This is a genomic window from Stenotrophomonas bentonitica, assembly GCF_013185915.1.
In the GTDB taxonomy this organism is placed as follows: Bacteria; Pseudomonadota; Gammaproteobacteria; order Xanthomonadales; family Xanthomonadaceae; genus Stenotrophomonas; species Stenotrophomonas bentonitica.
The window spans coordinates 504,822-561,656 of sequence record NZ_JAAZUH010000002.1; the positions used below are offsets into that span (position 1 = coordinate 504,822).

Below are 56,835 nucleotides of genomic sequence, written 5' to 3' on the forward strand. Positions count from 1 at the left end.
GAGGGCGCGTCGTTGGCCTACGAGCACGAGGTTGACGTGAAGCTGGATGCCGCGCAGATCGGTCCGCGCGTGAAGCAGATCAGCGAGGCGTGCCAGGCCAGCCGCTTCGGCGACTGCGCGGTGCTGCAGGTGGGCCAGCAGGGCGGGGAGTATCCGAGCGGATCGATCCGGGTGCGGATCGCGCCGAAGGGCGTTGAACCGCTGATCGGGTTGGCCGGGGCGGGGGGCGATGTTGCGTCGCGCAACACCCAGGCCGAGGACCTCGCCCAGCAGGTGGCGGACACGGCACTGACCCAGGCGCGACTGCGCAAGGAACACGAACGCCTGCTGGCGTACCAGGACGACAAGGGGATCAAGGTCGCCGATCTGCTGGTGATCACCCAACGCCTTTCGGAAATCGAGGCCGGGCTGGAGCAGGCCAACAAGGAGGCGGCCAACCATCGGCGACGGATCGATACGCAGCTGTTGACGGTGCGCTTCGAGGCGCCGTCCGGCCAGCGCAGCCGCAGCGAGATAGGCGAGGCGTTCAGCGAATTCGGGGCGACCCTGACCAGTAGCGTGGCGTTCGTGATCCGGGCGGTGGCGGCGCTGCTGCCGGTAACGCTGGTGCTTTGGCTGGTGGGCTGGGTTGCACTCAAGCTGTGGCGGCGTCGTCGCCGGAACATCGCCACGCACTAACGTGGCTTCAGCCAGCGCACCTCCGCGTGGAGGTGCGCGCTGCCATCGTCAGCCTTCGTCTTCCTCGTACTCCACGAACACATCCAGCTCGCGGGCGAGCACTTCCACGGCATCGCGTACGCGCTGGGTGGTGTACTCGTTGCCGACCTCTACTTCGAGCTCGTGGGTGCCGGGTCCGATGTCGTCGGACAGGCCGGCGGAGCTGGAATCGTCGTCGTCCATGTGCGGCATCAGGTCATCGGTTTCTTCGACATGCTCGATGCCGTCGATGCTCTGCAGCAGGTCGGCGATGGCGCGGGCATCGTCTTCGGTGCCGGTGATCCGGATACGCAGCATGGCCATGGGGGACGTCTCTGGGAAGGGAATTCCAGCCTAGCCAGCGGGTGGACAAGGGCAGGTGAGGAACGACCTGCCGCAGGTGCTTCTGTTCAGTCGCGCGCAATCCCCATCAATTCTTCAGGCAGCGCGGGTATCGGCGTGCGGTCGTCCTGCGCTTCGCGTTTGAGCCAGTCCATGAACGCGACGGCGGTGGGACTGAGCGGGCGGTGCTCGGGATGCACGATGTAATAGGCGTAGCGCGCTTTCAGCGCGGGCCCTGGCAGTCGCACCAGTTCGTAACGTTGCAGGTAGGGCTGGGCGATGTGCTTGCGCGCGAGGACGGCGCCGATGCCGTAGACGGCGGCGCGCATGGCGTCGGTGCTGTCGCTGAAGGTGTGCTGGGCGGGCAGGTCGAGGCCACGCACGCCGGCGGCGCGGAACCAGTCGCGCCAGCCCTGCGGTGACATGTCGCTGACCAGCGGGAGGCTGGCGATCTCAGCGGGCTCGCGCAGGGCGGAGACGCCGGGCAGGGCAGGTGAGGCGACGGGGCAGAGTTCGTCGTCCATGAGGTGGTGGGCGGTGAGCCCGGGCCATTGGCCAAGGCCGTAGCGGATGCCGAGTTCCGGGCCGTTCTCGTCGAAGCGCAGCAGTTCGCTGCTGGTCTGCAGTTGGATGCGCATGCGCGGGTGGAGGCGGGTGAAGCGCGGCAGGCGGGGCACCAGCCAGCAGTAGGAGAGGGAGCGGAGGGTGGTGATGCGCAGGGGAACGATGTCGGCCTGGGGGTGCAGGTTGCCGGCGACGGCATTGAGGTCGCTGAGCGCGGCGGCGGCGGCGTCGGCGAGCTGGCGGCCTTCGGCGGTGAGGCGTACGCCACGCGCCTGGCGCTGGAACAGGACGGTGCCTAGGAGGGATTCGAGGCGGCGCACGTGGTGGCTGACGGCGCTGGCGGTGAGGTGCAGTTCTTCGGCGGCGTGGGCGAAGTTCTGGTGGCGGGCGGCGACGGCGAACACGCCGAGGGCGGGCAGCAGGGCGGGGCGCAGGATCATCGGCAAGACCCAAATCTGATTTGTGGCTGGCACCGATACTACGCGCTTGCGAGGCTTGGGGCGCAGGCGGATGCTGTAGATCTTCCCCCGGAGCCTTCGCCATGTTGCTGCCCGTCGTATTGCCGTGTGTTGGTGGTGTTGTTTCGAGCGGGGGCCGCCCGTGAGCGCGGATCTGGCCGGTACGGCTGCCCGCGACTGGCGGACGCCGCTGGAGCTGACCCTGCTGGGGGCGATCTGGGGCTGTTCCTTCCTGTTCATGCGGGTGGCGGTGCCGTCGTTCGGGCCGTACGCGCTGGTGGAGGTGCGGCTGCTGCTGGGGGCGCTGGTGCTTCTGCCATTCCTGTGGAAGGCGCGTGCGCAGTTCCCGGCGCGTCGCTGGCGCTGGCTGGTGCCGATCGGTCTGATCAATTCGGCGATCCCATTCGTGCTGTTCGCGTGGGCGGCGCAGCGTGCGCCGGCGGCGATCGGGGCGATCTGCAATGCGATGACGGTGTTGTTCGCGGCGTTGATCGCGTTCCTGTTCTTCGGTGAAAAGATCGGCATGCGCCGTGCGATCGCGCTGCTGGTGGGCTTCACCGGGGTGGTGGTGCTGGCGACGGCCAAGGTGTCAGGACTGAGCATCGGCGCGGCGGTGATCGCCGGTTCGCTGGCGGCGTTGCTGTACGGGCTGGGGGTGAACCTGGTGAAGCGCCACATGACGGGTTTGCCGCCGGCGGCATCGGCGGGTGCAACGCTGGGCAGCGCGGCGCTGGTGATGCTGCCGCTGGCGCTGACGCACTGGCCGGAGGCACCCATTCCTGTGGTTTCGTGGGCGTGCGCGATCGCGCTGGGCGTAGTCTGCACCGGCTTCGCCTTCCTGATGTTCTACCGCCTGATCGCCCGCATCGGCCCGGCGCGCGCTTCCACCGTCACCTATCTCGTGCCGATGTTCGGTGCGCTGTTCGCCTGGATGTTCCTGGGCGAGCCGGTGACGCTGGCGATGCTGATCGCAGGCGCGTTGATCCTGGGCAGCGTCGCGGTCTCACAGCGTTCGCGGTAGAGCCGTAGAGCTGGGCTATGCCCAGCTGCTCTTGATTGCACGGCGTCGCCTGGCGCCGGGCTGCGCCCGGCTTCATGCATCTGGACGAACAGCCCAGGGCTGCCTGGTATCCCTGGTCAGGGCCGTCGGGTGCGGGTTTGTGGGGGACGCTGCAAGTACGTCCATGTAAGCTCATCGCCGCTTGCACGTGTGCGCTGTCCTGCGCACACGGCAAGACCGGGGTTGGGCTCCTGCCCACCCCGTCGGGCGCATGCGCCCGACCCATGCGGCTCGTGCCCGCTCAAACCCACCCCCGCCGACCCTTCGACAGGTTGTCGCGGGTCACGGGAAAAGCCGGTGTGTCGACCGATGGTCGACACGAATGCGGGCGTCGTTGGTCTGCAGCTGACACGCATGGCGTGTCACTACGAGTCGGGCATGCTCCGGTAGGGTTGGTTCCCAAACAACCGCCGTGAAATCATCCGCGCCCGATAACGCATGGAGATGATCGGCATCGCAACGTCGGCCAACGGGCGACCCCCCGCGTTTCCCGTGGCCACCGGCCCACTGTCGAAGGGTCGCCCGGGGTCGGTTTGCGGGGGAATCGGCGCCATGGATGGCGTCCGCTTAGCCTACACGGACGTACTTGCGGCGACCCCGCAAACCGGCACCGGGCGGCCCAAGCCAGGGAACGCCTTGCACCTGCGGCTGTTCGCCTGAATCCAACAGCAGCCGGGCAGAGCCGCGCCGCAGCCGCAATGACGCGTCCAACCGATGAACGCGTCGCCACGCGCCATTGCAACGAATGACCCGGCGCTACGGCCCTTACCGCACCGGCACCGGAATGTTGCACAGATCGATATGCCCCGCTGCACGCTTGTAGAAATCGTCCACGCGGTTGCGGCGCGCTTCCACCGTGTCGGTGAACGTCTTTGAATCGGTGCGCAGCACCTGCAGCGTCGGTCGCTGCGCTTCGGGCAGGTCGCTCACGCGCTGGATCGAAGTGATCGGCGTGCGCTGCGCAGCGTCCGCGTAGAAACCCATCGGCGCCGGCCCGCGCGGCAGCGCGCTGAGCAGTTCCATGCCCTTGAGCACGCGCCCCACCACCGTGATGTTGCGGTCCAGCTGGCGCGGCGACTGCCCGGTGACCACGTACAGCTCCGCACCGATGCTGCTGTCTTCCTCGTTGTTGCGGCCCGCGCCCAGCGCACCGTAACAATGCGCCAGCCACGTCTTCCCGTCCGCCTTGTCCTGGCCCACCGCGAACCCGTCCACGAAACCGGTCTGGTCCGCCCAGCCGTCGCGGTCCGGCAACACCGTGACCTTCAGACCCTTGCTGTCGCGCTGGAACTCTGCCGGCAGCTTGCGCTTGGCACTGCCCAGCGGCTTCGCCTTCGCTGCATCGTCCGCGTCCGCGTCGCCGAACTGCACCACGAAATTGTCCTGCGCCCGGTAGATGCTCTCGCCGTCCCAGAAGTGCTCGTGCGCCAGCGTCTGGATGTTCGCCACGTGCTGCGGCGCGAACGCCGGCGCCAGCTCGATCACCACCTGGCCCGCCGCCAGGTTCATCACCAGCAGGTTGGCCGGGTCCGGCGTGCGCCAGTCGCTGTCCGGCGACGCCTCCAGGATCTGCTGGGCACTGCGGTAGGGCGTGGCGGCCGTAGCGAGGGTCGGCAGGAAGCAGGCGAGAGCGAGGGCGAGCAGCGCAGGACGGCGTGGCGACATGGCAGGGCCTTTCTGGAAGTAGCCCCGATTCTGGCTCAGAAGCTCCGCCGCCAGGTAGTGCCGGCCGCCGGCCGGCTCCTCAGAACGCGTCCGGCAGCCCGTGGAGCCGGCCGCTGGCCGGCACTACGGGTTCCCCCCACCCACCCGGCAGGGTGACTAACGGCACGTTCGCTATAGCTGACTTCACACTAGTGTTGACTCCACGCTAGCTGGAGATCGCCATGAGCGACCACGAGGTCCACCTCAAGAAGTTCCAGAAAGAGCTCAGCGCCGGCACCGTTTCGCTGGCGTTGCTGGCGGTGCTCGCTCGTACCGGCGAGCCCCTGTATGGCTACCTGATTGCCAAGGAGCTCGAGCGCGTCGGCGAAGGCGTGCTCAGCGGCAAGCAGAGCGCGCTGTACCCGGTGCTGCGCAACCTGGAAGGCGCCGGCCTGCTCGAGAGCCAGATCGAACCGTCGGTGGCCGGGCCACCGCGACGTTACTACCGCATCAACGAACGCGGCCGGCAGGTCCTGGAGCAGTGGACCCAGGCCTGGCGTGCCACCCGAGATTCCGTCGATTCCGTGCTGGAAGGGGTACTGCAATGAACGAACAGAGCATGGCGGGCGTGGGCCTGCCCACCACCATCGGGCAGTACCTGGCGCAGCTGCGCGCTGCCCTGCACGACGCCGACCCGGCGATGGTGCAGGACGCGCTGTATGACGCCGAGGAATACCTGCGCTCGGAGCTGGCCGCCCAGCCCGGCCGCAGCGAAGCCGAGGTCATCGCCGACGTCGCCGGCAGCTATGGCGCGCCGGAAGAGGTGGCCGAGATCTACCGCGAAACCGAAATCACCGTGAACCGCGCGCTGCGCACTCCCAGTGCCAGCATCCGTCCGATCGCGCGGGTGGTTCCCGCCCAGGTCGCGCCCGGGGCTGCCGCCGCAGCGGCCGCTGCGGGTGAGGTTCCGCCGGTGGACCGCGTGCCGCCGCCGCCGCGTTCGGCGCTGGCCCGGTTCTTCGGCGTCGCACTGGAACCGCGCACTTACGGCTCGCTGTTCTACATGCTGCTGTCGCTGGCCACCGGCACGTTCTTCTTCACCTGGGTGATCACCGGCCTGTCGATGTCGCTGGGCCTGCTGATCCTGATCATCGGCATTCCGCTGACCGTGCTGTTCTTCGGTTCGGTACGCGGCCTGGCGCTGCTGGAAGGGCGCCTGATCGAAGTCCTGCTCGGCGAACGCATGCCGCGCCGGCCGCGTTACTCCGACCGCAGCCGCACCTGGCTGCAGCGGATCGGCGACATGTTCACCGACGGACGCACCTGGCTGACCATGCTGTATTTTGTGCTGATGCTGCCGCTGGGCATCCTGTACTTCACCGTCGCCGTGACCCTGCTCTCGGTGTCGCTGGCCTTCATCTGGGCACCGGTGGCGGCGATGTTCGCGCTGGACGGCGTGCCCGGGCTGTACATCGACGGGACCGTCACCACGCTGCCGCTGTGGACCACGCCGGCGTTCGCGGCACTGGGCGTGGTGATCCTGTTCTGCACCATGCACCTGGCGCGCTTCATCGGCCACCTGCACGGGCAGATGGCGAAACACCTGCTGGTGCGCCTGTAACAATCGGCGGGTGACGACCCACGGTCGTCACCCGCTACGATTTCTTACCCCGCTTTCTTGCGGATCGGGGTCACGTTGCTGGCGGCCTTGGCCGCCTTCTTCGGCTTTGCCGCCGCCCGCGCATTGGCCGCGAAGAAATCGCGGACCTTCGGGTACACCGTTTCGCGCCAGCGGCGACCGCTGAAGATGCCGTAGTGGCCCGCGCCTTCAACGATGAAATGCTCGCGGCGATCGGCCGGGATGCCGGTGCACAGTTCCTGCGCCGCTTCGGTCTGGCCGAGGCCGGCGATGTCGTCCAGCTCGCCTTCGATGCTCAGTAGCGCGGTGCCGGTGATCGCACCCGGATCGACGCGTTCGCCCTGCACATACCACTCGCCGCGCGGCAGCAGGAATTCCTGGAAGACCACGCGGATGGTGTCCAGGTAGTAGCGGGCCGGCATGTCCAGTACCGCGTTGTACTCGTCGTAGAAGCGGCGGTGCGCGTCCGCGTCTTCCATGTCGCCCTTCACCAGGTCGGCATAGAAATCCCAGTGCGAACTGAAATGGCGGCTGGGGTTCATCGACAGGAACCCGGCGTGCTGCAGGAAGCCCGGGTACACGCGGCGACCCGCGCCCGGGTAGCCCGGCGGCACGGTGTGGATGACGTTGTTCTCGAACCACGACAGCGGGTTCTGCGTGGCCAGGTTGTTCACTGCGGTGGGACTGCAGCGCGCATCGATCGGGCCGCCCATCATCACCAGCGAACGCGGCGTGGGTTCGCCGCGGCTGGCCATCAGCGACACGGCGGCCAGCACCGGCACGGTCGGCTGGCACACGCTCACCACGTGCAGCTTTTCAGCGCCGAGGTGGCGGATGAATTCCTGCACGTAGGCGATGTAGTCGTCCAGGCCGAACTCGCCTTCGCTGCCCGGCACCATGCGCGCGTCCACCCAGTCGGTGACATACACGCGGTGGTCGCGCAGCAGCGTGCGCACGGTGTCGCGCAGCAGCGTGGCGTGATGCCCCGACAGCGGCGCCACCACCAGCACGAACGGCTGGTTGAGCATGGTGTTGAGCTGGTCGGCCTCGTTGCTGTGACGCTTGAAGCGCAGCAGCTTGCAGAACGGCTTGGTGACCTCTTCGTGGACCACGATCGGCACGCGCTCGCCGTCGACCTCGATTTCGTTGATGCCCCACTCGGGCTTCTCGTAATCCTTGCCGATACGATGGAACAGCTCGTTCACCGCCGCCAGGCGGTCGGCACCGGGCATCTGCGACCACCAGTGACCCTGGTTGGCGAAGAACTTGGCATTGGCCTGGGCCTGGTGCACCCACGGGGCGAGCATGTTGCGGGTCAATTCATGCAGTTGGTAAAGCATGACGTCCGAATATGTATGGTCTTATGTTGCCGCGCAGCATATAGCAACCGGGGCAGAAGCGCCTTAATAGGCGTCAGTCGCATTTGGGTATGCGACCGGTGGGATCAACCGGCACGCTCGAGGGCGGCTGCGTGGCCCGCCAATGCCGGCGACAACCAGCAATGCGACCCCAGCGCGGTGAACCCCTCGGCCTTCAGATTGCGCCGGTACCAGGCTGCCGGGCGTGCCTGGAAGCCCTCGTGGTCGCCTTCGAACTCGTCCTCGGCGGTGAACGCCTCCAGGAACGCCACGCCGGCGGTGAGCTCGGCGAAGCCGGCCAGCGCCGGGCGCAGCTCGCGGCTGGGCACGTAGTGCATCACGTCGGCACAGACCAGCAGGTCCACCGGCGCGCAGGGCCGCAGCCAGGCGAAGTCGCCCACCGTTGCCGGATGCAGGTTGCGGCTGCGCCCGTAGCGCTGCACCGCATACGCGCTGCTGTCGAAACCCATGTACTGCACGCGCGGGCGCAGCTTGAGCAGCGGCGCGCGCCAGGCGCCTTCGCCGGCGCCGATGTCCAGCACGCTGCGGATCGGCCGTTCCAGGTAGTACTCGGCACTGGCCACGGCCAGCGCGACCTTGCGCGCCAGGCGCGCCGCGCCACCGGTCTGGTCGGGCTGGTACCAGAGCTTGAAATAGGCCTGGTCGTAGGTCTTGGACATGGAAGCGGTGGGCCGGAACGGAAACGGAGGCCATGGTACCGCGCTGCGTCAAAGCGTCGCGCATGCGCGTGCGCGGGGAATCGTCCAGAATGAACGACATCCCAAGCCAGCCGCCGGAGCAAGCGCATGCAGTCCTACTACTGGGTCAAGACCTTCCACCTGGTGTTCGTGGTGGCGTGGATGGCGTCGGTGTTCTACCTGCCGCGGATCCTGGTCAACCTGAGCGAGACCGCGGGCCAGCTGCCGGTGATCGAGCGGCTGCAGCTGATGGGCCTGCGCCTGTATCGCTTCGGCCACATGATGTTTGGTTTTGCGCTGATCCTGGGGCTGGTGCTGTGGCTGGGTTACAAGGTGATTCCGGATTTCCCGACCATGGTCGCACCGGGCGCGGCGGGGTGGCTGCACGCCAAGCTCGGGCTGGTGGTGCTGCTGCTGGTGTATTTCAGCTGGACCGGGCGGTTGTTGAAAAGCGCGGTGAAGGGGAAGGTGCTGCCGTCTTCGCGCGCGCTGCGCTGGTTCAATGAACTGCCGCTGGTGTTGTTCATCGGGGTGGTCTGGTTGGTGTTGGCCAAGCCCTTCTGAGGCGCCGGGACGGCGCAGCCACGCAGGGCGTGGCTCTACCGTTTCTCAAGCGCGGTAAAAGGCGGCGGTAGAGCCACGCCCTGCGTGGCTGAACGGCCAACCAGAAAAAACCGGGCGCAAGGCCCGGTTTTTCGTTGCGCGAAGAAACGGCCAATCACGCCGCTTCGTAAGCCCCGTAGCTGCGCAGGCGCTCATAGCGCTTCTGCAGCAGGTCTTCCGTGGTCAGTGCTTCCAGCGCATCGAGCTCATTGAGCAGCACGGCCTTCAGACGCTTGGCCATCTGCGCAGGATTACGATGCGCACCGCCGGTCGGCTCGCGCACGACCTTGTCGACCAGGCCCAGGCTCTTCAGGCGCGGGGCGGTCAGGCCCAGCTGCTCTGCAGCGTCCTTGGCCTTGCCCGCGTCCTTCCACAGGATCGAGGCGCAGCCTTCCGGGCTGATCGTCGAATACACGCTGTATTCCAGCATCAGGGTGCGGTCGCCCACGCCCAGCGCCAGCGCGCCGCCGGAACCGCCTTCACCGATCACGGTGCAGATCACCGGCACCTTCAGCTCGGCCATTTCCATCAGGTTGCGCGCGATCGCCTCGGACTGGTTGCGCGATTCGGCGTCGATGCCCGGCCAGGCACCGGCGGTGTCGATCAGGGTCAGCACCGGCAGGCCGAAACGCTCGGCCATCTTCATCAGGCGCAGTGCCTTGCGGTAACCCTCCGGCTTGGGCATGCCGAAGTTGCGCTTGATCTTTTCCTTGGTGTCGCGGCCCTTCTGGTGGCCGATCAGCATCACCGAACGGCCACCAATGCGGGCCAGGCCGCCGATGATCGCCTTGTCGTCGGCGAAGGCGCGGTCGCCGGCCAGCTCCTGGAACTCGTCGCAGATGATGCGGATGTAGTCGGCGGTGTACGGGCGCGACGGATGCCGGGCCAGCTGCAGCACCTGCCACGAGGTCAGGTTGCGGAAGATCTGGGCGGTGCGCAGGCGCAGCTTGTCCTGCAGGGTGCGCACTTCGGCCTCGACATTGACCGCCGGGCCGGCGCTTGCGCTGCGCAGCTCCTGGATCTTTGCCTCCAGATCAGCGATGGGTTGCTCGAAGTCGAGGTAGTTCGGATTCATCGGAAGCCGTCGTGAAGAAAAGAGGGAAAGTGTAGCCGAATGCGTCTAAATGCCCCGTACGGGGTCGTCTGGTAGGCCCTAGTTGGCCCACGGGGGACTGTACCGGACCTTCAGCGTGCGCACCGCCGGGTCGGCCCGCAGGGCGTCCACCAGCTGGCTGTCCACGCGCACGGCGACGTCGCCGGCCACGTCCAGCATGCCGGCCACCGGGCCCTGTTCGGAGCCGAGCAGCAGGTCCAGGCGCAACGGGGTGCGGCCGGGGCGGTGGCGGTCGAGCAGGGCGTTGACCCGGCTCCACACCGGCTCACCCTGGCGCAGGTCGAGGCGCAGCGACAGGCGCGTGGCGTAGTTGGCGCAGATTTCCTCGAAGTCCCAGCACTGGCGGATGCGCAGTGCGTAGCCGCCGTTGAACTCGTCCTCGCGCAGGCCGCCCTTGACCACCAGGATGCGGTCCTTGGTCATCAGGTGGCCGAACTCGGCCAGGCCGTCGGTGAAGGCGCTGCACTCGACCCGGCCCTTGCCGTCCTCGAGTTGCATGAAGATCTGGCTCTCGCCCTTGCGGCGCACGCCGACCACCAGGCCGGCCAGGATCACCGGGGTTTCCTGGCGCCACGCACGCTTCTCGCCGTCCTTGCTGGGCCGGGCCGGCGGAATCAGCTTTTCCAGCATGCCCAGGTCGGTGCCGACCAGTTCCTTGACGTCCTCGGCGTGCGGGTCGAACGGATGGCCGCTGAGGTAAAAGCCCAGGGTCTCGCGCTCGCCATCCAGCAGCTGGCCCAGGCCCCATTCCTTCGCTTCGGGCAGGTCCAGCTGCAGCGCGGTGCTGACCGGGTCCGGCGCGCCGAACAGCGAGTTCTGCCCGGAGGCCTTCTCGCGCGACATCTGGTCGGTCGCCTTGAGCACTTCGGGCAGCTGCAGCATCAGCGAGGCGCGGTTCTTGCCCAGGCCGTCGAGCGCGCCGCAGTTGATCATCGCTTCCAGCGTGCGCCGGTTGAGCTTGCCCGACTCGATGCGCATGCAGAAGTCGAGCAGCGATTCGTAACGGCCCTTGGCCACGCGCTCGTCGACCACCGCTTCGCACGCACCCTGGCCGACGCCCTTGATCGCGCCCAGGCCGTACTGAATGGTGTCGGCGCTGGAGGCTTCGAACATGTACGCCGACTCGTTCACGCGCGGCGGCAGCACGGTCAGGCCAAGGTTGCGGACCTCGGCCAGGAAGCCGACCACCTTGTCGGTGTTGTCCATGTCCGACGAAAGCGTGGCCGCCATGAATTCGGCCGGGTAATGCCGTTTCAGCCAGGCGGTCTGGTAGCTGACCAGCGCATAGGCGGCGGCGTGCGACTTGTTGAAGCCGTAGCCGGCGAACTTCTCCATCAGGTCGAAGATTTCGTCGGCCTTCGGGCCTTCCACGCCGCCCTTGGCCGCACCTTCGCGGAAGATCTCGCGGTGCTTGGCCATTTCCGCCGGCACCTTCTTGCCCATCGCGCGGCGCAGCAGGTCGGCGCCGCCGAGCGAGTAATCGCCCACGATCTGCGCCATCTGCATCACCTGCTCCTGGTACACCATGATGCCGTAGGTGTCCTTCAGGATCGCTTCGGTGCGCGGATCGGGATAGATGATTTCCTCCTGGCCGTGCTTACGCGCGTTGAACGAGGGAATCAGGTCCATCGGGCCGGGGCGGTACAGCGACACCAGCGCGATCAGGTCTTCGAAGCGGTCGGGGCGCGCGTCCTTAAGCAGGCGGCGCATGCCCGAGGATTCGAACTGGAACACCGCGCCGGTGTTGCCGTTGGCGAAGATGTCCTTGTAGGTCGGCGCGTCGTCGAGCGGAATGGTGGTGATGTCCACCGGCGGAATGCCGGCGCGCGCATGCCGCTTGTTGATCGCCTTGACCGCCCAGTCGATGATCGTGAGCGTGCGCAGGCCCAGGAAGTCGAACTTCACCAGGCCGATTTCTTCGACGTCGTTCTTGTCGAACTGGGTGACCGGGTTGCGGCCGCGGCCGCCTTCGTCGTGTTCGGCGAACAGCGGGCAGAACTCGGCCAGCGGCTCGGGCGCGATCACCACGCCACCGGCGTGCTTGCCGGCGTTGCGGGTGAGGTCTTCGAGCTGGCGCGCCAGGTCGATCAGGTCGCGCACGTCGTCTTCGTTCTGGTAGCGCTGGATCAGCTCCGGCGACGCCATTTCCGAATCCTTGCCTTCGCCCATGGCGTCCTTGAGCGAGATGCCCAGGATGTTGGGAATCAGCTTGGAAACGCCGTCGACCAGGCCATACGGGAAGCCGAGCACGCGCCCGGAGTCGCGCACCACGGCCTTGGCGGCCATGGTGCCGTAGGTGATGATCTGGCTGACCCGCTCACGGCCATACTTGCGCGCAACGTAGTCGATGACCTCGTCGCGGCGGTCCATGCAGAAGTCGATGTCGAAGTCGGGCATCGACACGCGTTCGGGGTTGAGGAACCGCTCGAACAGCAGGTTGTACGGAATCGGGTCGAGGTCGGTGATCTGCAGCGCCCACGCGACCAGCGAACCGGCACCAGAACCGCGCCCGGGACCGATCGGAATGCCCTGGTTCTTGCCCCACTGGATGAAGTCGGCCACGATCAGGAAGTAGCCGGGGAAGCCCATCTTGATGATGGTGGCGAGCTCGAATTCGAGCCGCTCGAAATAGTCTTCGCGGGTCTTGCCGGCGGCCAGCGGGTTCTTTTCCAGGCGCGCTTCCAGGCCCTTGCGCGACTCGCTGCAGATCCAGCTGTCCAGCGTTTCGTTGTCGGGCACCGGGTAGTCGGGCAGGAAGTAGGTGCCCAGCCGCATTTCCATGTTGCAGCGCTGCGCCAGCGCCAGCGTGTTGTCGATCGCGTCGGGAATGTCGGCGAACAGCGCGCACATTTCTTCGGGCGACTTGAGGTACTGCTGTTCGCTGTAGTCGCGCGGGCGCTTGGGATCGTCCAGCACGCGGCCGGAGGAAATGCAGACGCGCGCTTCGTGGGCGCTGAAGTCGTCCGGACGCAGGAAGCGCACGTCGTTGGTGGCGACCACCGGCAGGCCGCGCTGGCCGGCGGCCATCAGCGCGAACTGGTTGAAGGCTTCTTCGCCGTCGCGCCCGGTGCGGGTCAGTTCCAGGTGCAGGCCGTCGCCGAACACGCGCTGCCAGTCGGCCAGCTGCTGTTCGGCCAGGTCGTGGCGGCCATCGCCGGCCAGGCGCCCGGCCAGGCTGTCGCGGCCGGCCAGGGCGAACAGGTTGTGGCACCCGGCCTTGAGCCAGTCCGGATGCACGGCAACGCCGCCTTCGGGGCGGTGGCCCTCCATCCAGGCGCGGGTCAGCAGGCGCGAGAGGCTGAGATAGCCTTCGCGGTCGCGGCAGAGCAGGGTCATGCGCCAGGGCGTCATGCCCTCTTCGGCGATCATGATGTCGGCGCCGGCGATGGGCTTGATGCCCACGGTTTCGGCGGCCTTGTAGAACTTGACCAGCGCGAACAGGTTGTTCAGGTCGGTCACGGCCAGGGCCGGCAGGTTCAGTTCGACCGCGCGGCTGAGCAGGTTGGCCTGCTTGGCCTTTTTCGGGTCAGCCTGATCCGGTTTCGCCGGGACACGGATGGTCGAATCCGCCAGCGAAAATTCGGTGTGGACGTGGAGATGTACGAAACGGGAAGTGGTCATGCCGGGCCAATGTAATGCCCGGTCAGGGTAGCGGTGCGGCGCAGGCCGAACAAGGCTTGACAGGGCGCGGGGTTAAGGCGGGCCGCGCCGGTTACGCGATCACGCATTCCCGCACCGGCGCGAAGCTCTGCCGGTGGTGGGCGCAGGGGCCATGCGCGCGCAGCGCGGCCAGGTGGGCCGGGGTGCCGTAGCCCTTGTGCTGGTCGAAGCCGTATTCGGGGTGCTGCTCATGCAGCTGCAGCATGTAGCGGTCGCGGCTGACCTTGGCCAGGATCGAGGCGGCCATGATGGCGCGGTCGAGGGCGTCGCCGCCGATCAGGGCCTCGGCCGGGCAGGGCAGGCCCTTGGGCACCTTGTTGCCGTCGATGCGGGCGAACTGGGCCACGTGCGACACCGCTTCGACCGCGCGGCGCATGCCCAGCATCGTGGCCTGGTAGATGTTGAGGGTGTCGATCTCGGCGACGTCGACCATCACCACGTGGAAGGCCAGGGCGCGCTGCTGGATCCGGTCGAACAGCTGGTCGCGGCGAAGCGCGGGGAGCTGCTTGGAGTCGTCCAGGCCATTCAGGCGCGGGCGGTCCGGGCAGAACACCACGGCGGCCACGGCCACCGGGCCGGCCAGCGGGCCACGCCCGGCTTCGTCGACCCCGGCCACGTAGCGTGGGGCGACGGTGGCCAGGGCAGCGCCGTCGAACAGCGCCAGCGAGGCGGCCGCGGCGTGGCGGCGGCTCATGCCGGGGTGCCGGGGGCGGGGCCGCGCGTGAGCAGTTCGGCGACGGCATCGGCGGCGCGGGCGGAGGCGTCCTGGCGCAGCTGCAGGTGCAGCTGTTCGTAGGTCGGCTGGATGTCAAGCGCGCGCTGCGGGTGGTCGAACCACTGCTGGATGGCGTCGGCGAGCTTGTCCGGCACGCAGTCGTGCTGGATCAGCTCGGGGGCGAGGTCCTTGCCGGCCAGGATGTTGGGCAGGGCGAAGCGGTCGACCTTGATCAGGCCCAGCGCCTTGACGATGCGGTAGGTCAGCTCGGCAACGCGGTAACCCACCACCATCGGGCGCTTGACCAGCATGGTTTCGAGGGTGGCGGTGCCGGAGGCGAGCACGACCACGTCGGCGGCGATCATCGCGGTGCGGGCGTCGCCGTCGAGCACGTGCGAATAGGCTACCGGCAGCGCGGAGCGCGAGAGCTGTTCGGTGATCAGGCGACGGCAGGCCGGGTTGGCGGCAGGCACCACCACGTGCAGGCCGGGAATGCGTTCGGAGACCTGCCAGGCGGCTTCGAAGAAGGCTTCGCCGAGCTTGCTGATCTCGCCCAGGCGGCTGCCGGGCAGCACGGCGAGGACCTTGGCGTTGCAGGGCAGGCCGAGGGCGACCCGGGCGGCGTCACGGTCGCTGTGCAGGGGAATGTCGTCGGCCATCGGGTGGCCGACGAAACGCGCGTCGATGCCATGGCGGGCATAGATCGGCGGTTCCATCGGGAACAGGCACAGCACCAGGTCGGCGCTGGCGCCGATCTTCTCGGCGCGCTTTTCGCGCCAGGCCCAGACCGAGGGGCTGACGTAGTGCACGGTGCGCACGCCGCGCTCCTTCAGCCAGCGCTCGACGCCGAGGTTGAAGTCGGGGGCGTCGATGCCGATGAACACGTCCGGCTGCCACTCGAGCACGCGGCTGCGGAAGGCCTTGCGCAGCTTGAGCAGGCGCGGCAGGTGGCGCAGCACTTCGGTCAGGCCCATGACGGCCAGTTCGCTGGCGTCGAACCAGGTCTGGCAGCCGGCATTGCGCATGGCGTCGCCGCCGATGCCGGCAAACTCGGCATCGGGGAAACGCTGTTGCAGTTCACGCACCAGGCCGGCGCCGAGCAGGTCGCCGGAGGCTTCGCCGGCGACCAGGGCGATCCGCAGCGGGCGGCCGGTCATCGCAGCAGGGGCCTCTCGGCGTGCTCGATGAAGTCCAGCATGTCCTTGACGTCAGGGCTGTGCGCGGCCTGTTCGGCGAGCTGGACCTTGGCTTCGGCCAGCGGCAGGCCGGCCACGTACAGGGTGCGGTAGGCGCGCTTGATGCTGGCGATGCGCTCGGCGTCGAAGCCGCGACGCTTGAGGCCTTCGCTGTTGATGCCGCGCGGGCGGCCGAGCGAGTCGCTGCCGACCATGGTGAACGGGGGAACGTCGCCATTGGTGAGCGCGCCCATGCCGAGGAAGGCGTGGGCACCGATGCGGCAGAACTGGTGGGCACCGGCGAAGCCGCTGATGATGACGTAGTCGCCGACGGTGACGTGCCCGGCCAGGGTGGTGTTGTTGGAGAACACGCAGTTGTTGCCCACGTGGCAGTCGTGCGCGACGTGGGTGTAGGCGAGCATCCAGTTGCCGTTGCCGATGGTGGTGATGCCACCGCCGCCGCCGGTACCGCGGTTGAGGGTGACGAATTCGCGGAACACGTTGTCGTCGCCGATCACCAGTTCGGTGCGTTCGCCGGCGTACTTCTTGTCCTGCGGTTCGCCGCCGACGGCAACATGGCCGATGAAGCGGTTGTTGCGGCCGATCCGGGTGGGGCCGTGGATGGAGCAGTGCGGGCCGACCTCGGTGCCTTCACCGATCTCGACGTCGGCACCGATCAGGCAGAACGCACCGACACGCACATCCGCCGCCAGTTTTGCCGACGGGTCGATGACCGCGGTGGGGTGGATGAGCGGCGCGTTCATTCGCGGGTGCCGGCGCAGAGGACTTCGGCGCAGGCGACGACTTCGCCGTCGACCTTGGCCATGCACTCGTACACGGCCATGTTGCGGATGACGCGCTTGATCTGGACGTGCATTTCAAGCACGTCGCCGGGGACGACCTGCTTGCTGAAGCGGGCTTTGTCGACCTTGACCATGTAGAACAGCTTGGACTGGGCGTCGCGGCCCAGGGTGAGCTGGGTCAGGACGCCACCGGCCTGGGCCATGGCTTCGATGATCAGCACGCCGGGCATGATCGGCTGGCTGGGGAAGTGGCCCTGGAAGAACGGTTCGTTGATGCTGACGTTCTTGGTGGCGACGATGGTGCGGTTTTCGTAGTCGATGGAAACGACCTTGTCGACCAGCAGGAAGGGGTAGCGGTGCGGGATCAACGCCTGGATCTGGGTGATGTCCGGCAGCTTCTGTTCGTGGCTCATTCCTTCTCCTTGCTTACAGACAGGATGCGACGGGCCAGGGCATCGAGCTGCTTGAAGCGCGCGGCGTTCTTGCGCCACGTGCGGTTGTCGGTCAACGGGGTACCGGAGGAATACTCGCCCGGTTCGGTAATGGAGTTGCGCACGACGGACTTGCCGGTGATGACCACCTTGTCGCAGATCTCGAGGTGGCCGACGACGCCGACGGCGCCGCCGAGCAGGCAGTAGCGGCCGATCTTGGCGCTGCCGGCAATGCCGGTGCAGCCGGCGATGGCGGAGTGGGCGCCGATCTGGACGTTGTGGGCGATCTGGACGAGGTTGTCCAGGCGGACGTCGTTGTCGAGCACGGTATCTTCAAGGGCGCCACGGTCGACGCAGGTGTTGGCGCCGATCTCGCAGTCGTCGCCGATGCGCACGCCGCCGAGCTGGGGCACCTTGATCCAGCTGCCGGCGTCCATGGCCAGGCCGAAGCCGTCGGCACCGAGTACGGCGCCGGGATGGATGCGCACGCGCTTGCCGATCCGGACGCGGGTGACGAGGGTGACGCGGGCGATCAGTTCGCAGCCGGTGTCGAGGGTGCAGTCTTCGCCGATGATGCTGCCGGGGCCGATGATGCAGTTTTCGCCGACGACGCTGCGGGCGCCGATGGTGACGAAGGGGCCGATGTGGGCGCTGGCGGCGATCCGGGCGTCGGGGTCGATGACGGCGCTGGGGTGGATGCCGGGCGGCCGGGTCGGGGCGATGTCGAACAGCGCGGCGATCTTGGCGAAGGTGGTGTAGGGGTCCTTGGCGATCAACGCGGTGGCGGGGGCCGCTTCGGCGTCGTCGGCGCGCAGCACTACGATGCCGGCCTGGCTGTCGGCCAGCTGGGTCCGGTAGCGCGGGTTGGCCAGGAAGGTCAGCTGGCCGGGGCCGGCATGGGCAAGCGTGGCCACGCCACGGATGGCGGTGCTGCCATCACCATGGACCTGCAGGCCAAACTGCTCGGCGAGTTGCTGGGCGGTATAGGTAGGAGTGTTCACGGCGGAAGTTTACCGTGTGGCGTGACTGCGGTCATGTTTGGCCGGTTTACGTTCTTCCGGATTGCATGGACGGTAGAGCCGGGCCCTGCCCGGCTGCTGTTGGATTCGTGCGAACAGCCCTCGGCTGAGGCGTTCCCTGGTCATGGGCCGGCGGGCGGGGGGTACGGGACACGCCTTAAATCTCCCGTTAGGCTCGGGCGGCACATCCATGTGCCTTCACGGTCCCGTACCCCCCGCCCGCCGGCCCATCCATGGTGTGCTGGGGGCCAAGGGAAACGCCGACCGGGCGCTGCCCGACTCAAACAAAAACGCCGGGCTATGCCCGGCGTTTCTGCTGTCTGCGGTGGCTGGTTTAGAACTGGCCGCCGAAGGTGAACTGGAGGCGTTCGATCTCGTCGCCGTCTTCCTTCTTGATCGGGAAGGCGTAGCTGATCGAGATCGGGCCGACCGGGGCGCGCCACAGGAGGGCGACACCGGCCGAGGCTCGCAGTTCGTTGGCCTTGAAGTTGTCCACGCCGTTGTACACGTTGCCGACGTCGAAGAACGCCGAGACGCGGGCCGAGGGGCTGTCGAACAGGCGCGGGAAGTAGGCTTCGACCGAACCGACGGTCTTCAGCGAACCACCGAGCGGCTGGCCACGGTTGTAGGACAGGGTCGGTTCCGAACGCGGGCCGAGGGTGTTGTCCTCGAAGCCGCGCACCGAGTTGGTACCACCGGCGTAGAAGTTCTCGAAGAACGGCAGGCCCGAGGCGGTGACCGTGCGGGTGGTGCCGTCCGGGTTGGTGATGACGCGGGTGACGTCATTGCCGTAGGCGTCGCCATAGCCGAGTTCGGCGCGGGTGTTGATGACCAGCGACGGGATGATCGGCCAGTACTTGGAGACCTGGTAGTTCAGCTTGTAGTACTCGACCGTGGAGCCGGGCAGGGTGGTTTCCAGGCCGACGCGCTGGTACATGCCGCGGGTCGGCATGAAGTAGTCGTTGCGGGTGTCGCGCGCCCAGCCCAGCTCGGTGCGCCAGGAGTGGAAGGTGCGCTGGCCGATGGCATCGATGTAATCGATGATCGACTGCGGCGTGGAGCCCTGGTAGGTGGTGATCTGGTTGCTGTCGATGCCCACCATCAGCGAGACGGTGTCGTTCTCGGTGATCGGCACGCCGAACACGACCTGCGCGGCACCGTTGGTGCTGTTGTACTGCGCGGTGTTGAAGTCGGAGTAGTCCAGTTCGCGCCAGGACAGGTTGTAGCCCAGCGAGACGCCGTCGTCGGTGAAGTACGGGTTGGTGTAGGAGAAGCCGTAACGCTGCAGGTAGCTGCTGCGCGAGGCTTCGACCGACACGCGGTTGCCGCCGCCCAGGAAGTTGTTCTGGGAGAGCTGCACAGAGGTGGTCATGCCGTACGACTGGGAATAGCCCAGGCCGAACACGAAGCTGCCCGAGGTGGTTTCCTTGACGTTGTAGACCACGTCGACCTGGTCGTTGCTGCCGGTGACCGGCGGCGTTTCGACGTCGACCGACTCGAAGTAACCCAGGCGCTGCAGGCGGATCTTGGAGCGGTCGATCGCGGCCTGCGAGTACCAGGTGTTTTCGAACTGGCGCATTTCACGACGCAGCACTTCGTCGGAGGTGCGGGTGTTGCCCTTGAACACGATGCGACGCACGCCCACGCGCGGGCCCGGCACGACCTGCATGTTGATCGCGACGGTACGTTCGGCGCGGTTGCTGGTCGGGATCGGGTTCACCTTGGCGAACGCGTAGCCGATGTTGGACAGCGAGTTGGTGATGGCGTCCGAGCTGAACTCCAGCAGGGCGCGCGAGAACGTATCGCCGGACTTCTGGATCAGCATGCGCTCCACGTCTTCCTGCGGAAGGATGGTGTCGCCGGTGACCTTGATCTCGGAAATCTTGTACTGCTCACCCTCGGTCACGCCGGCGGTGATGAACATGTCGCGCTTGTCGGGGCTGATCGAGACCTGGGTGGAGTCGATGCTGAAGTCCACGTAGCCGCGGTCCAGGTACCAGGAGTTGAGCTTCTCCAGGTCGCCGGACAGTTTTTCCTTCGAATACTGGTCATCGCGGCGGTACCACGAGGCCCAGTTGTGCTCCTTGGACTCCCAGGTCTTCAGGATGTCTTCGGATTCGAACTTCTCGGTGCCGACCAGGTTCACGTGCTGGATCTTGGCGGCCTTGCCTTCCTTGATCGCGATGGTGATGTCCACGCGGTTGCGGTCCAGCGGGCTCACCGTCGGGGTGATCTCGACGTTGTATTTGCCACGGTCGTTGTACTGGCGGCGAAGTTCCTGGGTCACACGGTCCAGGCTGAGGCGGTCGAAGGTGCCGCCCTCGCTCAGGCCGATGTCGCTCAGGCCCTTCAACAGCTGGTCGCTCTTGATGTCCTTGTTGCCGGTGACGGTCAGCTTGTTGATCGCCGGGCGTTCCTTGACCGTGACCACCAGGATGTCGCCCTGGCGCTGCAGCTGCACGTCTTCGAAGAAGCCGGTCTTGTACAGGGCACGGATGGACTCGCCGACCTTGTTGTCGGTCAGGGTTTCGCCACGTTCCACCGGCAGGTAGGTGAACACGGTACCGGAGGTGATGCGCTGCAGGCCGTCGACACGGATGTCGCTGACGGTGAAGGGCTCGGCTGCCTGGGCCAGAGCAGGCGCGCCGAAGACGGCAGCAAGTGCAAGGGCAAGCAGGCGGCGATTGGGGAGTCGCGTCATGTCACGTCCGGTTGGAGTCGAATACGTTGTTTCGGGATGCCGGCGCATAAGACGACGACAAAAGGGTAAAAGTTCATCGCGGGACCAGACCAAGGATGTCGTTGTAGAACGCCAGTCCCATCAGTCCGGCCAGCATGGCAAGGCCGATGTATTGGCCGGTCGCCATGGCACGCTCGCTGAGCGGGCTGCCCTTGACCAACTCGATAAGGTAATACAGCAGGTGCCCGCCGTCCAAGATGGGGATGGGCAACAGATTTATGATGCACAGGCTGAGCGAGAGCACGGCGAGGAACCAGAGGAACCAATCGAGCCCGCGCTGGGCGGTCTGGTTGGCCACGCGGGCGATGGTGACCGGGCCGGAAACGTTCTGCAGCGAGGCATTGCCGGTCACGATGCGGCGCATCATGCCCAGCGAATCGGTGGCCGCGCGCGCGGTTTCGCGCAGCGCGGCGGGGATCGCGGCCAACGGGCCGTACTGCAGGGTGGTGTCGTAGGCCGGTGCGCTGGACTGCGGGAACCCGACCCCGACCTGCCAGGTGGGCTGGCCACGGCCGTCCTTGCCCTGGCGCGGGGTGATCTCCAGCGCCAGACGCTCGCCGCCGCGCTGCACCTCGACCATGCCGGGCCCGCCGCGCTTGCCCAGCGCCTGGATCGCAGGGGAGACCTGGTCGGCCGCGTCGATGCGCTCGCCGTCCACGGCCACGATCAGGTCGCCGGGCAGCAGCACGCCCTGCGCGGCCGAATCGGGGACGACCTGCTCGACCATGGCCGGCTGCAGGTGGAACTGCCAGGTAAGCCCGGCCAGCGAGGACACCCAGCGTTCGTCGAACCCGGCCGGCAGCTGCGACAGCGGCAGGGTGCGGGTACGCACCTGGTCCTGCGCATCGCGCACTTCCACCTGGGCGTCGTGGCGGTCCATGGCGGCGGTGGTCAGGGCCATCGCGGCCTGGCTGGCGGTGACCACGCTGCGCGCGTCCACGCTCAGCACGCGGTCGCCGGCCTGCAGGCCCGCGGCCTGGGCCATGCCGGTGGTGCGGCCGATGGTGGCCGAGTAGTCCTGCTTGCCCAGCACGAACATGGCCCAGAGCAGGGCCACGCACAGGATCAGGTTGGCCAGCGGGCCGGCGGCGACGATGGCGATGCGCTGCCACACGGTCTTGTGGTTGAAGGCCAGGCCGCGTTCGGCCGGGTGCACCTCGACCTCGCGCTCGTCCAGCATCTTCACGTAGCCACCGAGCGGAATGGCGGCGATGGCGAACTCGGTGCCGTTGCGGTTGCGGCGCATCCACAGCGGACGGCCGAAGCCGACCGAGAAGCGCAGCACCTTCACCCCGCAGCGGCGCGCGACCCAGTAATGACCGAATTCATGGAAGGTCACCAGCACGCCAAGGCTGACGATCATCCACCAGACGGAGCCGATGAATTCACCCATGGTGGAGGTCGCTGGAAAGGAGCGGGAAGGGCATTCAGGCGTGGTCGATGGCGGCTTGGGTGATCTGGCGGGCGCGCTGGTCGGCGGCGAGCAGGCCCTCCAGTGTATCGGCGGACGCTGCCGGCAGTGTTGAAAGTGCGTTAGCGACCAGCGCTGGAATGGCTAGGAAAGCGATCCGCCCCTGAAGAAACGCTGAAACGGCGATTTCATTGGCGGCATTGAGGATGGCCGGGGCGGTGCCGCCGGCGGCCATGGCCTGCCAGGCCAGCGCCAGGCACGGGAAGGCCTCGGTGTCGGGCGCTTCGAAATCCAGCCGGCCCTGGGCCAGCAGGTCCAGCCCGCCCACGCCCGATTCGATGCGCTGCGGCCAGCCCAGGCCCACGGCCAGGGTGGTGCGCATGTCCGGCAGGCCCATCTGGGCCAGGGTCGAGCCATCGACGAATTCGACCAGCGAATGCACCAGGCTCTGCGGGTGGACCAGCACCTCGATGCGCTCGCCGGGGATGTTGAACAGGTGGTGGGCCTCGATGACCTCCAGCCCTTTGTTCATCAACGTCGCCGAATCCACCGAGATCTTCGGGCCCATCGACCACTTCGGGTGGGCCACGGCCTGGGCGGGGGTGACCCCGGCCAGCTCGGCCCGGCCACGCCCACGGAACGGACCGCCGGAAGCGGTGAGCAGGATCCGGCGGACCCCGGCCTGGTCCAGGCTGGCGTCGCGCGAGCGCAGGCACTGGAAGATGGCGCTGTGCTCGCTGTCGATCGGAATGATTTCGGCGCCGGCGGCGCTGGCGCGGCGGGTCAGCAGCTCGCCGGCCAGGACCAGCGATTCCTTGTTGGCCAGCAGGATGCGCTTGCCGGCGTCGGCGGCGGCCAGGGTCGAGGACAACCCGGCGGCGCCGACGATGGCGGCCACCAGGGTGTCGCAGGCGTCACTGGCGGCGAGCTGGTCGAGCGCGGCAGCGCCGGCATGCGCCTGGGTGTCCAGGCCGGCCGCGCGCAGGCCGTCGCGGAGCTCGCCGTAGCAGGCTTCGTCGGCGATCACCGCATGCAGCGGGCGGTGCGCCACGCACAGCGCCAGCAGCGCCTGCACCTGGCTGCCGGCGGCGAGCACGGTGGCGCGGTAGCGGTCCGGGTGGCGCGCGATGACGTCCAGCGCGGACGCGCCGATCGAGCCGGTGGCACCGAACACGGCAACCCGGCGGGGGGCAGATGCGCTGTGCATGTCAGAACCCGAAGATTTCCTTGCCCAGCGCGAACACCGGCAGCGCGGCCAGCACGCCGTCGATGCGGTCCAGCACGCCGCCATGGCCCGGGATGATGTGGCCCGAGTCCTTGGCGCCGGCATGGCGCTTGATCAGGCTTTCGTACAGGTCGCCCAGCACCGAGGCGAACACGCTGACCACGGCGGTGATGACCAGGCCGACCACATGGTCCGGGCTGATGCCGGCGATCCAGCCGAACAGCAGCGCCACGGCGAGACCGGCCAGCATGCCGCCGGCCAGGCCTTCCCAGGTCTTGTTCGGGCTGATCCGCGGGGCCAGCTTGGTCCGGCCCAGGCTGCGCCCGGCGAAGTAGGCGCCCGAATCGGCCGCCCAGACGACTGCGAGCGCGGTCAGCAGCCACAGGTGGCCGTTGTCGCCGCTGGCGTGGATGAGCACCAGCGAGGCCCAGGCCGGCACGATCGCCAGGCTGCCGGCGAGCAGCTTGAGCGCGCGCGCCGGGCTGCCCGGTTCGGCGCCGAAGGTGAAGAAGCGCAGCCACAGCAGGGCCAGCAGCCACCAGCCGATACCGACCAGGGTGGCGATCTGGTACAGCACCATCGAGCCGGCGTCGGCCCACACGATGAGCACCATCAGCACCAGGTTCAGCACCAGCAGCACGGTGCGCGCCAGGGTGTCTTCCACATCGGCCAGCTTCAGCCATTCCCACAGGCCGATCAGGAACACGGCGGCGGCGGCGGCGGCCAGCCACTGGGTGGGCAGCAGCAGGATGGCCGCGATGGCGAGCGGCGCCATGATCAGCGCGGCGATGACTCGGGTCTTGGTCATGGGGTCGAGGTCTCGGTGGCCAGGGCGGCGATCTGGGCACTGGTCAGGCCGAAGCGGCGTTCACGCACAGCGTAGGCGTCCAGCGCCTGCTGCAGGATGGCGGCGTCGAACTCGGGCCACAGCACCTCGGTGAACCACAGTTCGGTATAGGCCAGCTGCCACAGCAGGAAGTTGCTGACGCGGGTGTCGCCGCCGGTGCGAATGAACAGGTCCGGCGCCGGCAGGTCGGCCAGGGCGACGCGGCTGCCGAGCAGCGCTTCGTCGATCTGGTCGGGCAGCAGGCGACCGGCCGCGACCTCGGCGGCCAGTTCGCGTGCGGCGCGGGCGATGTCCTGGCGGCCGCCATAGCTGGCGGCGATGCTCAGGGTGAGGGTGGTGTTGCCGGCGGTACGCTGCTCGGCGAGCTGCATGCGGCTGACCAGCCCGGGCCCGAAGCGCTCGCGTTCGCCGATGAAGCGCACGCGCACGCCGCGGCGGTGGAGTTCATCCACCTCGCGGTCCAGGGCATTGAGGAACAGCTTCATCAGCGCGTCGACTTCGTCGCTCGGCCGGCCCCAGTTTTCGCTGGAGAAGGCGAACAGCGTGAGCGCGGCGATGCCGCGCTCCAGGCAGAAGTCGATGGTGCGGTTGACCGCGCGCGCGCCGGCACGATGGCCGATCACGCGCGGACGGCGCCGCTTCTGCGCCCAGCGGCCGTTGCCATCCATGATGATGGCAACGTGGCGGGGCACGGCGGAGGACGCTGGATGGGTCGGGGCCTGGGACATGGGGCTCAGACCTGCATCAGTTCCTTTTCCTTGTCGGCCACGACACTGTCGACGTCCTTGATGGCCTTGTCGGTCAGCTTCTGGATGTCGTCTTCGCCGCGCTTCTTGTCGTCTTCGCTGATCGCCTTGTCCTTGATCAGCGCAGCGATCGCCTTGTTGGCGTCCTGGCGGATGTTGCGCACGGCGATCTTGGCGCCTTCGCCTTCCTTCTGCACCTGCTTGCCCAGCTCGCGGCGACGTTCTTCGGTCGGCGGCGGCAGGTTGAGGCGGATCACGGTGCCGGAGACGTTCGGGGTCAGGCCCAGGTCGGAGGCGTAGATGGCCTTCTCGACGTCCTTGATCATGCCCTTGTCGAACACGGTGATGACCAGCGAGATGCCTTCGGACACGGAGATCGAGGCGACCTGGTTCAACGGCACTTCGCTGCCGTAGGCACGGACCGAAACGCGGTCCAGCAGCGACGGCGAAGCGCGCCCGGTGCGGATGGAGGTGAGGGAGTGCTTCAGAGCATCGATGCTCTTTGCCATGCGCGTCTGCGCGTCCTGCTTGATATCGTTGAGCATCGCCCGAATCCTGGATGTCACTGGGAATCGGGCGATTATATCCCCTCTCAGGCGTTGTCGCGGCCCCGGACCAGGGTGCCGATGTTATCGCCGTGCAGGATCTTCAGCAGTTCGCCCGGCTGGCCCATGTCGAACACGCGCAGCGGCAGGTCGCTGTCGCGGGCCAGGGCGAAGGCGGCGGTGTCCATCACTTCCAGCCCACGGCGGATCACTTCGTCGTAGCTCAGGCTGTCGAAACGGACCGCATCGCTGTACTTGTTGGGGTCCTTGTCGTACACGCCGTCGACCTTGGTGGCCTTCAGCAGCAGGTCCGCGCCGATCTCGATGGCGCGCAGCGCGGCACCGGAGTCGGTGGTGAAGAACGGGCTGCCGACGCCGGCGGCGAAGATCACCAGGCGGCCCTTTTCCAGGTGGCGGATGGCGCGGCGGCGGATGTAGTCCTCGCACACGTCGTTGATCTTGATCGCGCTCATCACCCGGGCCTTGGCGCCCAGCTTCTCCAGCGCGTCCTGCATGGCCAGCGCGTTGATCACCGTGGCCAGCATGCCCATCTGGTCGCCGGTGACCCGGTCCATGCCACCGGCCGCCAGGCCGGCGCCGCGGAAGATGTTGCCGCCGCCGATGACCAGCGCCACTTCGGCACCGGCCTGCTGGGCTTCGATCACTTCACGCGCCAGGCGATTGATCACCTTGGGGTCGATGCCATAGTCCTCGTCTCCCATCAGCGCCTCCCCGGAAACTTTCAGCAGGATGCGGCGATAGGTGAGATTGGACATGGTGGCCTCTGGATGCGTGGAAAACGCGGGAATTCTACTGGAAGCGGCGACGCTCGGCGTGGAATTTTTGTTGCGCTGCGGCGGAGGCCCGCCACAGCGCCCGGAGCCCGGTCGCTGACCCCCTTCAGGCCGGCGTGGGGCTGGGCGAACGCGCGATCACGCGGTTGCGCCCCAGGTTCTTGGAACGGTAAAGCACGTCGTCGGCGGCCTTCAACAGGTCCTGAACATCGGCAAAACGCTCATAGCCGCCCTGGGTGGCTACGCCCGCGGAGAAGGTGACGAACAGCGGGCCGCTGGCCACCTCGGCCATCGGCGTGTTGACGATGCTGGCCAGCACCCGGCGCACCACTTCCAGCGCCACCGGCTCGGTGGTGTTGGGCAGCAGCGCGATGAACTCCTCGCCGCCGAAGCGGGCCACGGTGTCGCTGTTGCGCAGGTGTTCCTGCAGCTTGCCGGCGAAGGCCCGCAGCACCTGGTCGCCGAGCAGGTGGCCGTGCGCGTCGTTGATCTTCTTGAAATCGTCCAGGTCGATGAACGCCACCGACAGCGGCCAGCCATGCCGGGTGGCGCGCAGGAACTCCTGCTCCAGCACCGCCTCCAGCTGGCGGCGGTTGAGCACGCCGGTGAGCGCGTCGCGGTGGGCCTGCTCGGCCAGCCGGTTGGCGCGCGCCTCGAACTCGTCGGCGCGCTGCCGGGCCAGGGCGGCGTCCTGCATTTCACGCAGGTTGCGCAGGGTCGCCAGCTCTTGGGCATGGTCGATCAGCTGCTGCACCCGGGACGGTGAAATCAGGGTGGTTTCAAACAGCGCGCTGATCTCCGGCAGGGCTTCGCCGATCCGGGCCAGCACCTGGTCGAACTGCGCGCTGTCCAGCTGCAGGGCCTCGTTGACCTGCTGAAGGGCCTTTTCGCGCGCGGCGTCGGCGTCAGCGCTGAGCCAGATGTCCGCGACCGCCCCGGACAGGGCCACGCAGGTCTGGAAGGTGTCCTCGGGGGTGGCTGGCGCCTCGCTGTGCGCGATCGCCTCGACCAGGTAGCGCGGCAGGTCCCACTGTTCGGCCATCCATGCGCCGACCTCGGCGTGGTTGCAGTCCAGCTGTTCCCGCTCCAGCGCCAGCAGCTCGTCGTTGTCGCGGGCCTCGCGCAGCAGCGGCAGGTAGCGGTCCGGCTCGCTCTGGGCCAGCACCAGCACCCCGATGTCCTGCAGCAGGCCGGCCAGCATCAGCTCCTCGGCCTTGCGCAGGCCGCGCGCCTGGCCCAGCAGGCTGGCCGCCAGCGCGCTCAGGATGCTGCGCCGCCAGGCCCGTGCACGCACGTCCTGGCCCTGGCCGGTGGCGGCCAGGTTCTGGGTGACGGTGAAGCCCAGCGCCAGGCTGATGGTCGCGTTCAGGCCCAGCATGGTCAGCGCCTGGCCCAGGTTCTCGATCCGGCGACGGCTGGCATACAGCGGCGAATTGGCGATGCGCAACATGCGCGCGCTGAGCGCCATGTCGATGGCGATCACGTCCGCGGCCGTGGTGATGTCCGTTTCCGGATCCTGCGCCAGTTCGATGATGCGCAGCGCGATACCGGGCGGCGAGGGCAGATTGCGGCAGAGCGCCAGGACGGCTGTCAGCTCGGGAGGCATGATGGGAATACTGAAGTGATGTGGCAAGAATACATGGAGTGCGTCACAGTTTTGAGTGCCGGCTCTTGCGCAGGACAATGACCTCTTAGGTACCACATTCGCCACCGAATGGGCGAGTGCCACCCGCTGCGCAGTACCATTCGCCTTCCCGAAAACACGGATATGGCCACATGGCAGTGAGAACCCTCAGCGAATTCCTTTCCAGCACGCGCGAAAAAAACCTCAGCGCCGACGCCTTCGAACTGGAAAGCCCGCACCTGCTCGAAGTCCGCGTCAACGGCCTGGTCTGGGCCAAGGCCGGCTCCATGGTCGCGCGCAAGGGCGCGGTCAAGTTCACCCGCCAGGGCATCCTTGAACAGGGCCTGGGCACCCTGCTCAAGAAAATGGTCAGTGGTGAAGGCCTGCAGCTGATGAAGATCGAAGGGCAGGGCCGCGCCTATCTGGCGGACGCCGGCAAGCAGGTCACCCTGCTGCGCCTGGCCGGCGAGTCGATCTTCGTCAACGGCAACGACGTGCTCGCCTTCGAGACCGGGATCGAGTCGAAGATCACCATGATGCGCCGCGTCGCCGGCATGCTCTCCGGCGGCCTGTTCAACATGCGTCTGAGCGGCCACGGCATCGTCGCCATCACCTCCCACTACGAACCGTTGACCCTGCCGGTAAGTGCCCAGGGCGGTCCGGTATTCACCGATCCGAACGCAACGGTGGCGTGGTCCGGCACCCTGACCCCGGAAATCGTCACCGACATGTCGCTCGGCACGCTCGTAGGCCGAGGCTCGGGCGAAACCCTGCAATTGAAATTCGCAGGGGAGGGCTGGGTAGTAGTGCAGCCGTATGAGGAAGTCACGTTCCAATCAAAGCCGTAGAGCCGGGCTCTGCCCGGCTGGCGTGCAGGCAAAAAAAAGCCCGGCGCGAGCCGGGCTTTTTCGTTATCGCGGTGAGGCGATATCAGGCCAGGCCGGCCTGCTTCATCACTTCGGCGGCGTAGTCTTCCACCACCTTCTCGATGCCTTCGCCCACGATCAGCAGCTTGAAGCCGACCACGTCGGCCTTGGCCGCAGTGACGACCTGCTCGACGGTCTTGTCGCCGTCCAGAACATAGCTCTGGCCGTAGAGGGTCACGTCGCTGACGATCTTGTTCAGCTTGCCGCTGATGATCTTTTCCAGGATGTCGGCCGGCTTCGACTTGTCCTTCTCGGACATCTTCGCCAGTTCGATTTCCTTTTCCTTTTCCACGAACTCGGCCGGCACGTCGCCTGCCTTGTTGTGCGGCGGCTTCATCGCAGCAACGTGCATCGCCAGGCCGCGGGCCAGTTCCGGCGTACCGCCGGTCAGGTCCACCAGCACGCCGACCTTGCCGTTGGTGTGCACGTACGCACCGATGTTGCCGGTGGTGTCGACCTGCACCATGCGACGGATCTGGATGTTTTCACCCAGGGTCTGCACGGCGATGGCGCGGGCTTCTTCAACGGTCTGGCCGGTCGGCAGCGCGGCGGCCTTCAGGCCTTCCACGTCAGCAGCGCCCGATTCCAGCGCGGCAGCAGCCACGTCGTCCACGAACTTGCGGAAGTTCACGTCGTTGGCAACGAAGTCGGTTTCCGAGTTGACTTCAACCAGCACGGCCTTGCCGTCCTTCTGGGCCAGGCCCAGGCGGCCTTCAGCGGCCACGCGGTCAGCCTTCTTGTCGGCCTTGGCAGCGCCGGACTTGCGCATCGCCTCGGCAGCGGCGTTGATGTCGCCGTTGGCTTCGGTAAGAGCGCGCTTGCACTCCATCATGCCGGCGCCAGTGCGCTCGCGCAGTTCCTTGACCAGGGAAGCAGTGATTTCCACGGGAATTCCTCACGAAAGAAAGGGGTTGGGCCGGCATGGTGGCCGGCCCGTGTGACAGAACCCTGTCACCGCGCCATCGGCAGCGGACAGGAGCGGTGGGCGCCGAGCGCCCACCGTGGCCTGGATCAGGCCTGGGCTTCGCCCTTGTCGGCAGCAGCCTTCTTGGCCGGAGCGCGGCGGGCCGGCTTGGCTTCTTCACCGGCAGCGGCGTCGGCGAAGTCTTCTTCACGGACGGTCGCAGCGTGCGGCGCGGCAGCCTTGCCTTCCAGCACGGCGTCGGCAGCAGCGCGGGCGTACAGCTGCACCGCACGGATGGCGTCGTCGTTGCCCGGGATCGCGTAATCGACCAGTTCCGGGTTGTAGTTGGTGTCGACCACCGCGATCACCGGAATGCCGAGCTTCTTGGCTTCCTTGATGGCGATGTCTTCGTGGCCGATGTCGATCACGAAGATCGCGTCGGGCAGGCGGTTCATGTCCTTGATGCCGCCCAGCGAAGCTTCCAGCTTGTCGCGCTCACGACGCAGGCCCAGCACTTCGTGCTTGACCAGCTTTTCGAAGGTGCCGTCGGTTTCGCCGGCTTCCAGTTCCTTCAGGCGGGCAACCGACTGCTTCACGGTGCGGAAGTTGGTCAGCGTGCCGCCCAGCCAACGCTGGTTCATGAACGGCATGCCGCAACGCTCGGCTTCTTCGCGGATCGACTCGCGTGCGCTGCGCTTGGTGCCCAGGAACAGGATGGTGCCGCGCTTCTGCGCGATGCTGGAAATGAAGTTCATCGCGTCATTGAAGAGCGGAACGGTCTTTTCCAGGTTGATGATGTGGATCTTGCCGCGGGCGCCGAAGATGTACTGGCCCATCTTGGGGTTCCAGTAACGGGTCTGGTGGCCGAAGTGGACGCCGGCTTCCAGCATCTGACGCATGGTGACTTGGGGCATTGCAATACTCCTGATAGGGAACCGGCCGCCACGGGAAATGATGGGCGGTCCGCCGCAAGGCGGGAGGTTCCGGGGTTTGGCTTCCCTGTCGCTTCCGTGTCCGAACTCCTCGCGGAGCACCCCGGCACGGATATGGGCGGCAGGTGTGGATTCACCGGTGACGTCCGGTGTTGACGGGTCCTGGCGCACGGGGCGCCGAGGAATCCGGTCGATTATAGCCCGGCCGGCGTCCCCGTTGCAATTGAAGGGGCCAGGGCATCCAGCAGCTGTGCGGCCTGGTCGCCGATGCGCGCGCTGAAACGCCCGTCCCGGTAGGCCTCGGCCGTCCCGGGCAGGACCCAGCGCCGGGTCTGCCCGGCCAGCACGTAGCCGGCCAGCCCGGGCAGGATCGGCCGGGTCTGGCCGTTGGCCGCGACCCAGGCCAGGTCGGCGAGCCGGGCGTGCCGGGCGCCGCCATTGTAAAGCTCGAGCACCGCCGGTTCGCCCGCGTCCAGCAGCCGCACCGCCAGCGCCGGTGCCGGGGAGGCCGCGGCACCGGCCACGAACACCGGCAGCGATACCTGCACCGGCGGGCTCTCCGCCCCGGCGCGCAGCACCAGACGGTAGCCCTGTTCGGCCACCGGCGCAGGCCCCAGCCGGACCACCCGCAGCCGCTGGCGCGCGTGCGCCGGCACCTGCAGCGCGGCCGGACTGACCGCCAGCGCGGCGGTCGGCTGCAGCCGTTCCTCGTGCGTAGCCTGGTCCCAGGCATACAGCCGCGCCTGGCCGGTCCACGGCTGCGCGCTGTCGTTGTACAGCCACAGCTCCGCGTCGGGCTGGCCCGGGCCCAGTTCGACCCGCAGTGGTGATACTTCCAGTGCCTGCGCGGTGCCGCCCAGCAGCAGCGCGGCCAGCACCACGCCGAGCCGGGTACGGCCCGGGCTCAGAAGGTGATGGTCTGCCATGCGCGAGGCTGCTGCCCGCCCTCCGGTGGCGGCGTCAGTGCCTGGACCTGCGGCGGCGGTGGCGCCGCGGCGTCGCTGCGCTGGTGCGCCGTGGTGCAACCGCTGGCCGTTTCCCTGGCCGGCAGGCGGCAGGCGTCGACCACCCGCAGCTGCATGCGCAGCCCGGTGGCGCCCGTCGCCGGCGTGCCTGCGGGCGGCGGCCCTGCCTGCGCGGCGGCCGACAGCGCCAGCGCGGCGAGCACGGACAGACGGAGGGCGGAAGCACGGTGGCAACGGAAAGTCATGCCAGCCTTATCGGCCGCGCCGCGCCGCACTTGATCCCTCAGTAGGTGATGGTCACCTTGATCTGGTCGCTGTAGCTGCCCGCCGCCACCGCGCCGCTGCTCGGCGGCGCACGGCCGTACACGGTCAGGGTCTGGGCCGCGCCGGTCCCGGTACCGGAGACCAGGTCGACGTTGGCGGTGCTGCCCCAGCGCTGGGTCCGGGTGCTTTCCCGGTACAGCTCGTACGGAATGAACCAGGCCGGATTGGTGTCGTGGCGCATCCGCCTGACCGTGCCGTTGGCGTACAGGCCGTTGTCCAGCGCGATCGTGTAGGCGGTGCGGTTGATGCAGGTCAGCCCGATCGTCGAAGTGCGGTCGATGTTGCTGGCAATCGCGCCTGCATTGCTGCCGAAGTCCATGTCGGTGGTGACGTAGGCGCTGCACTGGGGCAGCACGTTGGCGGTGACCGTGAACGGAAAGCCGCCAGTGGCCACCTTGTTGCCGGTCACCCCGGCCACGGTGGTGCAGGCCGGTGGCGCGGGCGCGGTGCCCAGCAGGACCTCGTTGAAGGCGTACTGCAGGCGGACATCGCCGCCACTGAAGGCACTGCTGTAGGCGCCGGCCGACAGGGTCTGCCCGGCCGGAATGCGGCCGTAGATGGTCACCGACACCGCGCCGCTGCCGCCGGTGAGCAGCGGCACGTTGTAGTTCAGGTCCACCACCTGCGGTCCGGGTGTGGTGCCCGGGGTCAGGCCCCAGATCGTGCTGTAGGCCGAACTGGTGAACAGCTGGTAGCTCATCGGGTCGCCACTGGCATTGGCCATCCGCCGCAGCGGCGAAATGGCGGTGCCGGTGGTGCCCACGCCGATCCCCAGGCAGGCGCGCACCGAGGCCGTCGCCAGCAGGCTCAGGGCCGTGGTGCTGCAGGTGATGGTGAAGGTGGTGGTGGTGAACACCGGGGCTGCGGCCGCGTTGGCGACATTGCCGAACGCAGCGGTGACCGGCGTGGTCGTGGTGCAGGTGGTATCGGCGCGCGCCGCGCCGCCGGCCAGCAGTCCGACCAGGCCCAGCAGCAGCGCCAGCAGCAGGCGGGGGCTCATGGCGAGCGTACCGGCTGGCAGCGCAACGGGCCCAGCCGCAGCGGCGCACTGCCTGCGGCTGCCGTCAGTGGCACTTCCACCGCGCACGGACCGTCCTCGGTATCCACCTTGAGCGGTCCCGTGCCCGGCAGGTCCTCCAGGTAGACCTCGCCGTCGTAGCCGACCGGTGCAGTGCGCTGGTCGGGCAGGCGCACCTGGCTGCCGGCCGCCAGCGGCAGGTCCTGTGCGTCGTGCAGCACCAGGGTGATGGCACGGGTGCGCCGCAGGCCGAAGTCCACGCCCAGGCCGGCGCTCTGGCGCGGCGTGACCTGGGTATCCACGCGGTCGGCACGCAGGTCGGCGGGCAGGTCCAGGGTGTCGATCGAGATCCGGTTGCGCTGCCAGGACAGCAGCGGCGTCACCAGCAGCAGGCCGTTCTCGTCGGTAACCCCGATCGGCCGGTTTTCCAGCCGCACAGGCACCCCACCGAAGCCGTCGGTGGAGACCACCGCGAAGGCGTCCGGCACCTCACGCGCGGCGAACACGTGGCCGCTCATCCAGACCAGGCTGCCGCTGGCATTGGCGTAGGCAAAGCTGGAATCGCCCTGGCGGGCCGCGCCCAGCGAGTAACGGCCGACCCGGTTCAACCAGCCCACCTCGGCCAGTCCGCCGGTGCCGTCGTCGCCGTGCCGCGCCTGCGCGCGCCAGCCGAAGCCGCCTTCGCTGCCATCACCCGGTACCGGCTTGGACACGTCCACGGTGTACAGCATGCGGTCGCCGTTGCGCTGCGCGGCCACGCTGCTCTGGCGGTTCTGGCCCAGGCTGGCGGTGATCGAGACATACACGCTGCGGTCGGCGCGTTCGTCCAGGTTCTGGTTGAACGACACATAGGCCGACCAACGTTCGGAAAACGTGCGGTTCCAGAACACGCTGGCGTAGCGGCGGTCCTCGTCGTCGGGGTAGGACAGGCGCAGGTAGCTCGCGCTCAATGCGCCGCCCCGGCCGAGGCTGGCACCGGCGGTGACCTGGTCGGTGACATCCGGCGGCAGCGCGCCCTGCAGGCTGCCCAGGTCCTGGAACTGCCCGTGGGTGCGCAGCGTGGATGCGTTGAAGTTGAAGATCCGGTTGTTCCAACTGTAGCCCAGCGCCCACTGGCCGCCGTCGCGCCCGTCGCGGCGGCTGCGCGCGTAGGACGCATTGAGCACGCCGGCCATTCCCAGCTGCCACCAGCCACCGGCACCGGCACTGGCCACGCCACCACCGCCTTCGGCATGCAGTTCGGCGGTGAAGCGGTTGCTCACCCCGCGCCGCCAGGTGGCGCTGCCCACCGTCGCGTCGTCATAGGCGAAGGAGCGGATGCCATAGTCGCGGCGCATCCGGCCCACCCCCGCCGACCAGTCCGAGAGTCCTTCGGCCAGCAGCTGCTGGGTGCCGTAGAACGAGAAATCCAGGGTCTGCATGCGCCCGTAGGCGTCGGTGATGACCACCTGGGCGTTGCCGGTGCCGCTGATGCCCGGTTGCGCGCCGAGCTGGAACGGACCCACCGGCACCTCGCCGTTGTACTGGCGCAGGCCGTCGACGTAGAGCTCCACCGTGGAGGGCACCACCGCTTCACCGAGGAAGCTGGGGGTTGGGGTCAGCACGCGGTACGGCTGCAGGCCGTAGTTGCGCCCGATCTGGATGCCGCCCATGCGCACCGGTCGGCTCCAGTCGACGAAGCCACTGAAGAAGTCGCCCACGGTCAGGGTCAGTGCGCTGTCGGGGAAGTCCAGCTGCCAGGCGCTGTCCAGCCGCACGCTTTCGCCGCGCCAGTCGCGCTCGCTGTCCTGGAAGGTGCGCAGCAGCTGGGTGCTGCGCAGGACGCCCCGGCCCAGCCCGAACACGCGCCATTCGGTGGTCAGCGCCAGGTTGCCGGCGTCTTCGTTCTGGCTGGCATACAGGTCGTAGTTGACCAGTGCGCCGGGCGATGCGCTGGCGGTGGGCGTGGTCGGCAGGGCCTGGCCGAGTTCGGTGGTGGGCAGCGACAGCTGCTCCAGCGGGACTTCCAGCGCCAGCGTCTGCAGGCCCGCGTCATAGCGCACCACCACGCCGCTGATCTGCGCCAGCGGCACCGGCGCGTCGCCGCGTGCACCGAAGCCCAGCTGGCGCAGTACCGCCGGGTCCGCGCGCAACTGGCCGCCCAGTTCGGTGAACGGCAGCAGACCGCGCGGACTGCCGTTGAGGGTCACCTCCAGGTACAGCGTCTGCGGCGCGGTCAGCGGGGTCGGGGCGGGCAGCATCACGTCATCGGCGGCGAACGCACCGATCTCCGCGCCGCTTTCCACCGGCGCGTCGGCGGCACGGGCCGCGCCGGCCAGCATTCCAGACGAGACCGCGCCGGCAGCCAGGGCGACGCGCATGCAGGCCTCAGCGAGCCGGTGGCATCGGAGACAGTGGCGTGGCTTGCGAAGCGCCATTGATCTTTGCCGAAAGGGTCGCGCCGGACAGGCGGCCGGCGGCGATGTCCAGCGGCCAGCGCATGGTCTGCCCGCCGAGGACGTAGCCGACCAGGCCGGGCTGGAAGATCTGCGGCCGATCCGGCGTGCCGACCGCCAGGTCGGCCAGCTGGGCATAGCCGGTGCCACGGTTGTGCACTTCCAGCACCGGCTTGCCGTCGGGCGGGGTCACCACCGTGGCCTGCAGGTCCGGCGTGGTGGCCGCGCCGTCCTCCGGCTGCACGAACACCGGCAACGAGTAGCGCAGCACGAACTGCATGCCCTGGCGGGTCGGGTCGAGCTTGGGTACTTCATCCACGATCACCCGATAGGACAGCTGCGCGGCCGGCACCTGCGGCACCGCGCGCACCACCCGGATCAGCTGCTGCTGGCCGGCTGCCAGTGCCTGCATCGGCGGGCTCACCACCAGGTCGGTGGTCGGCTCCAGTTCGTCGCGCCCATTCCGTTGGGTCCAGCGGAACACCCGCGCCTGCACGTCGACCGGCGCGGTGCCGCTGTTGCTGATCCACAGCGCTTCGGCGTTCTGACGGGCACCGAGCTGGAGTGAGGTCGGCGCGACCTGCAGGCTGGCCGCGTGCGCATGCGGCAGCGCAAGCGCTGCCACCAGGGCGCCGGCGCACAGCTTCGCCGTGGAGCGCTTCGCGCCCCCCCGTATGAGCTGGTACATGGCGACCCTCAGTAGGTGATGGTCGCGGTGACCGTGTCCTGGTAATTACCCGTCGCAGCGTTGTTCACGCTGGGATTGGCGACCTGGCCGTAGACCGGGTAGGCCTGGGCCAGGCCGGTGCCGACCCCGGCGACGGTGTTGGTGCCCGCAGTCGCGCCCCAGACCGTGGTCCGGGTGGCGTTGGAATACAGCTGGTAGCCCACGAAGTTGTTGGTGGTCACCGTGGTATCGGTATTGCGCATGCGCCGGGTGGTGACGTCATTGGCGGTACCGGCGTTCGAGCCGGCGTTGAGCGCGATGGTGTACGGGGTCAGTGCCGAACACTGCGCCGTAACCGAGCCCTGTGCGTTGATCGGCGTGGTCGCGGTGGACAGCGCCGAGCCGAAATCGACATCGGTGGCCGCCGCCGCCGTGATCGTGCACGCCTTGGTGATGATCAGGCGCACATTGAAGGTGGTGGTGTCGGCGGCGAGGGCAGGCGAGGCCAGGGTGACAAGGCCAAGGCCGAACAGCAGGGGACGCGGGGCGCGAAGGAATCGCATGGTCTTCTCCTTGGACGGGGGTCCTGGATGAACGGTTCGATGCCGGCGTACTGCAGGGGGAGGGCGCCAGGGGCGGCGCTGGGGTCGTTATAAAAGCAGCGCTGTAGGCGAGATGTGACGGAAATTGGCCAGTTTTCACACTTTTTACGTTCTGGTCCCGTCGACCCGAACCTGCGCTGTCAGCGTTCCAGCGGCTTCCGTTCAGAATGGCCCCGGATCGGCGATAATGGCCGCCATGAGCGTGAATCTGAAAACCCCCGAGGAAATCGAACTGATGCGCGTCGCCGGCCGACTGGCCAGCGAAGTGCTCGACATCGTCACCCCGTACGTCAAGCCGGGCGTGACGACCGAAGAGCTCGACCGCATCTGCCACGACCACATCATCAACGTGCAGAAGGCCACGCCGGCCAATGTCGGCTACCGGGGCTTCCCGAAGACGGTGTGCACGTCGGTCAACAACGTCATCTGCCACGGCATCCCGAGCGAAGGGAAGGTCCTGAAGGACGGCGACATCGTCAATATCGACGTCACCGTGATCAAGGACGGCTGGCACGGCGACACCAGCCGCATGTACTTCGTCGGCACCCCGTCGACGATGGCCAAGCGCCTGGTCGACACCACCTACCAGGCGATGTGGGCCGGCATCCGCGCGGTCAAGCCGGGCGCGACCCTGGGCGACATCGGCCATGCGATCCAGTCGCTGGCCGAAGGCGAGCGCTTCAGCGTGGTGCGTGAGTACTGCGGCCACGGCATCGGCAAGGTCTATCACGACGAGCCGCAGGTGGTGCATTACGGGCGTCCGGGCCAGGGCCTGGTGCTGCAGCCGGGCATGACCTTCACGATCGAACCGATGATCAACGAGGGCACCCGCTACAACAAGGTGCTGCCGGATGGCTGGACCGTGGTCACCAAGGACCGGAAGCTGTCGGCGCAGTGGGAGCACATGATCGCGGTCACCGAGACCGGCGTGGACGTGCTGACCCTCTCGCCCGGCGAATCGCAGGTCTGAGCATGCTGCCGGCGAGCCCGACCCTGGACGCGCCGGCCGACGCCGTCGCCGACCCCGAGTGGGCGGCGGAGGCCCGCCAGACCCTGCAGCAGGCGGACGCGCGCCTGTACCGCCGCTTCGACCAGGGCGACAACATCGAGCGCCTGCTGGCGCTGCGTGCGCGTGCGGCCGACCACCTGATCCGCCTGGCGTGGCAGCGCTGCATTCCGGCCGACGCCGGGCTGGCGCTGTTCGCGGTGGGCGGCTATGGCCGCGGCGAACTGTTCCCGCGCTCGGACATCGACCTGCTGGTATTCGGCCCGACGCAGGCGCAGCGCACCCATGAAACGGCCCTGGCGCGCCTGTTCGCGCTGCTCTGGGACTGCGGCCTGCCGGTCAGCCACGCGGTGCGTTCGGCGCACGAATGCGTGCAGGCCAGTGCCGACCAGACCGTGCTCACCGCGCTGATCGAATCGCGCCCGCTGGTGGCCGACGACGCCGCCCGCCAGGCGCTGAAGCAGGCGGTCAACAGCGACGGCCTGTGGCCGCCGCGCGAGTTCTTCCTGGCCAAGCGCGACGAGCTGCTGGCGCGCCACCAGCGCTTCGGCGACACCGCCGACAACCTGGAGCCGGACATCAAGGACGGCCCCGGCGGCCTGCGCGACCTCAACACCCTGGGCTGGATGGCGCTGCGCGCGTTCGGCGTGCGCGAACTGGAAGCACTGGTCGGCCTGGGCCACCTGGGCGCGGACGAAGCGGTGGCCCTGCGCCGCGAGCGCTGCGCGCTGGCGCAGCTGCGCTTCGGACTGCACCTGGTCGCCAACCGCCCGGAAGAGCGCCTGCGCTTCGACTACCAGAAGACCCTGGCCGCGCGGCTGGGCTTCGTCGACGACGTGGAAAGCCTGGCGGTCGAAAAAATGATGCAGGGCTTCTACCGCAGCGCCACCGTAGTGCGGCGGATCAGCGACCGGCTGCTGCAGCGGTTCGAGGAGCAGTTCGACGGCGAAGCCGTGCCCGAGCCGGTCAGCGTGGGCTTCTCGCTGCGCCGTGGCTACCTGGCCGCGAATGATCCGCGGTGGCCGCAGGGCGACATCGAACAGGTGTTCGCGCTGTTTTCCAGCTGGGCATATAACCCCGACGTGCGCGGCCTGCATTCGCTGACCGCGCGCGCGCTGGCCGAATCGCTGGGCGAGCTGCCGGCGTACACCGACGCCAGCCCTGCCGCACGCGAACAGTTCATGGCCCTGCTGCGCAGCCCGCGCGCGGTCGACACGCTGGCGCGCATGGCGCGGCTGGGCGTGCTGGGGCAGTGGATTCCCGCGTTCGCGCAGGTGTCCGGGCGCATGCAGTTCGACCTGTTCCATGTGTACACCGTGGACCAGCACACGCTGATGGTCCTGCGCAACATGGGCCTGTTCGCGACCAGCCGCGCCGACGAGCGTTTCTCGATCGCGCATGAAGTCTGGCCGCGCCTGCGCAAACCGGAACTGTTGCTGCTGGCCGGGCTGTTCCATGACATTGCCAAGGGCCGGGGCGGCGACCATTCCGAACTGGGCGCGGTCGACGCGCGCGCGTTCTGCCAGGCGCACGGACTGGGCAGCTCGGACACCGAACTGGTGGCCTGGCTGGTCGAGCAGCACCTGCGCATGTCGGTCACCGCGCAGAAGCAGGACATCTCCGACCCGGACGTGATCCACCGATTCGCCACCCTGGTAGGCAGCCGCGACCGGCTCGATTACCTGTACCTGCTGACCTGCGCCGACATCGCCGGGACCAGCCCCAAGCTGTGGAATACCTGGAAGGACCGGCTGCTGGCCGACCTGTACTTCGCCGCGCGCCGTGCGCTGCGCGACGGACTGGAAAACCAGATGCCGGCCGCCGAACGCGTGCTCGAGGCGCGCGAAACGGTGCGCGCGCTGGTGCGCGAACGCGGCTATGACGACGCCACCATCGACCGCCAGTTCACCGTGATGCCGGACGAGAGCTTCATCCGCCTGCGCCCGGAGCAGCTGGCCTGGCAGGCGGCGGCGCTGGTACCGGTCAAGCAGGGCCAGACCCTGGTCAAGGTCCGCCGGATCAACGCCGACGACGATGCGCTGGAAGTGTTCGTGCATTCGCCGGACCGCGACGGCCTGTTCGCCGCGATCGTGATGACCCTGGACCGCAAGGGCTACGGCATCCATCGCGCGCGCGTGCTGGACGGCCCGGTCGACACCATTTTCGATACCTTCGAAGTCACCCCGGCCGACAGCTTCGCCGACGGCGACGCGCCGCGCCTGGAAGCGGCCCTGCGCGACGCGCTGGCCGGCGACCTGGCCCAGCTGCGCCCCTCGCGCCGGGTGGTGCCGCGCCAGCTGCGCCACTTCCGCTTCGCCCCGCGCATCGAATTCCGCGATGCCAACGACAACGACACCGGCGGCACCCGTTTCAGCCTGGTCGCGCCCGACCGCCCCGGGCTGCTGGCCGATGTCGCCTTCGTGCTGCGCAACCAGGGCCTGCGCGTGCACGACGCGCGCATCGCCACGTTCGGCGAGCGCGCCGAAGACATGTTCGTGATCAGCGATGAACACGACCGCCCCCTTACCGAAACCGCCAGGCAGCAGCTGCGCGACGCGATGCTGGCCTGCCTGGACCCTGATCGAAAAGCCGGAGACCCCCACTGATGGCCACCAAGCCTGCCAAGAAGACTGCCGCGAAGACTGCGGCGGCCCCGAAGACTGCTGCGAAGAAGACCGCGCCGGTCGCGAAGAAGGCCGCCGTGGCAAAGAAGGCACCGGCGAAGAAGACGGCCGCCAGCAGCGCTGCGGAAACTGCGGCCAAGCGCGCCGAGACCATCGCCCGCAAGTCGCTGCGCAAGCCGGCCACGCCGGGCGTGGAAGAGCTCAAGTTCGGCATCGAAAGCGCGTTCGAGCGCCGTGCCACGCTGACCCTGCATGAGATCGAAGGCTCGACCAAGCCGCTGGTCGGGCGCGTCATCGATGGCCTGGAAACCGGCGAATTCCGCGTGGCCGAACCCGACGGCCATGGCGGCTGGAAGGTCAACGAGTGGCTGAAGAAGGCGGTGCTGCTGTACTTCCGCGTTAACGACATGGCGGTGGTGGATGCGCGTCCGGCGCCGTTCTGGGACAAGGTCGAGTCGCGCTTCGCCGGCTTCGACGAGGCGAAGTTCCGCCGTGCCGGCGTGCGCGTAGTGCCCGGTGCGATCGCGCGCCGTGGCAGCTACTTCGGCAAGGACGTGGTGCTGATGCCGAGCTTCACCAACATCGGCGCCTACGTGGGCGAAGGCACCATGGTCGACACCTGGGCCACGGTGGGTTCGTGCGCGCAGATCGGCAAGCATTGCCACCTGTCCGGCGGTGCCGGCATCGGCGGCGTGCTCGAACCGCTGCAGGCCAGCCCGACCATCATCGAAGACCATTGCTTCATCGGCGCCCGTTCGGAAGTGGTGGAAGGCTTCGTGGTCGGCCACCACAGCGTGATCGGCATGGGCGTGTTCCTGGGCCAGAGTACCCGCGTGTACAACCGCGCCACCGGCGAGATCAGCTACGGTTCGGTGCCGCCGTACAGCGTGGTGGTGTCCGGCCAGCTGCCGTCCAAGGACGGCTCGCACTCGCTGTACTGTGCGGTGATCGTCAAGCAGGTCGACGCCAAGACCCGCAGCAAGACCAGCGTCAACGAACTGCTGCGCGGCCTGGCCGACTGATCCAGTGACGCAATCGGGGCATCGCAACGATGCCCCGTGACGCTTCTGCCACGCGCAACGCGTTGGCTTCGCAAACCGCGTCACAGCTTGAACCGTCCATCGTCCCGGCACCGCCGGGGCGTGGCTATGCTGCCGTTTTCCTGGCAGAAGGGCCTCGCATGGAAAACGTCGGCAACGCCGTCCCGGTCATCTCCTATCTTCCAGTTCCGTCCGTGATTCCTGCCGCAACCACGGCGCACGGCGTGGCGACGCCCGACAGGGTGTACAACGCGCAGGGATTCCAAGGCATGCCGCCGGTGCCCATGGGCGAGCATTGCGTACGCCTGAGCGACGCCGACCATATCGTCTCGGCACTGTACAAAAAAATCGTCAAGACCGGCCTGCTGGTCAATGAAAACGCCGACCTGTCCGGCATCGGTGCGGACCTGGGCACGCTGAGCGCCGTACTTGCGGCCAGTGTCTTTCCAAGCGACAGCGACGATCCGCAGCGGGTGTCCAACATCTATCTGGGAAAAGCACTCAAAATCCTGTGCCAGCTGGTACGCAGGAGCGGCACGCTACCCTTCGACAGCCGGCAGCTGCAGCGTGCAGGAAACCGTGCCATCGCAGCGATCCGCGCGCGCCAGGACTTCACCCTGGAAAACCTCAGCGTGATCATGTTCCACCTCGGCGAGCTGATCAATCACCGGCCATTGCAGGAAAGCTGCAGCCACACCATTACCAGGCACCTGCAGCCGATCTTCGAGGCCAAGCTGGCCCAGTTGCCGGCGCACGCGGTGACCGGCACCTGCCTCGCGTTCGGCCTGGTCAGCACGCTGCGCGCCTCTGAGCATCAGATGGTGCGCCCGGTGGACGGCGTGCTGCCGCGACCGGCGGCAGACAGCCTGCTGCTGCGGGTGCCGGAGCTGCTCCAGAAGCAGCCCAACCAGTTGCTCAGCTGGGAAAGCCGCACGCTGGCGCTGGTCGCCCGCTACGGTGTGCAGTACCTGCGCCGACTCGGACCGCTAGGTGCCAGTCGGCGTTGCAAAGTGGGGGTGGACATACTGGAGCTCAATGCAGCGTACGCGCTCAAGCCGATCATCGAAGAAGCACGCGTGCCCTCGCGCGGCGTGTGGGACCAGCGCAACTGCGAATTCCACGGGTTCGGTGAGGAGCGCAACCTGCGCGAGGACCTGGCCTACAGCTCGAAGTACTACTGCGAATGGCTAGGCAAACAGAAGGAACGGGTACAGGCCCGCCTGGCGCTGCAGGAAGCGGTACGTGGGCCGTTGCCCGACAACCCGCACGACGGGCGCAGATTTTCCGAGGTAGTGCGTGCCGGCATTGCGGTCGCGCCGGCTGCAACGACCCCTGCCGCGAGCGCAGCTGCGACGCAGGCGGCCTACCTGGGGCGGCCGCTGTCGGCCGAGGCCGAGCCATGGGGCCCGCCTACCGAGCTGGTTGCCTTCACCCAGGCGGCGAACGAGTTGATCGTGCTGGGTGGCGCCGCCGACCGTAGGGATCGACAGGAGGCCATCAGCGCGACCAATTCCCTGATCGTGGCGGTCCTGTCGGGGCGGATCACGCTGGATGGCGCCTCGCGCGTGCAACTGTTGCTGGACATGGACAGCGTGTGCCTGCAGCTGCATCTGGCCGATCCGATCTACGCGCCGCAGTATGGGTTGCAGCTGTCGGGCATGCGCAGTTTCATGGTCGCGCAGCTGAACCAGCTGGTCGACCGCAACGGGCGACCCCTGGTGGGAGGGAAGCTGGGGTTCGAAATCTGCCTGGCGAGCTGGCAGCGCACGCTGCTGGGCAAGCTCAATGACCATAATGCAGCGACCTGATCAGGCATGCGCCGAAGCAGCTGCCAGCCGGGGCTATACTCGGGCGCACTGCGCGTCCGCTGCCCTCACCATGAGTACCTGTCAGCAATGACCACCACCGTTTACGGCCTCAAGAACTGCGACACCTGCAAGAAGTCCACCAAGTGGCTCGACCGCTTCCAGGTGGCGTACACCTTCGTCGATTACCGTGAGCAGAAGCCCAGCCCGGAAACGCTGGTCGACTGGGCGGCGCAGGCCGGTGGCTTCGCGGCGCTGGTGAACCGGTCGTCGACCACCTGGCGGCAGCTGCCGGAGAACCGCAAGGCGGCAGCGTCGGACGCGGAATGGAAGCTGCTGCTGCGCGAGCATCCGCAGCTGATCAAGCGGCCGGTAGTGGTCACCGACGATGGGGTGATGAGCCAGGGTTTCTCCGACAACGGTTTCAAGCAGCGTTTCGGAGTGGGTGCATGAACGACGTCGTTGCGCTGACCTGCGACCTGATCGCGCGTCCCTCGGTCACGCCGGAAGACGCGGGCTGCCAGGCGCTGTTGGCCGGGCGGCTGGCGCGTGCCGGTTTCGAGTGCGAGCACCTGCGCCTGGGCGAGGTCGACAACCTGTGGGCCACGCACGGGCAGGGTGCGCCGGTGCTGGTGCTGCTGGGTCACACCGACGTGGTGCCGAGCGGGCCCGTGGAGGCGTGGCGCAGCGATCCGTTCGATCCGCAGATCCGCGATGGCGTGCTGTACGGGCGCGGCGCGGCGGACATGAAGGGCAGCGTGGCGGCGTTCGTGGTGGCGGCGGAGCAGTTCGTGGCGGCGCATCCCCAGCATGCGGGCACGCTGGCGGTGCTGTTGACCAGCGACGAGGAAGGCGACGCGATCGATGGGGTGCGCCGGGTGGCAACGCTGTTCCGGGAGCGCGGCCAGGCGATCGACTGGTGTATCACTGGTGAGCCGTCGTCGACGGCGGTGCTGGGTGATCTGTTGCGGGTGGGCCGGCGCGGCAGCCTGTCGGCGACGCTGACGGTGCAGGGCGTGCAGGGCCATGTGGCGTACCCGCACAAGGCGCGTAATCCGATCCACCTGGCGGCGCCGGCGCTGGCGGAGCTGACGGCGCGGGAGTGGGACGAGGGGTATGAGAGTTTCCCGCCGACCAGCCTGCAGGTGTCGAACATCCATGCGGGCACGGGCGCCAACAACGTGATCCCGGGCGAGCTGCAGGTGTTGTTCAACCTGCGCTACAACCCGCACTGGAACGCGGACGCGCTGGAGCAGGAGATCTCGGCGCTGCTGGACCGCCACGGGCTGGAATACCGGCTGAAGTGGCACCGCAGCGGCGAGCCGTTCTACACGCCGGAAGGCACGCTGCGCCAGGTCGCGCGCGAAGTGCTGGGCGAATTCGCCGGCGCGCCGCCGGAAGAGAGCACCGGCGGCGGCACCTCGGACGCCCGCTTCATCGCGCCGCTGGGCGCGCAGTGCATCGAAGTGGGCCCGGTCAACGCCAGCATCCACCAGGTGGACGAGAACGTCTCGGTAGCCGACCTGGAAGCACTCCCCGCGCTCTACCAGCGCCTTATCGAGCGCCTGCTGGCCGGTTGATTTGATTGCATGGCGTCCGGTAGAGCCGGGCTCTGCCCGGCTCGCTGTTGGATTCAGGCGAACAGCCTTGGCCTGCGGGGTCTCCCTGGTCAGGGCCGTCGGGTGCGGGTTTGTGGGGGACGCTGCAAGTACGTCCATGTAAGCTCATCGCCGCTTGCACGTGTGCGCTGTCCTGCGCACACGGCAAGACCGGGGCTGGGCTCCTGCCCAACCCGTCGGGCGCATGCGCCCGACCCATGCGGCTCGTGCCCCCTCAAACCCACCCCCGCCGACCCTCCGAAAGTGGGTCGCAGGCCATGGGAATAGCCGATGTGTCGACCGACGGTCGACACGAATGCGGGCTGCGCTCCGGTAGGGTTGGTTCCCAAACAACCGCCGTGAACAAATCAACGCCCGGTAACGCCTGACAAGCGAACAAAATCACTGCGTCGGCCACCGGCCGACGGCGGCGTTTCCCATGGCCACCAACACACCGTCGAGGGGTCGCCGGGTGGGGGGGTACGGGACCGTGAAGGCACATGGATGTGCCGCCCGAGCCTAACGGGAGATTTAAGGCGTGTCCCGTACCCCCCCCGCCCGGCGGCCCCAACCAGGAGAGCCGGCAGACGAAGGCTGTTCGCCCAAAACCAACAGCAGCCGGGCAGGGCCCGGCGGTACGGATCGCATGCAACCCGGAGCAGCCGGGCAGGGCGGGAGGAAGGCAGCCAGAGGGCACGCCCACCCGCGTAGGTTGCGACAGCAACTGTTGCACTCCCCCGGAAACAGCGCTACGGTCGACCCATGTCCTCGCTCCTGGCCACCGCCGTCAACAACACCAACCGCAATAATCTGCGCGCGAATAATCGTGCGCGGCCGATGCGGGACTGCGACCAGGGCTAGAACAAGCAACACACGCCCGGAACCCAGAAAACCCGCATCGGCCGATGCGGGTTTTTTGTTTTCCGGGTGCAGGTCAGGCCCGGAATGGGTGGCCGGTCGAATGCAGCCGTTACGTGTATTCCCCCAACCTCAAGGAGCTGTTCCCATGTGTTCGATCTTCGGAATGTTCGGCCTGCAGGCCGGCGATGACCTCACCGTCCTGCGCCGCCATGCGCTCGACCTCTCCCAGCGCCAGCGCCATCGCGGTCCCGACTGGAGCGGCGTCCATGTCGACGACGGCGCCATCCTCGTCCACGAACGCCTCGCCATCGTCGACCCCGCCGGTGGCTCCCAGCCGCTGCTCTCCGAAAATGGCAGCCTCGCCCTCGCCGTCAACGGCGAAATCTACAACCACCGCGAACTCAAGGCCGAACTCGAACAGCCCTACGCCTTCCAGACCGGTTCCGACTGCGAAGTCATCAACGCCCTTTACCAGCAGGACACGCCATCGTCCTTCCTCAACCGCCTCAACGGCATTTTCGCCTTCGCCCTGTGGGACCGCGCCAAGCAACGCGTCCTGATCGCGCGCGACCCCATCGGCGTCGTGCCCCTCTACTGGGGCCATGACAAGGACGGTCGCCTGCTGGTCGCCTCCGAACTGAAATCGCTCGTCGACACCTGCGCCGACGCCGCCCAGTTCCCGCCCGGCCACTGGTACGACAGCGCCACCGACACCCTCACCCGGTACTACGAACGCCCCTGGCGCGACTACGCCGCCGTCGAAGGCGTCGACGCCGACCGCGCCGCCCTGCGCGAAGCCTTCGAACGTGCCGTCCACCGCCAGCTGATGACCGACGTGCCCTACGGCGTCCTGCTCTCCGGCGGCCTCGATTCCTCCCTCGTCGCCGCCGTCGCCGCCCGTTACGCCCGCCACCGCATCGAAGACGGCGACCAGAGCGAAGCCTGGTGGCCGCGCCTGCACTCCTTCGCCATCGGCCTGAAAGGCTCCCCCGACCTCGCCGCCGCCGCCATCGCCGCCGAAGCGCTCGGCACCGTCCACCACGGCTTCGAGTACACCTTCGAAGAAGGCCTCGACGCACTGCCCGACGTCATCCGCCACGTCGAAACCTACGACGTCACCACCATCCGCGCCTCCACCCCCATGTTCCTGCTCGCCCGCCGCATCAAGGCCATGGGCGTCAAGATGGTGCTCTCCGGCGAAGGCAGCGACGAAATCTTCGGCGGCTACCTGTACTTCCACAAAGCCCCCAACGCCCGCGAATTCCACGAAGAACTCGTGCGCAAGCTCGACGCGCTCAACAACTACGACTGCCTGCGCGCCAACAAGTCGATGATGGCCTGGGGCGTCGAACCGCGCGTTCCGTTCCTCGACCGCGAATTCCTCGACGTCGCCATGCGCATCGACGCCCGCCACAAGATGGTCGGGCAGGGTGGCGACGGCGCCCGCCGGATCGAAAAGGCCGTGCTGCGCGAAGCCTTCGAAGGCTACCTGCCCGATTCCATCCTGTGGCGCCAGAAAGAACAGTTCAGCGACGGCGTCGGCTACGGCTGGATCGACGGACTCAAGGCGCATGCCGAAGCCCAGATCAGCGACCGGGTCATGGCCGCCGCCGACAAGCGCTTCGTGCACAACCCGCCGCAGACCAAGGAGGCCTATTACTACCGCCACGTCTTCGAGCAGTACTTCCCCAGCCAGGCCGCTGCCGAAACCGTCCCGGGCGGCAAGTCCATCGCCTGCTCGTCGCCGGCCGCCATCGCCTGGGACGCCAGCTTCGCCGCCATGGCCGACCCCTCGGGCCGCGCCGTCGCCGGTGTCCATGAGCAGGCCCTGGCGTAAGCCCCACCACAGGCGCGGTCCACCGGTTACCATCCCCCTTTCATGCATTGGGGGATGCTCATGGACGTACCCACCGGAGGCACCGTGCAGCGGATGAAATGGGGATGGCAGTACCTGGCTTGGGCCGGTGTTCCCCTGCTGATCGGCCTTGGCCTGGCCCGTTACGCCGGCCCTGAAATGCCGGCCGTAGCGGTGAAGGCCGAACCGGTGGTGGGCAGCGACTGGGCCCAGCACCTGGCCTCGCCGCTGGGCCTGTTCCTGCTGCAGCTGCTGGTGCTGCTGATCGTGGCCAAGGGCGCAGGCGCGCTGCTCAAGCGACTCGGCCAACCCGCGGTGATCGGCGAAATGGCCGCCGGCCTGATGATGGGCCCGCTGGTGCTTGGCAGCCTGCTGCCGGGCCTGCACGGTGCGCTGTTCCCGGCCACCTCGCTGGGCCCCTTGGGCATGCTCAGCCAGCTCGGCGTGCTCATGTTCCTGCTGGTGGCCGGCGCCGAACTCGACCTGGGCGGCCTGCGCGGCCGCCGCCGTTTCGCCTTTACCGTCAGCCATGCCGGCATTGCCGTGCCGTTCGTGCTCGGCGTGCTGCTGGCGATCTGGCTGTATCCCGAGCACGGCCCGCAGGGCGTGGGCTTCACCGCGTTCGCCCTGTTCGTCGGCATCTCGCTGAGCATCACCGCGTTCCCGGTGCTGCTGCGGATCCTGTCTGACCGTGGCATCAGCCAGACCCCGCTGGGCCAGACCGCCATCGCCTGCGCCGCGCTCGGCGACGCCACCGCGTGGTGCCTTCTGGCTCTCATCGTGGCCGCCGCGCAGGCAGCCGGCTGGGTGCCGGCCAGCCTCAGCCTGCTGTGCGTCGTGGCGTTCATCGCGCTGATGCTCGGCGTGGTCAAGCCGTGGTTCGCGCGCCAGCAGATCCAGCAGGGCACTGAAGGGCGCTGGCTGCTGGGCATGCTGCTGCTGTCGCTGGCCAGTGCGCTGGTGACCGAAGTGCTGGGCATCCATGCCCTGTTCGGTGCGTTCGCCGCCGGCGTGGCGGTGTCGTCCAATGCGCAGCTGCGTAATCTGTTGATCGCAAAAGTGGAGCCGTTCGCGGTGACCCTGCTGCTGCCGCTGTTCTTCGCCATGACCGGCCTGCGCATGCGCGCCGACGCGCTGCAGACCAGCGACCTGCTGCTGTGCGCGGTGGTGATCGTGCTGGCCACCGCCGGCAAGCTGCTGGGCACGTGGAGTGCCGCGCGCAGCGCCGGCATGGACAGCCACGAAGCCTGGAAGCTCGGCGCGTTGATGAACACCCGCGGCCTGATGGAGCTGATCGTGCTCAACCTGGGCTACGAGCTGGGCTTCCTGGGCGACCGGTTGTTTGCGGTGCTGGTGATCATGGCGCTGGTGACCACGGCGATGACCGGGCCGCTGATGAACCTGCTGGAACGTCGGCGGTAAGGTGCAGCCGGGCAGGGCCCGGCTCTACCGCCGCCCATGTCACGGGGTGGGCTTCAACGTCATCGTGTGCTGCACCGGCCCCGGCAAAAACGGCGTCGGCTTGCCCTGCGCCCAATCCTCATGCCCCGCGCCCCAGAACGGCGACAGCGGATGCCCACTCTGGCCGCCCGGCATGTGGATGATGCCGTCGGCTTCATGCCCGGGCGATACCACCATGCGTTGCGACGCGCCGAAGTTCGGCCCCTGCACGCGCGGCAGGTTGCTGTCGCCGGGCAGCGGATCGGCCGGCATGCACAGCCACGGCCTGGCGAAGCCGGGCAGGGCGCGGCTGATCGGATGGCAGATGTCGGCGGTGTTGCGTTCGCCCCAGGTGCGCTCGGCCACGCTCGGGCCCTGTTCGGCGAGGTCCTTCTCCAGGTCACGGGCGGTGTCGGCGAGCAGGCCCTCCCAGCTCTCGTACGGCGGCGGCAGCAGATGCATCGGTCGTTCGGTGACCAGCGGCCACAGCACGCCTTCCAGCTGCGGCATCCGCGGCTCCAGGTAGTCTTCGCCCAGCGTGGCCTTGGCCGGCGCCAGCAGCCCGGCAGAGACGGCGTCCAACAACTTGCCACGGAAGCCACGCGCGACGCGGTAGCTCACCGAATCGGCCGAGGCGCGACCGTTCCACTCGCGGGTGGCGGCTTCCAGCCGCTTCAGCGCGGGGTCGTCGCTGTGGCTCACCACCTCGCGCATCAATCGGTACCAGCGCTCCATCAGCACGGCGCGGTCGTCGAGCTGGATCGCCAGCAGATCGCGTTCGGAGAAACGCTGTTTCGCGTTGAGGTCGTCGCGGATCTGCCGTCCACGGGCGCCGAGGTCGTAGCCGGCATCACCGGCGACAGCCAGTTCGGCGCCATCCAGCACACGACCGTTGGCGGTCCAGAGCCGGTGCGAGGGCGGGTCGATCAACGCCGGTGCCGCATCGCTGCGGATCGGCCACGGCGCGCAGCTGGGCGGGGCGGTGGTAGTGAAGCCGTCCGGCGGACAGTCGGCGGCGCGGTCCGGGCGCGCGCCGAGCAGGCGCCAGGCGATGCGGCCATGGCTGTCGGCGAGCAGCAGGTTCTGGGTGGGAATGCCTGCGCGGTCGGCGATCTTCAGGGCGTCATCCAGATCGCCAGCGCGGGCCATGTCGGCGAAGTCCAGGCGCACCGCGCCGGGCAGCTGCGCGGTCCAGCGCAGCGCTTCGCCGCTGCCGTCGGGGCGTTCGTGCAGGATCGGTCCCCAGGCGGTTTCGCGCACGCGGAATCGCACCGCCGGCGCGTTGGCGACGCGGATGCGTTCTTCGTGCACGGTCACGCCGGGTTCGTTGGCGGCGACGGGGCGGAAGTCGGCGGTGTCGATGTAGCTGTTGGTGAAGCCCCAGGCCACGTGGCCGTTGCTGCCGACCACGACGGCGGGGAGGCCGGGCAGCGAGAAGCCGCTGACGTCCACCTTGCCCCCGGCGGCGAGCGCGTCCGGATAGCGCAGGCGTACGCGGAACCAGAGGCTGGGCGCGCGCAGGCCGAGGTGCATGTCGTCGGCGACGATGGCGCGGCCGTCGGCGGTGAGGGCGCCGGCGACGGCGAAGTTGTTGCTGCCGTGCACGTCGGCTTCGGCAGGCACCGGGGCGGGTGAAGCCGAGGTGTCGCTGCGCAGGTCCAGCACGTCCTTGCCGGGCAGGACGGCGTTGCCGCGCGCGTCGCCGAACAGGGGCGCATCCCATTCGCTGCCGTCATGGCTCAGCAGGGCATACAGGGCCGGTGGTGCGACGTCGCGGATGCGTCGCATGGCGAGTTCGTTCTGGTTGGCGGGATCCTGCAGGTCGGCGTACATGGCAAGGCCGGTGAGGATGGAGTCGGTGCGGGACCAGGCGGCCGGCTGCTGGCGCAGCAGGAGGTAGGGCCAGGGGCGCACGCGGAGGGCGCCGACGCCCTGGTTGACGCCGTCGACATAGGCCTGGAGGACGTCGGCGTGGTCGCCGAGGGCGTCGGCGAGGTGGGCGTCGGTGCGGGCGCGCAAGCGGTGTACGCGCATGCGCTTGTCGACGTCGACGGCGGCGGCCCCGAACAGTTCGGAAAGCTCGCCGGCGGCGGCGCGGCGCATGAGGTCCATTTCGAAGTAGCGTTCCTGGGCGTGGACCATGCCAAGGGCGCGCATGGCATCGGCCTGGCTGGCGGCGTCGATGGTGACCACGCCGAGGGCGTCGCGCTGGATGCTCACGGGGGCCTGGAGGCCGGCGAGGGGGGTGTCTCCGTCCAGGGGGGCGAGGCTGCCGCGAAGCAGGGTCCATGCCACGCCGATGACGACAAGCGCTACCGCGCCGAGTACCGCACAAGCCCACAGCAACCGCTTCAGCCAACGACGCATGCCGTCTCCCCGACGTCCGTGATGCCCCGATTGTAGAGGCAAGCGCAACTGCAACTGATTCCGATTAGATCACGGCATTTCCAGATAGGGCACCATGCCCGCATTGATTCATAAGGACACCCCCATGAAAGGCCATCCGGACGTCATTGCCTGCCTGAAGGAACTGCTGCGCGGCGAGCTTGCGGCACGCGACCAGTACTTCATCCATTCGCGCCGTTACGAAGACCAGGGGCTGTTCGCGCTATACGAACGCCTGAACCACGAGATGGAAGAAGAGACCCAGCACGCGGACGCGCTGCTGCGCCGGATCCTGTTCCTGGGCGGCACGCCGGACATGCGCCCGCACGGTTTCGAGCCGGGCGTCACGGTGGAAGAAATGCTGCAGAAGGACCTGGACACCGAGTACAGCGTGCGCAACAACCTGGCGGCGGGCATGAAGCTGTGCGAGCAGCACCAGGACTACGTGAGCCGCGACATGCTGCTGGTGCAGCTGAAGGACACCGAAGAAGACCACGCCTGGTGGCTGGAGCAGCAGCTGAGCCTGATCAAGCGGATTGGCCTTGCGCTGTACCAGACCAGCAAGATGGAAGCGAAGGGCAGCGTCGCGCACTGAGTACCGCGTACCCGCCAGCCAGCCAACGCCAGCCAGCGAAATGCAGAAGAACCGGGGGATTCCCCGGTTTTTTTGTGCGCGCTCGGTAGAGCCAGGCCCTGCCTGGCTGCTCTGATTGCATGACGTCCGTAGAGCCGGGCTCTGCCCGGCTGCTGTTGGATTCAGGCGAACAGCTGCACCCCTTGAATGTTCCCTGGTCAGGGCCGTCGGGTGCGGGTTTGTGGGGGACGCCGTAAATACATCCATGTAGGCTCATCGCCGCATCCATGCGGCTCGTGCCCCCTCAAACCCACCCCCGCCGACCCTCCGATAGTGCGTCGGTGCCCATGGGAAACGCGGGTGCCGGCCTTTGCCCGGCAGGAATGTCGCTTTCGGATGGAAACTGCGAACACGCATGGCGTGTCGCTACGCGGTTTGCATGTTCTGATCGACTCGAACTTTGCTGCTTTCGATCGCTTCTGTGATGCGTTTCGCATGGCCACGATGGCATTTGCGACAGGGATAGGCTGCGTCAACTAAAGCTGCGAAAACCGCAGAAATAAACGATTTCTCTTTGTTTGCGGTCGACTGCATTGTTGCCCACGGAGCCTACAAACTCCGCAACTAGCAGAATGATGCCCTCCTGTGTCGGGAGTGTGGTTAATACAACACCCTCAACAGGGGAATAACCACGCCGTTTTGCTAGTTCGCGGTTGTAGCCTCCCGACGCCTCTCGCCATCCTGGCGAGAGGTCATTCTCTGCAGGAGGTCTACCATGCAAACGCATCGGGCTGACACGCCCTCTGATAGTTCCGCTGCAAACGCCCATCCGTCCGACGATGGGTGCAGTCCTGAAATACCCGCAATGACGCAGGCCGAGAAGGATGACGCCGAATGGCCCGGGGCGGTTCCGGTGATCATGCTGCGCGGCAAGTGGCTGCACCGATTGGGATTCCCGCCTCGGTGTCTGATCAAGATTCAAGCGCGCAACGGGGCAATCCTGCTCACGCCTGCCGGGCCCCGGTCAAAGCCTCGCTTTGTGGCGCCTTACGACTTTGATACGCAGCCCGACTACACGCTTCTGGAAGACCCGCATGTCACCAGGGCGTCGCTCGACAGTGAGCTGCGCTGCCGCTTCCGCGCAGCCGCGTGGAAGGTAAAGAAGACACCATCGTTGTTGCTGCGGTTGTTGATGCAGCGCTATGTGGATGTCGACGAGGATCGATTCTCGCTGAGCCTGGCATTGTGGGGACATCCGGAGCGCAGGGCAGCCACGATGGTGGCCCGTGAGCTGGTGCCGCCGAATGAAAGATTGAACTCCGGTCCGCGATGGTGGTGAGAGGCAAAGGGAGCCGGGCAGAGCCCGGCTCTACCGCGTTTCAGGGACTGACCGACGCACTATCGGAGGGTCGGCGGGGGTGGGTTTGCGGGGGAATGAGCGGCATGGATGCCGCGACTTAGCCTCCATGGACGGATTCACGGCGTCCCCCGCAAACCCACCCCCGACGGCCCTGACCCGGCAAACCGCGCGGCCCACGGCTGTTCGCCCGAATCCAACAGCGAGCCGGGCAGAGCCCGGCTCTACGGATCGCGTGCAATCCGAGCCCAAAACAGAACGGCCGGGAAGGTCCCGGCCGTTCGTGCATTGAAGCGTAAGCAAGCGGGCGCTTACTCCACCGCCAACCCATCCACCTTCTGCCACCCGCGCGGCAGCAGATGCCCGCGCGTGGCGCGGCTGCCGATGTAGGTTTCCAGATCCTTGTACGACAGGTTCATGGTGCGCTGGCCGCTGCGGACCAGCAGCGTGTTGCCCGGGCCCACCGCAACCACCGCCACCACACGCTCCGTTGCCAGCTTCGCCTTCGGAATGTCGATGATCTTGTTGCCCTTGCCCTTGTCCAGTTCCGGCAGCTCCGACGCCGGGATCGCCAGCAGGTTGCCCGAACTGGTTACCGCCACGATCCGATCCGCTTCCGGGTTCGCCACCACCGCCGGCGTCAGCACCTTCGAACCCGACGTCAGGTTCAACATTGCCTTGCCCGCCTTGTTGCGGCCCGTCAGGTTCTCGAAGCGCGTCACGAACCCGTAGCCATGCGTCGACGCCAGCACGAAGCGCGTATCGTTCTCCCCGCTGGCCAACGTCATGAACGCACTGCCCGCCGCCGGCGAGAAGCGGCCGGTCAGCGGCTCGCCATTGCCGCGCGCCGAGGGCAGCGTGTGCACCAGCGTCGAATACGCACGGCCCTCGCTGTCCAGGAACGCAACCTGTTGCGTACTGCGCGAACGCACCGAACCCAACAACGCATCGCCCTCACGGTACGACAGCGTCGACGGGTCCATGTCGTGGCCCTTCGCCGCACGGATCCAGCCCTTCTCCGACAGCACCACCGTCATCGGCTCGCTCGGCACCAGCTCCGACTCGTCGATCGCCTGCGCCGCCCCACGCTGCACCAGCGGCGAACGGCGTGCATCGCCGAACTTCTTCGCATCCGCCGTCAGCTCGTCGCGGATCAGCTTGCGCAGCTTCGCCTTGCTGTCCAGGATCGACTGGATCTTCTCGCGCTCCTTGGCCAGCTCGTCCTGCTCGCCCCGGATCTTCATCTCTTCCAGGCGCGCCAGCTGCTTCAGCTTGGTCTCCAGGATGTAATCAGCCTGGTCATCGCTCAGCCCGAAGCGCGCAATCAACGCCGCCTTCGGCTCGTCCTCCGTACGGATGATGTGGATCACCTCATCCAGGTTGAGGAACGCCACCAGCAGGCCTTCCAACAGGTGCAGGCGACGGTCCACCTTCTCCAGGCGATGGGTGAGGCGGCGGGTCACCGTGGTCCCACGGAACTGCAGCCACTCGCTCAGCAGCATCTTCAGGTTCTTCACCTGCGGACGCCCGTCCAGCCCGATCACATTGAGATTCACCCGGTAGCTGCGCTCCAGGTCCGTCGTCGCGAACAGATGGCCCATCAGCTGTTCCGCGTCCACCCGGTTCGAACGCGGCACCAGCACCACCCGCACCGGATTCGCATGGTCCGACTCGTCGCGGATGTCTTCCAGCCACGGCAGCTTCTTCGCGCGCATCTGCGCCGCGATCTGCTCGATCACCTTCGACGGCGACACCTGGAACGGAAGCGCATTGATGACGATGTTCGTGCCTTCCTTCAGGAAGGTCGAACGCGCACGCACACTGCCGTAGCCCGTGTCGTACATCGTCCGCAGGTCCGCCGCCGGCGTGATGATCTCCGCCGCGCTCGGGTAGTCCGGGCCCTTCACGTGCTCCAGCAGCGCGTCCAGGCTCGCGTCCGGATCGTCCAGCAGGTGCAGCAGCGCGCTGACGATCTCATTGAGGTTGTGCGGCGGCACGTCAGTCGCCATGCCCACCGCGATACCCGTGGTGCCGTTCAGCAGCAGGTGCGGCAGGCGCGCCGGCATCCAGGTCGGCTCTTCCAGCGTCCCGTCGAAGTTCGGCGTCCAGTCCGTCGTGCCCTGGTTGATCTCGCCCAGCAGCACCTCCGCGATCGGGGTCAGCTTCGACTCCGTGTAACGCATCGCCGCGAACGACTTCGGGTCATCGGTCGAACCGAAGTTGCCCTGGCCCTCGATCAGCGGATACCGGTACGAGAACGGCTGCGCCATCAGCACCAGCGCCTCGTAGCACGCACTGTCGCCGTGCGGGTGGTACTTACCGATCACGTCACCCACGGTACGGGCGGACTTCTTCGGCTTGGACGCAGCGTTCAGCCCCAGCTCGCTCATTGAATAGATGATGCGGCGCTGCACCGGCTTCAGGCCGTCGCCGATGAACGGCAGTGCACGGTCGAGCACCACGTACATCGAGTAGTCCAGGTACGCCCGTTCAGCGTATTCACGCAGGGGAAGCTGTTCAAAGCCGTGGAAAGCGGGGCGGGCTAGATCGGTCATGCGGGATGGATACCTGTGGCAAAAGACGGCGAGACGGCTGTCGCCCTCGCAGGCCGTCGATTATCCGCATAGGACGTAGGATGCCAAGCCATGTGAAGGAATCGGGCGCCAGGGCCAGTGTTCTGAATGGGGCAACACTGCATTTGCTTCCAGATCGAATATTTCCATTGAGAAATATATTTTTCGGAAGTAAAGTGCCTCCCCATGATGATCTGCCCCGAAACCCCGCCCAGTCTGGGACTGCTGCTGCGCCAGGTCCGCGATGGCCTGATGCGTGAGCTGGACGTGTCCATGGCCGAGGAAAACCTCGATATCGGCTTCACCCACTACCTGGGCCTGAAGGTGCTGTCGTTCCGCGCGCCGTGTACCGCCAACGAGCTGGCCCAGGCCCTGGACCAGGTGCCCAGCGCGGTGACCCGCCTGCTGGACAAGCTGGAAGCGCTGGGCTGCGTGCGCCGTGAACCGCATGCGCAGGACCGGCGTGCGCTGCAGATCGTACTGACCGACGAAGGCCGCCAGTTGTGGGCCCGGCTCCAGCAGCGCGGCGACCGGGTGATCGACGACGCCATGCGCGATCTGTCTCCCGACGAGCGCCAGATGCTGCTTTCCCTGTTGACCCGTGTCCGTGACTCCCTCACTACGCCATGACTCCTATTACTGAACGCACTTCATCGCTGCGACCGCTGCGGCCGGTGCTGCTGTCCGTGCTTGCCCTGGCGCTGGCCGCCTGTGCCAGCACCGGCGGCCTGGAACCGCACGGCAAGCTGCTCGACGCCGACAGCCTGCAGGCCCAGCGCACCCTGGCCGGCCACCCGCTGAGCCCGGCCGCGTGGCCGGCCACCGACTGGTGGCGCGCCCTCAACGACCCGCAGCTGGACGCGCTGATCGCCGAAGGCCTGCAGCACAATCCGGGGCTGGACGCGGCCGACGCGCGCCTGCGCCAGGCCCGCGCGCAGATCGGTACCGCGCATGCGGACCGCCTGCCCAGCGTCAACGCCTCCGGTGGTTACACCGGCGTGCGCCTGCCCGAATCGATGGTCGGTGACGAGCT

47 protein-coding genes and 1 pseudogene (2 of these 48 running past the window's edge) are annotated in these 56,835 nt (G+C 67.7%); 18 read left to right on the forward strand and 30 right to left on the reverse strand.

Annotated features, from left to right (window positions below; all coding sequences use genetic code 11):
• Window positions 1–678, forward strand: the 3' portion of a protein-coding gene (locus HGB51_RS13390) for a DUF4349 domain-containing protein (RefSeq protein WP_070209573.1). It extends 90 nt beyond the left edge of the window; only the last 678 of its 768 coding nucleotides appear in the window; its start codon lies beyond the left edge, outside the window; the stop codon is at window positions 676–678.
• 48 nt (window positions 679–726) lie between these two features.
• On the opposite strand, the gene HGB51_RS13395 is transcribed toward HGB51_RS13390, so the two are convergent.
• Window positions 727–1,020, reverse strand: coding sequence for a hypothetical protein (locus HGB51_RS13395; RefSeq protein WP_070209574.1), 294 nt, complete (start codon window positions 1,018–1,020; stop codon window positions 727–729).
• 86 nt (window positions 1,021–1,106) lie between these two features.
• Complete coding sequence (locus HGB51_RS13400; protein WP_070209575.1) at window positions 1,107–2,042, reverse strand: LysR substrate-binding domain-containing protein; 936 nt, start codon at window positions 2,040–2,042, stop codon at window positions 1,107–1,109.
• A gap of 160 nt (window positions 2,043–2,202) precedes the next feature.
• Here HGB51_RS13400 and HGB51_RS13405 point away from each other — a divergent pair, with 160 nt between their 5' ends.
• Window positions 2,203–3,081: a DMT family transporter gene (locus HGB51_RS13405; protein WP_070209576.1), complete on the forward strand. Its 879-nt coding sequence runs from the start codon at window positions 2,203–2,205 to the stop codon at window positions 3,079–3,081.
• An 804-nt stretch (window positions 3,082–3,885) separates the two neighbouring features.
• Here HGB51_RS13405 and HGB51_RS13410 read toward each other — a convergent pair.
• A complete protein-coding gene (locus tag HGB51_RS13410; protein WP_070207551.1) occupies window positions 3,886–4,785 on the reverse strand; it encodes a peptidylprolyl isomerase in 900 nt (299 codons plus the stop codon).
• Window positions 4,786–5,006: 221 nt separating this feature from the next.
• Between HGB51_RS13410 and HGB51_RS13415 the strand changes: the two genes are divergently transcribed.
• Window positions 5,007–5,372 (forward strand): PadR family transcriptional regulator, encoded by a 366-nt coding sequence (locus HGB51_RS13415; protein ID WP_070207550.1) that lies wholly within the window; start codon window positions 5,007–5,009, stop codon window positions 5,370–5,372.
• Window positions 5,373–5,746: 374 nt separating this feature from the next.
• A pseudogene (locus tag HGB51_RS20545) lies at window positions 5,747–6,385 on the forward strand (sensor domain-containing protein); the annotation flags it as partial.
• A 44-nt stretch (window positions 6,386–6,429) separates the two neighbouring features.
• On the opposite strand, the gene HGB51_RS13425 reads toward HGB51_RS20545, so the two are convergent.
• Entirely contained in the window at window positions 6,430–7,743 is a 1,314-nt protein-coding gene (locus HGB51_RS13425; protein WP_070207548.1) for a polyhydroxyalkanoate depolymerase, read from the reverse strand.
• Window positions 7,744–7,847: 104 nt separating this feature from the next.
• A complete protein-coding gene (locus HGB51_RS13430) occupies window positions 7,848–8,441 on the reverse strand; it encodes a class I SAM-dependent DNA methyltransferase (protein ID WP_070207547.1) in 594 nt (197 codons plus the stop codon).
• Window positions 8,442–8,567: 126 nt separating this feature from the next.
• Here HGB51_RS13430 and HGB51_RS13435 point away from each other — a divergent pair, with 126 nt between their 5' ends.
• Complete coding sequence (locus HGB51_RS13435) at window positions 8,568–9,023, forward strand: CopD family protein (RefSeq protein ID WP_070207546.1); 456 nt, start codon at window positions 8,568–8,570, stop codon at window positions 9,021–9,023.
• A gap of 154 nt (window positions 9,024–9,177) precedes the next feature.
• Here the strand turns inward: HGB51_RS13435 and HGB51_RS13440 are convergent, their stop codons facing one another.
• The 15 genes from HGB51_RS13440 to HGB51_RS13510 all read right to left on the reverse strand — a co-directional run bounded on the left by HGB51_RS13440 (window position 9,178) and on the right by HGB51_RS13510 (window position 27,893).
• Window positions 9,178–10,137 (reverse strand): acetyl-CoA carboxylase carboxyltransferase subunit alpha, encoded by a 960-nt coding sequence (locus tag HGB51_RS13440; RefSeq protein WP_070207545.1) that lies wholly within the window; start codon window positions 10,135–10,137, stop codon window positions 9,178–9,180.
• A gap of 78 nt (window positions 10,138–10,215) precedes the next feature.
• Window positions 10,216–13,797 carry a DNA polymerase III subunit alpha gene (gene dnaE / locus HGB51_RS13445; protein ID WP_070207544.1) on the reverse strand — a complete coding sequence of 1,194 codons (3,582 nt, stop codon included), beginning with the start codon at window positions 13,795–13,797 and terminating at the stop codon, window positions 10,216–10,218.
• Window positions 13,798–13,888: 91 nt separating this feature from the next.
• Complete coding sequence (locus tag HGB51_RS13450) at window positions 13,889–14,530, reverse strand: ribonuclease HII (protein WP_070207543.1); 642 nt, start codon at window positions 14,528–14,530, stop codon at window positions 13,889–13,891.
• Window positions 14,527–15,708 (reverse strand): lipid-A-disaccharide synthase, encoded by a 1,182-nt coding sequence (gene lpxB, locus HGB51_RS13455; RefSeq protein ID WP_084738911.1) that lies wholly within the window; start codon window positions 15,706–15,708, stop codon window positions 14,527–14,529. Before lpxB ends, HGB51_RS13450 begins: the two co-directional genes overlap by 4 nt.
• Complete coding sequence (gene lpxA, locus HGB51_RS13460) at window positions 15,705–16,490, reverse strand: acyl-ACP--UDP-N-acetylglucosamine O-acyltransferase (protein ID WP_070207542.1); 786 nt, start codon at window positions 16,488–16,490, stop codon at window positions 15,705–15,707. The genes lpxB and lpxA overlap by 4 nt, the downstream gene beginning before the upstream one ends.
• Window positions 16,487–16,942: a 3-hydroxyacyl-ACP dehydratase FabZ gene (fabZ, locus tag HGB51_RS13465; RefSeq protein ID WP_070207541.1), complete on the reverse strand. Its 456-nt coding sequence runs from the start codon at window positions 16,940–16,942 to the stop codon at window positions 16,487–16,489. Before fabZ ends, lpxA begins: the two co-directional genes overlap by 4 nt.
• On the reverse strand, window positions 16,939–17,961 hold the full coding sequence (gene lpxD / locus HGB51_RS13470; RefSeq protein WP_070207540.1) for a UDP-3-O-(3-hydroxymyristoyl)glucosamine N-acyltransferase: 1,023 nt from the start codon (window positions 17,959–17,961) through the stop codon (window positions 16,939–16,941). The genes fabZ and lpxD overlap by 4 nt, the downstream gene beginning before the upstream one ends.
• 352 nt (window positions 17,962–18,313) lie before the next feature.
• On the reverse strand, window positions 18,314–20,680 hold the full coding sequence (gene bamA / locus HGB51_RS13475; RefSeq protein ID WP_070207539.1) for an outer membrane protein assembly factor BamA: 2,367 nt from the start codon (window positions 20,678–20,680) through the stop codon (window positions 18,314–18,316).
• A 73-nt stretch (window positions 20,681–20,753) separates the two neighbouring features.
• Complete coding sequence (gene rseP / locus HGB51_RS13480) at window positions 20,754–22,112, reverse strand: RIP metalloprotease RseP (RefSeq protein ID WP_070207538.1); 1,359 nt, start codon at window positions 22,110–22,112, stop codon at window positions 20,754–20,756.
• Window positions 22,113–22,146: 34 nt separating this feature from the next.
• The gene (gene dxr / locus HGB51_RS13485) at window positions 22,147–23,337 is read right to left on the reverse strand and encodes a 1-deoxy-D-xylulose-5-phosphate reductoisomerase (RefSeq protein ID WP_070207537.1); all 1,191 of its coding nucleotides are present in this window, start codon (window positions 23,335–23,337) and stop codon (window positions 22,147–22,149) included.
• Window position 23,338: 1 nt separating this feature from the next.
• Complete coding sequence (locus HGB51_RS13490; RefSeq protein ID WP_070207536.1) at window positions 23,339–24,163, reverse strand: phosphatidate cytidylyltransferase; 825 nt, start codon at window positions 24,161–24,163, stop codon at window positions 23,339–23,341.
• Window positions 24,160–24,930: a polyprenyl diphosphate synthase gene (gene uppS / locus HGB51_RS13495; protein WP_070207535.1), complete on the reverse strand. Its 771-nt coding sequence runs from the start codon at window positions 24,928–24,930 to the stop codon at window positions 24,160–24,162. Before uppS ends, HGB51_RS13490 begins: the two co-directional genes overlap by 4 nt.
• A gap of 5 nt (window positions 24,931–24,935) precedes the next feature.
• Entirely contained in the window at window positions 24,936–25,493 is a 558-nt protein-coding gene (gene frr, locus HGB51_RS13500) for a ribosome recycling factor (protein ID WP_070207534.1), read from the reverse strand.
• 47 nt (window positions 25,494–25,540) lie between these two features.
• Window positions 25,541–26,269 carry a UMP kinase gene (pyrH, locus tag HGB51_RS13505; protein WP_070207533.1) on the reverse strand — a complete coding sequence of 243 codons (729 nt, stop codon included), beginning with the start codon at window positions 26,267–26,269 and terminating at the stop codon, window positions 25,541–25,543.
• Window positions 26,270–26,393: 124 nt separating this feature from the next.
• Window positions 26,394–27,893 (reverse strand): GGDEF domain-containing protein, encoded by a 1,500-nt coding sequence (locus HGB51_RS13510; RefSeq protein WP_070207532.1) that lies wholly within the window; start codon window positions 27,891–27,893, stop codon window positions 26,394–26,396.
• 170 nt (window positions 27,894–28,063) lie between these two features.
• Between HGB51_RS13510 and HGB51_RS13515 the strand changes: the two genes are divergently transcribed.
• Entirely contained in the window at window positions 28,064–28,759 is a 696-nt protein-coding gene (locus HGB51_RS13515; protein ID WP_070207531.1) for an AIM24 family protein, read from the forward strand.
• Window positions 28,760–28,841: 82 nt separating this feature from the next.
• Here the strand turns inward: HGB51_RS13515 and tsf are convergent, their stop codons facing one another.
• From tsf to HGB51_RS13555, 8 genes are all read right to left on the reverse strand, one after another.
• Entirely contained in the window at window positions 28,842–29,723 is an 882-nt protein-coding gene (gene tsf / locus HGB51_RS13520) for a translation elongation factor Ts (protein WP_070207530.1), read from the reverse strand.
• 125 nt (window positions 29,724–29,848) lie between these two features.
• Entirely contained in the window at window positions 29,849–30,655 is an 807-nt protein-coding gene (rpsB, locus tag HGB51_RS13525) for a 30S ribosomal protein S2 (protein WP_070207529.1), read from the reverse strand.
• A gap of 212 nt (window positions 30,656–30,867) precedes the next feature.
• Complete coding sequence (locus tag HGB51_RS13530) at window positions 30,868–31,599, reverse strand: fimbrial biogenesis chaperone (RefSeq protein ID WP_070207528.1); 732 nt, start codon at window positions 31,597–31,599, stop codon at window positions 30,868–30,870.
• Window positions 31,578–31,883 (reverse strand): hypothetical protein, encoded by a 306-nt coding sequence (locus HGB51_RS13535; protein WP_141739105.1) that lies wholly within the window; start codon window positions 31,881–31,883, stop codon window positions 31,578–31,580. The genes HGB51_RS13530 and HGB51_RS13535 overlap by 22 nt, the downstream gene beginning before the upstream one ends.
• 38 nt (window positions 31,884–31,921) lie before the next feature.
• Window positions 31,922–32,962 (reverse strand): Csu type fimbrial protein, encoded by a 1,041-nt coding sequence (locus HGB51_RS13540; RefSeq protein WP_070207526.1) that lies wholly within the window; start codon window positions 32,960–32,962, stop codon window positions 31,922–31,924.
• Complete coding sequence (locus HGB51_RS13545) at window positions 32,959–35,340, reverse strand: fimbria/pilus outer membrane usher protein (RefSeq protein ID WP_070207525.1); 2,382 nt, start codon at window positions 35,338–35,340, stop codon at window positions 32,959–32,961. Before HGB51_RS13545 ends, HGB51_RS13540 begins: the two co-directional genes overlap by 4 nt.
• Window positions 35,341–35,347: 7 nt before the next feature.
• On the reverse strand, window positions 35,348–36,103 hold the full coding sequence (locus HGB51_RS13550; protein WP_084738909.1) for a fimbrial biogenesis chaperone: 756 nt from the start codon (window positions 36,101–36,103) through the stop codon (window positions 35,348–35,350).
• A gap of 8 nt (window positions 36,104–36,111) precedes the next feature.
• Window positions 36,112–36,645 carry a Csu type fimbrial protein gene (locus tag HGB51_RS13555; protein ID WP_070207524.1) on the reverse strand — a complete coding sequence of 178 codons (534 nt, stop codon included), beginning with the start codon at window positions 36,643–36,645 and terminating at the stop codon, window positions 36,112–36,114.
• A gap of 235 nt (window positions 36,646–36,880) precedes the next feature.
• On the opposite strand from HGB51_RS13555, the gene map reads away from it, so the two are divergent.
• From map to HGB51_RS13595, 8 genes are all read left to right on the forward strand, one after another.
• Complete coding sequence (gene map / locus HGB51_RS13560) at window positions 36,881–37,654, forward strand: type I methionyl aminopeptidase (protein ID WP_084738912.1); 774 nt, start codon at window positions 36,881–36,883, stop codon at window positions 37,652–37,654.
• Window positions 37,655–37,656: 2 nt separating this feature from the next.
• Window positions 37,657–40,296, forward strand: coding sequence for a [protein-PII] uridylyltransferase (locus HGB51_RS13565; protein ID WP_070207522.1), 2,640 nt, complete (start codon window positions 37,657–37,659; stop codon window positions 40,294–40,296).
• On the forward strand, window positions 40,296–41,336 hold the full coding sequence (gene dapD / locus HGB51_RS13570) for a 2,3,4,5-tetrahydropyridine-2,6-dicarboxylate N-succinyltransferase (RefSeq protein WP_070207521.1): 1,041 nt from the start codon (window positions 40,296–40,298) through the stop codon (window positions 41,334–41,336). Before HGB51_RS13565 ends, dapD begins: the two co-directional genes overlap by 1 nt.
• A 212-nt stretch (window positions 41,337–41,548) precedes the next feature.
• Complete coding sequence (locus tag HGB51_RS13575; RefSeq protein WP_141739104.1) at window positions 41,549–43,162, forward strand: hypothetical protein; 1,614 nt, start codon at window positions 41,549–41,551, stop codon at window positions 43,160–43,162.
• A gap of 87 nt (window positions 43,163–43,249) precedes the next feature.
• Entirely contained in the window at window positions 43,250–43,612 is a 363-nt protein-coding gene (locus HGB51_RS13580; RefSeq protein ID WP_070207519.1) for an arsenate reductase, read from the forward strand.
• A complete protein-coding gene (dapE, locus tag HGB51_RS13585; protein WP_070207518.1) occupies window positions 43,609–44,739 on the forward strand; it encodes a succinyl-diaminopimelate desuccinylase in 1,131 nt (376 codons plus the stop codon). Before HGB51_RS13580 ends, dapE begins: the two co-directional genes overlap by 4 nt.
• Before the next feature lie 1,024 nt (window positions 44,740–45,763).
• Window positions 45,764–47,455, forward strand: coding sequence for an asparagine synthase B (gene asnB, locus HGB51_RS13590; protein WP_070209509.1), 1,692 nt, complete (start codon window positions 45,764–45,766; stop codon window positions 47,453–47,455).
• 54 nt (window positions 47,456–47,509) lie between these two features.
• A complete protein-coding gene (locus tag HGB51_RS13595; RefSeq protein ID WP_070209508.1) occupies window positions 47,510–48,895 on the forward strand; it encodes a cation:proton antiporter in 1,386 nt (461 codons plus the stop codon).
• 39 nt (window positions 48,896–48,934) lie between these two features.
• Here the strand turns inward: HGB51_RS13595 and HGB51_RS13600 are convergent, their stop codons facing one another.
• On the reverse strand, window positions 48,935–51,280 hold the full coding sequence (locus tag HGB51_RS13600; protein WP_070209507.1) for a penicillin acylase family protein: 2,346 nt from the start codon (window positions 51,278–51,280) through the stop codon (window positions 48,935–48,937).
• Between the two features lie 124 nt (window positions 51,281–51,404).
• Here HGB51_RS13600 and bfr point away from each other — a divergent pair, with 124 nt between their 5' ends.
• The gene (gene bfr / locus HGB51_RS13605) at window positions 51,405–51,893 is read left to right on the forward strand and encodes a bacterioferritin (protein ID WP_070209506.1); all 489 of its coding nucleotides are present in this window, start codon (window positions 51,405–51,407) and stop codon (window positions 51,891–51,893) included.
• Window positions 51,894–52,737: 844 nt separating this feature from the next.
• Complete coding sequence (locus HGB51_RS13610) at window positions 52,738–53,211, forward strand: SymE family type I addiction module toxin (protein WP_070209459.1); 474 nt, start codon at window positions 52,738–52,740, stop codon at window positions 53,209–53,211.
• Between the two features lie 329 nt (window positions 53,212–53,540).
• Here HGB51_RS13610 and parC read toward each other — a convergent pair whose 3' ends face one another.
• Window positions 53,541–55,784, reverse strand: a complete 2,244-nt coding sequence (gene parC / locus HGB51_RS13615) for a DNA topoisomerase IV subunit A (RefSeq protein ID WP_070209458.1) — start codon at window positions 55,782–55,784, stop codon at window positions 53,541–53,543.
• A 207-nt stretch (window positions 55,785–55,991) separates the two neighbouring features.
• Between parC and HGB51_RS13620 the strand changes: the two genes are divergently transcribed.
• Both HGB51_RS13620 and HGB51_RS13625 read left to right on the forward strand, forming a co-directional pair.
• Window positions 55,992–56,432 (forward strand): MarR family winged helix-turn-helix transcriptional regulator, encoded by a 441-nt coding sequence (locus HGB51_RS13620; protein ID WP_070209460.1) that lies wholly within the window; start codon window positions 55,992–55,994, stop codon window positions 56,430–56,432.
• Window positions 56,429–56,835: the beginning of an efflux transporter outer membrane subunit gene (locus HGB51_RS13625; RefSeq protein ID WP_070209457.1), read on the forward strand. 1,087 nt of this gene lie beyond the right edge of the window; 407 of the gene's 1,494 nt are visible here — the first part of the coding sequence; the start codon lies at window positions 56,429–56,431; its stop codon lies off the right edge, out of view. Before HGB51_RS13620 ends, HGB51_RS13625 begins: the two co-directional genes overlap by 4 nt.

What these genes read in the sequence shown, in the direction of transcription:
- HGB51_RS13395 (WP_070209574.1), bottom strand. Translation starts at nt 1,020, where the DNA reads ATGGCCATGCTGCGTATCCGGATCACCGGCACCGAAGACGATGCCCGC.
- HGB51_RS13400 (WP_070209575.1), bottom strand. Translation starts at nt 2,042, where the DNA reads ATGATCCTGCGCCCCGCCCTGCTGCCCGCCCTCGGCGTGTTCGCCGTC.
- HGB51_RS13410 (WP_070207551.1), bottom strand. Translation starts at nt 4,785, where the DNA reads ATGTCGCCACGCCGTCCTGCGCTGCTCGCCCTCGCTCTCGCCTGCTTC.
- HGB51_RS13415 (WP_070207550.1), top strand. Translation starts at nt 5,007, where the DNA reads ATGAGCGACCACGAGGTCCACCTCAAGAAGTTCCAGAAAGAGCTCAGC.
- HGB51_RS13425 (WP_070207548.1), bottom strand. Translation starts at nt 7,743, where the DNA reads ATGCTTTACCAACTGCATGAATTGACCCGCAACATGCTCGCCCCGTGG.
- HGB51_RS13430 (WP_070207547.1), bottom strand. Translation starts at nt 8,441, where the DNA reads ATGTCCAAGACCTACGACCAGGCCTATTTCAAGCTCTGGTACCAGCCC.
- HGB51_RS13435 (WP_070207546.1), top strand. Translation starts at nt 8,568, where the DNA reads ATGCAGTCCTACTACTGGGTCAAGACCTTCCACCTGGTGTTCGTGGTG.
- HGB51_RS13440 (WP_070207545.1), bottom strand. Translation starts at nt 10,137, where the DNA reads ATGAATCCGAACTACCTCGACTTCGAGCAACCCATCGCTGATCTGGAG.
- dnaE (WP_070207544.1), bottom strand. Translation starts at nt 13,797, where the DNA reads ATGACCACTTCCCGTTTCGTACATCTCCACGTCCACACCGAATTTTCG.
- HGB51_RS13450 (WP_070207543.1), bottom strand. Translation starts at nt 14,530, where the DNA reads ATGAGCCGCCGCCACGCCGCGGCCGCCTCGCTGGCGCTGTTCGACGGC.
- lpxB (WP_084738911.1), bottom strand. Translation starts at nt 15,708, where the DNA reads ATGACCGGCCGCCCGCTGCGGATCGCCCTGGTCGCCGGCGAAGCCTCC.
- lpxA (WP_070207542.1), bottom strand. Translation starts at nt 16,490, where the DNA reads ATGAACGCGCCGCTCATCCACCCCACCGCGGTCATCGACCCGTCGGCA.
- fabZ (WP_070207541.1), bottom strand. Translation starts at nt 16,942, where the DNA reads ATGAGCCACGAACAGAAGCTGCCGGACATCACCCAGATCCAGGCGTTG.
- bamA (WP_070207539.1), bottom strand. Translation starts at nt 20,680, where the DNA reads ATGACGCGACTCCCCAATCGCCGCCTGCTTGCCCTTGCACTTGCTGCC.
- rseP (WP_070207538.1), bottom strand. Translation starts at nt 22,112, where the DNA reads ATGGGTGAATTCATCGGCTCCGTCTGGTGGATGATCGTCAGCCTTGGC.
- dxr (WP_070207537.1), bottom strand. Translation starts at nt 23,337, where the DNA reads ATGCACAGCGCATCTGCCCCCCGCCGGGTTGCCGTGTTCGGTGCCACC.
- HGB51_RS13490 (WP_070207536.1), bottom strand. Translation starts at nt 24,163, where the DNA reads ATGACCAAGACCCGAGTCATCGCCGCGCTGATCATGGCGCCGCTCGCC.
- uppS (WP_070207535.1), bottom strand. Translation starts at nt 24,930, where the DNA reads ATGTCCCAGGCCCCGACCCATCCAGCGTCCTCCGCCGTGCCCCGCCAC.
- frr (WP_070207534.1), bottom strand. Translation starts at nt 25,493, where the DNA reads ATGCTCAACGATATCAAGCAGGACGCGCAGACGCGCATGGCAAAGAGC.
- pyrH (WP_070207533.1), bottom strand. Translation starts at nt 26,269, where the DNA reads ATGTCCAATCTCACCTATCGCCGCATCCTGCTGAAAGTTTCCGGGGAG.
- HGB51_RS13510 (WP_070207532.1), bottom strand. Translation starts at nt 27,893, where the DNA reads ATGCCTCCCGAGCTGACAGCCGTCCTGGCGCTCTGCCGCAATCTGCCC.
- HGB51_RS13515 (WP_070207531.1), top strand. Translation starts at nt 28,064, where the DNA reads ATGGCAGTGAGAACCCTCAGCGAATTCCTTTCCAGCACGCGCGAAAAA.
- rpsB (WP_070207529.1), bottom strand. Translation starts at nt 30,655, where the DNA reads ATGCCCCAAGTCACCATGCGTCAGATGCTGGAAGCCGGCGTCCACTTC.
- HGB51_RS13530 (WP_070207528.1), bottom strand. Translation starts at nt 31,599, where the DNA reads ATGGCAGACCATCACCTTCTGAGCCCGGGCCGTACCCGGCTCGGCGTG.
- HGB51_RS13535 (WP_141739105.1), bottom strand. Translation starts at nt 31,883, where the DNA reads ATGACTTTCCGTTGCCACCGTGCTTCCGCCCTCCGTCTGTCCGTGCTC.
- HGB51_RS13540 (WP_070207526.1), bottom strand. Translation starts at nt 32,962, where the DNA reads ATGAGCCCCCGCCTGCTGCTGGCGCTGCTGCTGGGCCTGGTCGGACTG.
- HGB51_RS13545 (WP_070207525.1), bottom strand. Translation starts at nt 35,340, where the DNA reads ATGCGCGTCGCCCTGGCTGCCGGCGCGGTCTCGTCTGGAATGCTGGCC.
- HGB51_RS13550 (WP_084738909.1), bottom strand. Translation starts at nt 36,103, where the DNA reads ATGTACCAGCTCATACGGGGGGGCGCGAAGCGCTCCACGGCGAAGCTG.
- HGB51_RS13555 (WP_070207524.1), bottom strand. Translation starts at nt 36,645, where the DNA reads ATGCGATTCCTTCGCGCCCCGCGTCCCCTGCTGTTCGGCCTTGGCCTT.
- map (WP_084738912.1), top strand. Translation starts at nt 36,881, where the DNA reads ATGAGCGTGAATCTGAAAACCCCCGAGGAAATCGAACTGATGCGCGTC.
- HGB51_RS13565 (WP_070207522.1), top strand. Translation starts at nt 37,657, where the DNA reads ATGCTGCCGGCGAGCCCGACCCTGGACGCGCCGGCCGACGCCGTCGCC.
- dapD (WP_070207521.1), top strand. Translation starts at nt 40,296, where the DNA reads ATGGCCACCAAGCCTGCCAAGAAGACTGCCGCGAAGACTGCGGCGGCC.
- HGB51_RS13580 (WP_070207519.1), top strand. Translation starts at nt 43,250, where the DNA reads ATGACCACCACCGTTTACGGCCTCAAGAACTGCGACACCTGCAAGAAG.
- dapE (WP_070207518.1), top strand. Translation starts at nt 43,609, where the DNA reads ATGAACGACGTCGTTGCGCTGACCTGCGACCTGATCGCGCGTCCCTCG.
- asnB (WP_070209509.1), top strand. Translation starts at nt 45,764, where the DNA reads ATGTGTTCGATCTTCGGAATGTTCGGCCTGCAGGCCGGCGATGACCTC.
- HGB51_RS13595 (WP_070209508.1), top strand. Translation starts at nt 47,510, where the DNA reads ATGCTCATGGACGTACCCACCGGAGGCACCGTGCAGCGGATGAAATGG.
- HGB51_RS13600 (WP_070209507.1), bottom strand. Translation starts at nt 51,280, where the DNA reads ATGCGTCGTTGGCTGAAGCGGTTGCTGTGGGCTTGTGCGGTACTCGGC.
- bfr (WP_070209506.1), top strand. Translation starts at nt 51,405, where the DNA reads ATGAAAGGCCATCCGGACGTCATTGCCTGCCTGAAGGAACTGCTGCGC.
- HGB51_RS13610 (WP_070209459.1), top strand. Translation starts at nt 52,738, where the DNA reads ATGACGCAGGCCGAGAAGGATGACGCCGAATGGCCCGGGGCGGTTCCG.
- parC (WP_070209458.1), bottom strand. Translation starts at nt 55,784, where the DNA reads ATGACCGATCTAGCCCGCCCCGCTTTCCACGGCTTTGAACAGCTTCCC.
- HGB51_RS13620 (WP_070209460.1), top strand. Translation starts at nt 55,992, where the DNA reads ATGATCTGCCCCGAAACCCCGCCCAGTCTGGGACTGCTGCTGCGCCAG.